The sequence below is a fragment of the Streptomyces sp. NPDC002577 genome, from assembly GCF_053594815.1.
The window spans coordinates 1-57,671 of the sequence record NZ_JBSFWK010000016.1 but is presented as its reverse complement, the minus strand read 5'-3'; the positions used below and the strand labels follow the sequence as shown (position 1 = coordinate 57,671).

Sequence of the window (57,671 nt, the reverse complement as noted above, 5' to 3'; positions counted from 1 at the left end):
AGCTTCTCGGGCGTCTCGCGCTGGATGATCTTCCGCATGCGCAGCTGGGAGAAGCAGATCACGAGCCATACGAACAGGGCGACCGCACCCGAGGAGTTGACCAGGAAGAGGAAGACCGTGTCCGGGTAGGCGTAGTTGAAGAAGACCGCGGCGAAGCCGAACACGACGGACACGAGGATCGCCGCCATCGGGACGCCTCGCGAGGTGGTGCGGGCGAAGGCCTTCGGCGCGTCACCGCGCTCGCCGAGCGAGAACGCCATACGGGAGGCCGTGTAGAGCCCGGAGTTGAGGCAGGACAGCACCGAGGTCAGCACGATGAAGTTCATGATCTGGCCCGCGTGCGCGATACCGAGGGAGTCCAGCGCGGCGACGTACGAGCCCTTCTCCTTGATGGAGGGGTCGTTCCACGGCAGCAGGCAGATCACGACGGCGATCGAGCCGAGGTAGAAGACGGCGATACGCCAGATGATGCTGTTGGTGGACTTGGTGACCGCGCGCTGGGGGTCCTCGGACTCGCCGGCCGCGAGGGTGGCGATCTCGCTGCCCATGAAGGAGAAGACGACCAGCAGGACACCGGTGAGGATGGCGCCGGTGCCGTTGGGCAGGAATCCGCCGTGGCCGGTGAGGTTGCTCAGGCCGGCGGTGTCGCTGTCGACGCCCGGCAGTACGCCGAAGACGGCGAGGGCGCCGACGACGATGAACGCGCCGATCGCCACGACCTTGATCCCTGCGAACCAGAATTCGAACTCGCCGTAGGAGCCGACGGAGACCAGGTTGGTGGCGGTGAGCACCATCATCACGATGAGGGCCCAGCCCCACTGGGGTATGGCGGGGATCCACCCTTCGAGGATCTTGGCGCCGGCGGTGGCTTCGACGGCGAGGACGACGACCCAGAAGAACCAGTACAGCCAGCCGATGGAGAAGCCGGCCCAGCGGCCCAGCGCGCGGTCCGCGTGTGCGGAGAACGAGCCGGAGGTGGGGTTGGCGGCGGACATCTCGCCGAGCATGCGCATGACGAGGACGACCATCGTGCCCACGAGCGCGTACGAGATGAGGATGCCAGGTCCGGCGGTGGCGATGCCGGAGCTGGAGCCGACGAAGAGTCCGGCGCCGATGACACCGCCGATGGCGATCATCGACAGGTGGCGGTTCTTGAGGCCGGCCTTCAGTCCGTCGCCACCCGCACCCTGGGGATTACCGGGATTTGCGGGCTTGGTGTCTGCCTTCGCAAGGGAGGGTTGCGAGGTCATAGACGAATCCTTAAGTTCTCGGGGACGAGCCCTCGCATTCAAGCCCAGGGATGTTACGGGCGGAAGACCGCGTTCCAGATTGTGGTGTTCCGCATAACGGGACATGTTTCGGATGATGCTGCTCGCGTGGCGCCCGGGAGCGTGTCCCAGACCCGCACGCGGCCCCCGGCCCACGGGCATGCCACACTCGGATCATGCGCGTGTACCTCGGCTCGGATCATGCCGGCTACGAACTCAAGAACCACCTCGTCGAGTGGCTCAAGGCCCATGGCCACGAGCCCGTCGACTGCGGGCCCCACATCTACGACGCCCAGGACGACTACCCGCCGTTCTGCCTGCGTGCGGCAGAGAGGACGGCCGCGGACCCCGAGTCCCTCGGCATCGTGATCGGCGGCTCGGGCAACGGCGAACAGATCGCCGCGAACAAGGTCAAGGGTGTCCGCGCGGCACTGGCCTGGAGCGAGCAGACCGCCTCGCTCGGCCGCGAGCACAACAACGCCAACGTCGTCGCCGTCGGCGCCCGGATGCACTCCACCGACGAGGCCGTGAAGTTCGTCGAGATCTTCCTCAACACGCCGTTCTCCGGTGACGAACGTCACGTCCGCCGCATCGACATGCTCTCGGCGTACGAGACCAAGGGCGACCTGCCGCCGATCCCGGCGCACCACCCGCAGCAGTAGGCAGGGCCTGGGCCCCGCGACCTTGGTTCGCCGGGCCCCGCGACCTTTGGTTTGCCGCGGAGCGGCGGAAGAGACGAGAGAAGAGGACCCGTGCCGGAGGGGCACACCATCCACCGCCTGGCCAAGGACTACCTGTCAGGGTTCGGCGGCCGCCCGGCGCAAGCCGAAAGCCCCCAGGGTAAGTTCGCGGCCGCCGCGGCCCTCCTGACCGGCACGGTCCTCACCACCGCGGAAGCCCACGGCAAGCACCTCTTCCTCGGCTTCGAGGGCCCGGACTGGGTCCACATCCACCTCGGCCTCTTCGGCAAGGTCGGCTTCGGCGGGATCCCCGCACCCCCGCCGACCGAAACGGTCCGCCTCCGTCTGCTCAACAACACGGCGTACGTCGATCTGCGCGGCCCCACGACCTGCGCTCTCATCACGGACGCCGAGAAGCAGGCGATACACGACCGGCTCGGTCCCGACCCGCTCCGCCCGGACGACGGCCCCGACCGCGCGTACCGGCGCATCTCCCGCAGCCGCACCACCATCGCCGCGCTCCTGATGGACCAGAAGGTCATCGCGGGCGTCGGCAACGTCTACCGGGCCGAGGTCCTCTTCCGGCACGGCATCGACCCGTACCGACCGGGTAGGGACCTGACGTACGACCAGTGGACCGCGATCTGGTCGGACCTGGTCGAGCTGATGCGCGAGGGTGTACGCAACAACCGCATCGACACCGTGCGCCCCGAGCACACTCCCGAGGCGATGGGGCGCCCGCCGCGCGTCGACGACCACGGCGGCGAGGTGTACGTGTACCGCAGGGCGCACCAGCCTTGCCACATCTGTGGCGGCGAGATCCGCACCGCCGATCTCGCCGCCCGCAACCTCTTCTGGTGCCCGGGCTGCCAGCCGCCCGGATGATTCCACCCGTGGCGGCCGACGCAGGCCGGAACACGCCCGACACAGGCCGGAACACGCCAGGTCAGAACCCGTGCGGCAGCCACGGCGCCACCGCCGACGAGAAGGCCACCGAGGCCTCGGCGATCGCCCCCGCCCGCAGCTCCCGTACCCGCCCCGCGGCGGCCAGCGCCGACAGGGACACCCCGCCGAGGTAGACCGCGCCCAAGTCCCGCACGCCCAGCGCGAGATCGGCGTCGTCATCCGTCCGCTTGCACGATGCGCCCTTGCCGTCGCCCGTGAGCCGCCAACGCCCCTGGTTCCAGGGGCAGAAGTCGTCCGCGACCTCGAAGACGACGTCCACGGGCGTCTGGTACGTACGCGCTTCCAGCGCCGAGCCCACGTCCACGAGCCGTACGTACAGCGAGTCCCGCAGCCGCACCTGGCACCGGCGGATGTCGGACACCAGGTGCTGCCAGGCATCGTCCACGGGACGGCTGCGTACCTCGAGAGTGGATGTCAGATCGATCTCGAACAGGAATCGCCACAGCGCCGCGTACGCCGCCGGATCGAGCGCCTCCAGGTCGCGCAGGACGACCGTGCCCTTGGGCCCGGCCGCGTCCCACTCCGGCTTGTTGTGGAAACGGGCGTAGCCCACGACCTGCCCGGCGCGCTCGGCCAGCACGCACTGCAGCGGTGAGGCGCCCTGCCGCTCGCTCTCCGGGTCGAGCAGCGGCAGCTGCTCCCAGCCGGGCCGCCGGGCGAGCATCCCCGGCCGCGCGGGCACCCGCCGCGCGTACACGGCCTCGCACGCCGCCGCCGCATCGACAGGGAGGGCGAACCGCAGCCGGACGTCTTCCGTGCCCGGCGGTACGGCAAGCCGGACCCGTGCCGTGTCGATCTCGGCGGACAACAGCTGTGTCGCAGCGCCGTATCCGAACCGGCCGTAGATCGCGGGCTCCGAAGCCGTCAGCACGGCGAGCGGCTCGCCCCAGGAGCGGACGTCGTCCAGCTGACGCCGCATCATGGCCGTGAGCAGGCCGCGCCGACGGTGCGTCGCCGCCACGCTCACCATCGTGACGCCTGCCGCGGGCACCAGCGCACCGCCCGGAACCGTGATCCTGAACGAGAAGGCCCCCGCCGTCCCCACGCAGTCCTCGCCGTCCCAGACGCCGAGCGACCGCTCGGACTCGGTGAGGCGTTCCCACAGGGCCTGCTCCTCGTCGGCCTCCGGCACTCCGCCGAACGCGAGCACCAGCTTCGCGTACCACGTGTCCCACTCGGACGGTTGCAGCACCCGCAGGTCTGTCGTCATATGCCATGAGTACCAGGGAGTTGAGGGCTGAGCGAGCCGATTTCGGTCAGCCCGCCGGAAGCCGCCTCCACTGCCCCTCGGGAGAGGGAGGACCACATCGAGAAGAGGGGACAAGTAGGACCTCCCGTGCGCGGGGCCTGGCCTGATGGATAAGGTCCCGAGCAATGGCAGGACAACGCGCGGCAGCCGAGACGTTTTCGGCCCGGATGAAGAGACAACTCCACCGGGTCCGCGTCGGCCTGCGCAGATCGGGCGTCGACTACTTCCGCGGAGACGGCTCCGACTGGATAGCCCTCGCCGGTCTGCTGCTGATGGTCCCGCTGATCACGGGCGTCACCCTCGTCAATCCCGTGTGGTGTTCCCCGGCCGTCCTCGTCCTGCCGATCGTGGCGGGCGGACTGCTGCTGCGCCCCGCCAGCCTGCTCGGCCTGTACGCGGCGGCGGCGACGGCCCTGATCGTGGAGTCCGTCAAACTGGGCCCGTACTCGGAGGGCCCCGCCCGGGTGACACCGGGAACGGTCCTGGTGGTGGCCGCCTGCGGTTTCTTCGGACTGCTGATCGCCCAGTTCCGCAGCCGGGTCGGTGTGCCGTGGCGGCGCGGCGGCACGATGCTGTTCGACCTGCGCGAACGCATCCGGGTACACGGCAAGCTGCCTGTCCTGCCGAAGGGCTGGCACCGCGAGATCGCGCTCCGGCCCGCCGGCGGTCAGTCCTTCTCCGGCGACTTCGTCGTGGCGGCCCGCACCAACGGCGGCCGCACCCTGGAGGTCGCCCTCACGGACGTCTCGGGCAAGGGCATGGACGCGGGATCGCGTTCTCTCCTGCTGTCCGGCGCGTTCGGCGGCCTCCTCGGCTCCCTGCCGCCGCACGCGTTCCTGCCCGCCGCCAACGGCTATCTGCTCCGCCAGAACTGGGACGAGGGCTTCGCCACCTCCATCCACCTCGTCCTGGACCTCGACTCCGGCGACTACGAACTCTTCACCGCGGGCCACCCCCCGGCCGTACAACTGCACGCGGGCAGCGGCCGCTGGGAGGAGAAGGCGGCGGAGGGGCCGCTGCTCGGGGTCTACGACGGGGCCCAGTTCGACCCCGTCAAGGGCGCGCTGCGGCCCGGTGACGTCCTGATGCTCTTCACCGACGGCCTCGTCGAAACCTCCGACCGGGACATCGCGGAGGGCATAGACCGCCTCACCGGCGAGGCGGACCGCTATGTCGCGGGCGGCTTCCACGGGGCGGCCTGGCATCTGATCGAGGCGGTGGCGAAGGACGTCAACGACGACCGCGCGCTGCTGCTGATCTGCCGGGAGACGTGACGCTCGGCCGGACGCGGGACTCGAGGTGTGATGCGGAACGGCACCCACGAGATCATGACGCCGGCCGAGGCCGAGGCCGAGGCCCTCGCCCGTGAGGCGCACTCGGCCCAGAAGGACAAGGCGGGCCGCCCCTACGCCGAGCATCTGCGGGAGGTGGCCGACGGCGTCCGCACCCGCGGCGGCAACGACGAGCAGATCGCGGCGGCCTGGCTGCACGACGCCGTCGAGGACGACGTGCAGTCCGAGGAATGGCTGCGCGGCGCCCCGCTGACGCAGCGCACGATGCGCGACCTGCTGGGCCTCTAGGCCGCGGTCTTCGCCCGCTCCCGCGCCAGCTCCGTCGCGTCCCGCTTGAAGGCCCACTTCATCTCCGGCTCCATCGCGAACCGGAACACGCGCTGCACGGGCGGTGTGCACAGCACGGTGATGACCGTGGCGGCGACGAGTGTCACGAAGATCTCACCGAGCGGCTTGTGCAGCCACGCGTAGTCCCCGTACCAGCCCCAGAAGCGCGAGCCCTTGGCGAGGAAGCCGTGCAGCAGATAGCCGTACAGCGTGCCCGCGCCGAGCACTGTGAACCACATCCGCCGGCGCGGCACCCAGGCGAAGAAGCACGCCGTGAGCACCATCGAGCAGCCGAAGAGCGCGAGCGTCATCACGACGCCGGCCCACCACGGCGCGCCCAGCTCCTGTGCGCTGTCCCGGTGGTAGAACCACGCCGAGTTCATACGAGGCCCCGCCCAGTACGCGAAGGCCAGGGCGCACGCGAAGACGGGCACGCTCAGCAGCTTGATCTCACGCCGCCGCAGCATCTGGAAGTGCTCGGGCTTCATGAACAGGCCCGTGACGAAGAACGGCAGGAACTGCAGGACGCGCTGGAGGTCGAGGTCGTCGCCGATGTCGGGCGAGACGGAGGCCAGCACCGCGATGGCGAGCGCGAGCGGGACCGGCCAGCGGACCACCTTCCACAGCGGTGTGGTCATCCGCCAGACGAACAGCGCGACCAGGAACCACGTCAGGTACCAGGGGTCGAGCAGGCTGATCGGGTGGGTCGGGTCGTCGTTCGCCCACCGTTTGAACAAGGAGTACGCCACTTCGAATATGACGTACGGCACGGCGACGCCGGTGACCAGCCGCCTCAGCCGGTCCGGGCGCATGTCGAAACTGCGCGAGAAGTAGCCCGAGATCAGGATGAAAGCGGGCATATGGAAGGTGTAGACGGTCATGTACAGGGCCTCTGCGGCCCGGCTGTGATCCGTCAGGGGCTCCCATGCGTGCCCCATCGCGACCAGCACGATCGCCAGGTACTTGGCGTTGTCGAAGAACGCGTCGCGTTGTTTCGCGGGTTTGTTGCCCGGCGCGCTGCCGCTCGGGGCGGTTCCGGCCGGGGTGTTGACGCCGGTGGTGCGGGGAGTGCCGGCCGCCTGGGTGGTCCGTGGGGATCGCGGGCCCGGCACTCCCGCCGCCGGCTCGTGTGCCGGGGGGAGTGGTGTTCTGTGGTTGCCATGCGGTCGCAGCGAGTTCGTCACAGGCCCTCCCACCAAGAGCTCGGCAGGCCGGTCCCGGACCCCACTGCGCTTTCGGGGGACGAGGCAGCGTGAAACATCTGAGGCACCCTAGCGTTGTCTGTGTGTTTTCGTAAAACCGTCAACTCGAATCCTGCTTATGGCCTGCGAGTACCCCGGATTCAGAGGAGTCGACATAGCGATCCGCAATCGCCATTGGAGCGTTGACCGTTGACCGCTACGTCCGAACTCATCCCCATTAATCAGGGCATAACGCCCGCGGGCGACTCTGGTGAAATGTCCGGTTCATTGGTTTTTTTGATGGTGGCTTTGATGTGCCGTCAGTCTCATGGATGTGTCTGTGGTAACAGGTCGATGTGCCTGTGACGACAATTCGAATTCCCTGCGCACACCTTGTGTGGACATGGAAACGATCAAGCCGAATTGATGGTCCCGCAGGCCACGCGAATTGCCGCACGCGCGCGTGGGGTTCAAGTGCCCCAGTGGTTCGCGGCCGCGGGGCGCCGGCGTACACATGGCCGACGATGCATCATGCGTCGCATAGTGAAGCCTGGTTGGTGGCACGATGGTTCTGGGCGGGGGTGTGCGGGTTCGCACCTCCGGGCCGGGAGAGCGGACCGACCTAGGGTGTGATCAGTTGTGGCCATTTCGCTGTCAGTGGTGCTGCTGTTGGCGATCATCCTTGTGGTGTTGATCCGCGGGGGTTCGATCAAGCCGGGCCCCGCGATCGTCGCGGTGCTCTTCGGCTTCTTCCTCGCCTCGACCGGAATGGCTCCGTCCATCAACCGGTTCCTGGACTCGATAGCGGACACGATCAACTCGATCAGCTTCTGAGCCCGCCGCCAGGCGCCCGTGGGTTCCGCAGGGCTGGGGGTACCTCCCAGCGGTAGCTGGGGGAGGGTGGGCACAACGCCACGATGTGGGGCGCCATCGAGCCCCGTAGCGCGCACAAAAAAGCTCCGGCCCGGTCCACGTAATCTGCGAACCGGGCCGGAGGCCAAGAGCGGGCGACGGGAATCGAACCCGCGTAGCTAGTTTGGAAGACTAGGGCTCTACCATTGAGCTACGCCCGCACAGCGTGCGCCGCAGGTCACCGACCGCGGCACGGAAAGCATCGTAGCGGGTCGCACCCCTCCGCCGCACACTCCGCCGTCACCGGGCGGCACTCGGGGTGGCAGCCGGCCGGGGGACGGCGTCGTACGGAGGCGCCTTACGGCGCTGCCGGCGTCCCGGACGCAGCGTGTCCCCCCGGTCGCGGAGAGCGCGTCCTGGCGGTCGCCCGGCGCCGCAGCCGAATTGCGGGAGCCGCACTGCCTGCGGGCATGTACCCTACGTGTCGCACCGACGGGGTGTGGCGCAGCTTGGTAGCGCGTCCGCTTTGGGAGCGGAAGGCCGTGGGTTCAAATCCCGCCACCCCGACCATCACCGGGATCCCGAGCCGGTTGACCGGCAAGGTCCTTGATCGCCTTTTGGGGCGTGTACCACCTGCCGTTACTATGCAGACTGCACGCCCGTGTGTCTCAGCTCTGATGTCTTCCGGGCGACGCGATCCGCTGAAGCCCTCTGGCTCAGCAGAACCCAAGAAGTCAGCCACAAGGAGACCGAACCGTGAAGAGCGCCGTGGAGACCCTGAACCCGACCCGGGTTCGGCTCACTGTCGAGGTGCCCTTCGAGGAGCTCAAGGACAGCCTCGACGCGGCGTACAAGAAGATCAACCAGCAGGTCACGGTGAAGGGCTTCCGGAAGGGCAAGATTCCGGCCCGAGTCATCGACCAGCGGTTCGGTCGCGGCGCCGTGCTCGAGGAGGCCGTCAACGACGCGCTCCCGAAGTTCTACACCGAGGCGGTCAACGAGGGTGAGCTGAACGTTCTCGGTCAGCCCGAGGTCGACATCACCGAGCTGAAGGACGGCGAGCTGCTGACCTTCACCGCCGAGGTCGACGTCCGCCCGACCATCGAGATCCCGGACTACTCCGGCATCGAGGTCGAGGTCGACGCCGTCGAGGTCACCGACGAGGACGTCGAGAAGTCCGTGGAGCAGCTGCGCGAGCGCTTCGCCTCCACCACCCCGGTCGAGCGGGCCGCCGAGGACGGCGACGTCGTGACGATCGACCTCGAGGCCAAGGTCGACGGCGAGGTCCTCGAGGACGGCGTGGCCGCGGGTGTCACGTACACCATCGGCTCCGGCGAGCTGCTGGACGGCGTCGACGACGCCGTGAAGGGCCTGGAGGCCGGTGGCGAGGCCACCTTCGCCTCCGAGCTGAAGGGCGGCTCGGCGGCCGGCAAGGAGGCCGAGGTCACCGTCAAGGTCACCCAGGTCGCCAAGCGTGAGCTGCCGGAGCTCGACGAGGAGTTCGCTCAGCTCGCCTCCGAGTTCGACACCCTCGAGGAGCTCAAGGCGGACAGCCGCAAGCGCCTCGAGAACATGAAGCAGTACGACCAGGCCACGCAGGCCCAGGAGCGCGTGCTGGACAAGCTGCTCGAGCTGGTCGAGGTCCCGGTCCCCGAGAAGCTCCTCGAGGACGAGATCAACACCCGTAAGCACAACCTCGAGCACCACCAGCTCGGCCAGATGGGCCTGTCCCTCGAGCAGTACCTGGAGATCCAGGGCAAGACGGTCGAGGAGTTCGACGCCGAGACCCGTGAGGCGGCGATCAAGGGCATCAAGACCCAGTTCGTCCTCGACGAGCTGGTCTCCAAGGAGAAGCTCAACGTCAGCCAGGAGGAGCTCACCGAGCACCTCATGCGCCGTGCGGCCTCCTCCGGCATGTCCCCCGACCAGTTCGCCCAGGCCGTCGTCCAGGGCGGCCAGGTGCCGATGCTCGTGGGCGAGGTCGCCCGCGGCAAGGCGCTGGCGGTCGTGGTCGAGGCGGCCACGGTCAAGGACACGAACGGTGAGGTCGTCGACCTGGACGACGAGGAGGACGAGACGGGCGAGGCCGTCGAGGCCGCCGAGGCCGCCGAGGCATCCGCCGATGACGAGAAGTCCGAGGCCTGAGCCTCGCTTCTCCCGCGCTGAACGACGGGCCCTGGGGTGCTGCGGCACCACGGGGCCCGTCGGCCGTTACAGGAGCCCCTGTGCGGTCTGAAGGGTGCCCTCCGTCGTGGGCTGTGCCCACCCTCCCCCATTGCCTTAAGGCAAGGGAGGTACCCCCATCGCCTGGGGGCACCTCCCAGCGTTAGCTGGGGGAGGAACGATTGCCCACAGAGGTGGGACGCTCTCGCCGGCCCCCCCAACGGCGCCCCGAACCATTACGTGCAGCCGGGCCTCCCCCGGGTACCCGCCCCCCGGAACCTGCGCTCACAGCGAACAGTTCGGAATGCGGGATGGCACCCGCCTGCCTGCGCGTTAGGGTCCATGAATACGAGGGCAGGGGAGTCCCCACAGGCCGTCGGGAGACGGTTACACGGCGGGGTCCCAGCCTGAAGCAGAAGACGTGAGACGGCCCGGCGCCGTCGTAAGACGAGCAGGTGGATACGTGACGAATCTGATGCCCTCCGCCGCCGGCGAGCCTTCCATCGGTGGCGGCCTCGGCGACCAGGTCTACAACCGGCTGCTCAACGAGCGGATCATCTTCCTGGGCCAGCCGGTCGACGACGACATCGCCAACAAGATCACCGCGCAGCTGCTGCTCCTTGCCTCGGATCCCGACAAGGACATCTACCTCTACATCAACAGCCCCGGCGGCTCGATCACGGCGGGCATGGCGATCTACGACACCATGCAGTACATCAAGAACGACGTGGTGACCATCGCCATGGGCATGGCGGCCTCCATGGGTCAGTTCCTGCTGAGCGCGGGCACGCCCGGCAAGCGCTTCGCCCTGCCGAACGCCGAGATCCTGATCCACCAGCCCTCCGCGGGCCTCGCGGGCTCCGCGTCGGACATCAAGATCCACGCCGAGCGGCTGCTGCACACCAAGAAGCGGATGGCGGAGCTGACCTCCTTCCACACCGGTCAGAGCGTGGAGCAGATCACCCGCGACTCGGACCGCGACCGCTGGTTCGACCCGATCGAGGCCAAGGAGTACGGCCTCATCGACGAGGTCATCACCACCGCTGCCGGTATGCCGGGCGGTGGCGGCACCGGGGCTGCCTGAGCCCCTTCAGCCCCCAGCCACCGCCACAGCCCTTGTGCCTTAGGAGAACACCGTGAACGACTTCCCCGGCAGCGGCCTGTACGAGCGCATGCGCGCCGAGCGCGGCCAGGCCGAGTACACCGGCCCCCGCGCCGAGTCCCGCTACGTGATCCCGCGTTTCGTCGAGCGCACCTCGCAGGGCGTCCGTGAGTACGACCCGTACGCGAAGCTCTTCGAAGAGCGCGTGATCTTCCTCGGCGTCCAGATCGACGACGCCTCCGCCAACGACGTCATGGCGCAGCTGCTGTGCCTGGAGTCGATGGACCCCGACCGTGACATCTCGGTCTACATCAACAGCCCCGGCGGCTCCTTCACGGCGCTCACGGCCATCTACGACACGATGCAGTTCGTGAAGCCGGACATCCAGACGGTCTGCATGGGCCAGGCCGCCTCCGCGGCCGCCGTGCTGCTGGCCGCCGGCACGCCGGGCAAGCGCATGGCGCTCCCGAACGCCCGCGTGCTGATCCACCAGCCGTACAGCGAGACCGGCCGCGGCCAGGTCTCCGACCTCGAGATCGCCGCCAACGAGATCCTGCGGATGCGCGCGCAGCTGGAGGAGATGCTGGCCAAGCACTCCACCACGCCGATCGAGAAGATCCGCGAGGACATCGAGCGCGACAAGATCCTCACCGCTGAGGAAGCGCTGCAGTACGGCCTGATCGACCAGATCATCTCCACGCGGAAGATGAACAACGCCTCGGTCGTCTGACATAGGCGCAGTAGCATTGCCGCCCCTTGGCACGGTGTACGTCACAGTCAACCGTGCCAAGGGGGGCCCGAACGGGGGGCCCGGCAAGGTACCGTCGGATAGAGGCACCAGGAGCCGCTGAACGTGGCGTCTCCCAGGCGAAGGGGAAGCACCTCGTGGCACGCATCGGTGACGGCGGCGATCTGCTCAAGTGCTCGTTCTGCGGAAAGAGTCAGAAGCAGGTCAAGAAGCTCATCGCAGGCCCCGGTGTGTACATCTGCGACGAGTGCATCGACCTCTGTAACGAGATCATCGAGGAAGAGCTCGCCGAGACGAGCGAGGTGCGCTGGGAGGAACTGCCCAAGCCCCGCGAGATCTACGAGTTCCTCGAGGGGTATGTCGTCGGCCAGGAGGCCGCGAAGAAGGCCCTCTCGGTCGCTGTGTACAACCACTACAAGCGGGTTCAGGCCGGCGAGAACGGCGGCGCCCAAGGACGCGACGACGCCATCGAGTTGGCGAAGTCCAACATCCTGCTGCTGGGGCCCACGGGCTCCGGCAAGACACTTCTGGCCCAGACGCTGGCCCGGATGCTCAACGTCCCGTTCGCCATCGCCGACGCGACGGCGCTCACGGAGGCGGGCTATGTCGGCGAGGACGTCGAGAACATCCTCCTGAAGCTCATCCAGGCCGCCGACTACGACGTCAAGAAGGCCGAGACGGGCATCATCTACATCGACGAGATCGACAAGGTCGCCCGTAAGAGCGAGAACCCGTCGATCACGCGCGACGTCAGCGGCGAGGGCGTCCAGCAGGCCCTGCTGAAGATCCTGGAGGGCACCACCGCCTCGGTCCCGCCGCAGGGCGGCCGCAAGCACCCGCACCAGGAGTTCATCCAGATCGACACGACGAACGTGCTGTTCATCGTGGGCGGCGCGTTCGCGGGCCTGGAGAAGATCATCGAGTCCCGGGCGGGCGCGAAGGGCATCGGCTTCGGCGCGACCATCCGCTCCAAGCGCGAGCTGGAGGCCAAGGACCAGTTCGAGGACGTGATGCCCGAGGACCTGGTGAAGTTCGGGATGATCCCCGAGTTCATCGGCCGCCTCCCGGTCATCACGTCGGTGCACAACCTGGACCGGGAGGCGCTGCTGCAGATCCTGGTCGAGCCGCGCAACGCGCTGGTCAAGCAGTACCAGCGCCTGTTCGAACTCGACGGGGTCGAGCTGGACTTCGAGCGCGAGGCCCTCGAGGCCATCGCCGACCAGGCGATCCTCCGCCAGACCGGCGCCCGCGGCCTGCGCGCCATCATGGAGGAGGTCCTGATGTCGGTGATGTACGAGGTCCCGTCCCGCAAGGACGTCGCCCGTGTCGTCATCACCCCGGACGTCGTCCACTCCAACGTCAACCCGACGCTGATTCCGCGGGATGCGCGGGGGCGCGGGGCCGGGGAGCAGAAGTCCGCGTAGCGGCACAGCACCAGTACGCCGAAGGGGCGCCGGGCGGGTTTCCGCCGGGCGCCCCTTCGTTCGAGTACCGCCGCTTGCGGACTGCTACTTCGCGACGCGCACTTCGTCGCGCAGTTTCGTGGTGATGTCCACCGCGACGTCCTTCGTCACGCCCTGGGTGCGGTCACCGGGAGTGACCATGGCCATGGTGCTGTGGTCGGCCCACACGCAGAACCAATCGGTCTTCTCCTTCTTCGTGAGCAGATCCTGGCCCTTGGCGGCCTGGCACTTCATGACCGCTCCGTCCAGGTCGGCCTCCACGGGCTCGCCGACCAGCTTGGACTGGGTGCCGCTGCTCCCGGAGTTGCTGTCGGACTCCTTCTTTATCGAGGCGAAGAACTTGTCCAGGGTCGTCGCGGGGTCCGCGATCTCGCCGTAAGCGCCGATGAACGTCACGCCCTTCGCCGTCAGGGCGTCGTCGGGCATGCTGCTCGGGTCGGTGGGGTCGTAGTCGCTGAGATCGGCGGTCGAGTACATGCCGATGACGGACGTACCGTTCTTGACGCCGCTCTCCTCCAGTTCCTTCGTGGAGTCGCTGCTCTCTGTGGCGCCCGAGAGGTTGTCGGAGAGGCGCTTGTAGTCGCCGAGCACCGTGGCCGGCGTCGCCAACTTGTGCGGCCCGTCGTCCGACAGACCGGACCCGGACCCGCCCCCGCTGCCGAAGACGAAGTAGGCGCCCACCCCGATCGCCACGACGGCCGCGACCGCGATGCCGATGATGAGCCCGGTCTTCTTGCCGCCCGCCGGCGCCGGCGGCTGCGGCACTCCGTACGGAGCGCCCGGAGGCTGCTGGCCGTAGGGGGCCTGCTGTCCGTACGGGTTCGGCTGGCCGTAGGCGTTCGGCTGCTGCGGGACGCCCTGCGGAGCCTGCTGCGGATAGCCGTAGCCGGGCCCCGGGGCCTGCTGCGGGTAGCCGTATCCGGGCCCCGGTGCCTGAGGGGGCTGGCCGCCGTAGCCGGGCTGCGGTGCCTGAGGGGGCTGGCCGTAGCCGGGCTGCGGTGCCTGCGGCGGCTGGCCATAGGGGCCCGGTTGGCCGTACGGCCCGGGCTGCTGAGGCTGACCGCCGTAAGGGCCCGGCTGGTTGTAGCTCATCGAGTTCTCAGTCCCCCTCCGTTGTTTATGCGTCCCTGACATCCTTGCCGAAGCCATGACGGGCGGGGGGCCGAGAGGCCGCACCGTTACGAAACCTTCCGGTTTCAGCACGCCTCCGAGACACCTCTAAACTGAGCCCGTGACCGACAACACTCAGCAGCAGCAACCAGCGACCACCACCGAACTGCCGACCCAGTACGCGCCGGCCGAGGTAGAGGGGAAGCTGTACGAGCGCTGGGTAGAGCGCGGCTACTTCGAGGCCGACGAGAAGAGCGACAAGCCGCCGTACACCGTCGTCATCCCGCCGCCGAACGTCACGGGCAGCCTGCACCTGGGCCACGCCTTCGAGCACACGCTGATCGACGCCCTCACGCGCCGCAAGCGCATGCAGGGCTACGAGACGCTGTGGCAGCCCGGTATGGACCACGCCGGTATCGCCACGCAGAACGTCGTCGAGCGCGAGCTCGGCAAGGAGGGCAAGTCCCGCCACGACCTCGGCCGTGAGGCGTTCGTCGAGCGCGTCTGGCAGTGGAAGGGCGAGTCCGGCGGGCAGATCTCCGGGCAGATGCGCCGCCTCGGTGACGGCGTCGCCTGGTCCCGTGAGCGCTTCACCATGGACGAGGGCCTGTCCCAGGCCGTCCAGACCATCTTCAAGAAGCTCTACGACGACGAGCTGATCTACCGCGCCGAGCGCATCATCAACTGGTGCCCGCGCTGCCTGACGGCCATCTCGGACATCGAGGTGGAGTACCAGGAGGACGACGGCGAGCTGGTCTCCCTCAAGTACGGCGAGGGCGACGAGACCGTCGTCGTCGCCACGACGCGTGCCGAGACCATGCTCGGTGACACGGCCGTCGCCGTGCACCCGGACGACGAGCGGTACAAGCACCTCGTCGGCAAGACCATCAAGCTGCCGCTGACCGACCGGTCCATCCCCGTCGTCGCCGACACGCACGTCGACCCCGAGTTCGGCACCGGCGCCGTCAAGGTGACGCCCGCCCACGACCCGAACGACTTCGAGATCGGGCAGCGCCACAACCTGCCGTCGATCAGCGTCATGGACGAGCACGCGGTCATCACCGCGCACGGCCCCTTCCAGGGCCTGGACCGTCTCGAGGCGCGCAGCGCCATCGTCGCGGCCCTGCGCGCCGAGGGCCGGATCGTCGCCGAGAAGCGCCCGTACGTCCACTCCGTGGGCCACTGCTCGCGCTGCAAGACCACCATCGAGCCGCGCCTGTCGATGCAGTGGTGGGTCAAGGTCGGCCCGCTCGCCGAGGCCGCCGGTGACGCGGTCCGCGACGGCCGGGTCAAGATCCACCCGCAGGAGATGGAGAAGCGGTACTTCGACTGGGTCGACAACCTCCACGACTGGTGCATCTCGCGTCAGCTGTGGTGGGGCCACCGCATCCCCGTCTGGTACGGCCCGGACGGCGAGGTCGTCTGCGTCGGACCCGACGAGGAGCCGCCGAGCGGCGAGGGCTGGCGTCAGGACACCGACGTCCTCGACACGTGGTTCTCCTCCGGCCTGTGGCCGTTCTCCACGCTCGGCTGGCCCGAGCAGACCGAGAGCCTCGCGAAGTTCTACCCGAACTCCGTCCTGGTCACCGGCTACGACATCCTCTTCTTCTGGGTCGCCCGGATGATGATGTTCGGCCTGTACGCGATGGACGGCACCCCGCCGTTCCACACCATCGCGCTGCACGGCATGGTCCGCGACCAGTTCGGCAAGAAGATGTCGAAGTCCTTCGGCAACGCGGTCAACCCGCTGGACTGGATGGACAAGTACGGGTCCGACGCGCTGAGGTTCACGCTCGCCCGCGGTGCCAACCCCGGCGTCGACGTGCCGATCGGTGAGGACTGGGTCCAGGGCTCCCGCAACTTCGCCAACAAGATCTGGAACGCCACGCGCTTCGCGCTGATGAACGGCGCCACGGTCGAGGGCGACCTGCCGCCCGCCGAACAGCTGTCCGCCACCGACCGGTGGATCCTGTCCCGGCTCAACGCGGTCGTCGCCGAGGTGGACGCGCACTACGAGGACTACCAGTTCGCCAAGCTGTCCGAGGCGCTCTTCCACTTCGCATGGGACGAGGTCTTCGACTGGTACGTCGAGCTGTCCAAGACGACGTTCCAGGCGGGCGGCCAGGCCGCCGAGGTCTCCAAGCGGGTCCTCGGCGAGGTGCTCGACGTCACGCTGAAGCTGCTCCACCCGGTCGTTCCGTTCGTGACCGAGACGCTGTGGACCACCCTCACGGGTGGGGAGTCCATCGTGATCGCCGAGTGGCCGACCGACTCTGGCTTCCGCGACGCCGTGGCGGAGACGGAGATCGAGACGCTTCAGCAGGTCATCACGGAGGTCCGCCGGTTCCGCGCCGACCAGGGGCTGCAGCCCGGCCAGCGGGTGCCGGCCCGGCTCACGCTCGACGGCACGGACCTGGCGCCGCACGAGGCCGCCATCCGGCAGCTGTTGCGGCTGCAGCCGGAGGGTGAGGGCTTCGCCGCGACGGCGACGCTGCCGGTCGCGGGGGCCGAGGTCGCGCTCGACCTCTCCGGTGTGATCGATGTCGCTGCCGAGCGGAAGCGGCTCGCCAAGGATCTCGCTGCCGCGGAGAAGGAGAAGGCGCAGGCCACGGCGAAGCTGGGGAACGAGGCGTTCCTGGCGAAGGCGCCGGAGCCGGTGGTGGAAAAGATCCGCGTTCGCCTTTCCAAGGCGGACGAGGACATCGCGCGGATCAAGGCGCAGCTCGATCGGCTTCCGGGGGCCTGAGGGCGGCTGCGGCGGGCTTTGTCCCCCACCCCGCCCCTTCCCGAGACCGGGGCTCCGCCCCTGGACCCCCGAGATCGCCCTTCGGGCTCGTCCTCAAGCGCCGGACGGGCTGATTTTCAGCCCGTCCGGCGCTTGAGGACCGGGGTCTGGGGCGGGCCCCGGTCTCGGGAAGGGGCGGGGTGGGGGAAATGCACCCTCGCCGCACCCCCTCCGTAGACTGGACCCCGTGAGCGACCTCCCCCCGCACGACAACCTGCCCGACGACGGCGAGCCCGACCCCCTGGCGCAGTTCGAGGACATCATCGAGACCGAGACTGGCCGCGACCCCGACCTCGCGGTCATCGAGGCCGGCAGCCGCACCCTGCGTACCCAGGGCGGACCGCCGGAGGGGGCCGACCAGGTGCCCGCCCGCCCGGCCGACCCCGAGGTCGACAAGGCCCTGCGCGAGGTCGAGGCGGAGCTCGGCACGCGCTGGGGTGAGACGAAGCTGGAGCCGTCCGTCAGCCGGATCTCGGCGCTGATGGACGTGCTGGGCGAGCCCCAGCGCTCGTACCCGTCCGTGCACATCACCGGGACGAACGGCAAGACGTCCACGGCCCGCATGGTCGAGGCGCTGCTCGGCGCCTTCGAGCTGCGCACCGGGCGGTACACGTCGCCGCATGTGCAGTCGATCACCGAGCGGATCAGCCTGGACGGCGCGCCGATCGACGCGGAGCGGTTCATCGAGACGTACCGGGACATTCAGCCGTACGTGGAGATGGTGGACGCGCAGCAGGAGTTCCGGCTGTCGTTCTTCGAGGTGCTCACCGGAATGGCGTACGCGGCCTTCGCGGACGCGCCCGTCGATGTCGCCGTCGTCGAGGTCGGCATGGGCGGCAGCTGGGACGCGACGAACGTGATCGACGCGGACGTCGCCGTGGTCACGCCGATCGATCTGGACCACACGGACCGGCTCGGCGAGACGCCCGCCGAGATCGCCGTCGAGAAGGCCGGGATCGTGAAGCCGGGCTCGACCCTGATCCTCGCCCAGCAGCCGGTCGACGCCGCGCAGGTGCTGCTGAAGAAGGCCGTGGAGGTGGACGCCACCGTGGCCCGCGAGGGGCTGGAGTTCGGTGTCGTCTCGCGGCAGGTCGCCGTCGGCGGGCAGTTGCTGACGCTGCGCGGGCTCGGCGGTGAGTACCCCGAGGTGTTCCTGCCGCTGCACGGCCAGTACCAGGCGCACAACGCCGCCGTGGCGCTCGCCGCCGTCGAGGCGTTCTTCGGCGTCGGCGCACAGCGCGCCGAGCGGCTCGACATCGACGTGATCCGCAAGGCTTTCGCGTCCGTCGCCTCGCCCGGCCGCATGGAGGTCGTACGCCGCTCGCCGACCGTCGTTCTGGACGCGGCGCACAATCCGGCGGGCGCCCGCGCCACCGCCGAGGCGATCCGCGAGGCGTTCGACTTCAGCCGGCTGATCGGTGTGGTCGGCGCCAGCGGCGACAAGAACGTCCGCGGTCTGCTCGAGGCCTTCGAGCCGATCTTCGCCGAGGTCGTGATCACGCAGAACTCCAGCCACCGCGCGATGGACGCGGACGAGCTGGCCGCCATCGCCGTCGAGGTCTTCGGCGATGACCGGGTACAGGTGGAGCCGCGCCTGGACGACGCGCTGGAGGCCGCGGTCACGCTGGCCGAGGAGGAGGGCGAGTACGCGGGCGGCGGCGTCCTCGTCACCGGTTCCGTCATCACTGTCGGCGAGGCCCGGCTGCTTCTGGGGAAGGGCTGAACTGCTGTGCGTACGCTCTGTGCTTCGACTCTGATCGGCGAGTTCTTCGTGATCGGGTTCGCCGCGCTCGTCGCAATGAAGGACCCGGACCTGGCGATGGGGACGGTCTGGACGGTCTCCGGCATCGCGATGGTGCTGTCCGTGCTGCTCTGCGGGATGATCACCCGCCCCGGCGGGGTGCAGCTGGGCTGGGTCCTGCAGATCGGGCTGATCGCGAGCGGATTCGTCGTCCCGATCATGTTCTTCCTCGGAGCCGTGTTCGCCGCCCTGTGGTGGTGCTCGGTGCACTTCGGCCGCAAGATCGACGAGGCCAAGGCCCGCTTCGCGGCACAGAGCGCGGCGGCAGGGGCCCAGCCGGGCCCTGACGCCGCATAACAAGCGCTCAGACAGGCCCTGTAGCCTCGGACAACCCCGCATACAAGCGACCTCGAAGGAGCCGCACACCATGTCCCAGCGCACCCTCGTCCTGCTCAAGCCCGACGCCGTCCGTCGCGGCCTGATCGGCGAGATCATCGGCCGTATCGAGCGCAAGGCCGGCTGGCAGATCACCGCGCTGGAGCTGCGGACGCTCGACCAGGACACCCTGGAGCAGCACTACGGCGAGCACCAGGGCAAGCCGTTCTACGAGCCGCTGGTCGCCTTCATGTCCTCCGGTCCGGTCGTCGCCCTGGTCGTCGAGGGCGAGCGGGTCATCGAGGGCGTCCGGCAGCTGGCCGGCCCGACCGACCCGATCGCCGCGGCCCCCGGCTCGATCCGCGGTGACTTCGGCACGATCACCCGTGAGAACCTGATCCACGCATCGGACTCCGAGGAGTCCGCCGAGCGCGAGCTGAAGATCTTCTTCCCCGGGCGTGTCTGACACGCACGGGCGCGTACGCGGACGGCTCGGCCGCCGCGCCCGAGTTTTCTGACACACTGTCAGAAGTCTGGGTGCCTGACCGGGGACGGCTGGGAATTCCCCGCCGTCCCTTGGCATATGCGCCCCGATCGGGGGAACCCGTGCCTCCGTTGGAACGTCTCCAGAAGCGAGGCGGTTCGGCATCTGCTGACATTGGCGACAGACCATCGCGCCGTGTCCGCGGGGGCGAGACTACGATGGAAGCCTTCACGCCACAGCAGCACCCACCTCGCCTGCCTAACAAGCCGTCAACGCTCGATTTAGGAAGGCCAGACGCATCCTCATGGGGAACAAGATGTCGTTCATCGGCCGTGACATGGCTGTCGACCTCGGGACCGCCAACACGCTGGTGTACGTCAGGGGCCGGGGGATCGTTCTCAACGAGCCGTCCGTCGTCGCGATCAACACCAACACCGGCGGCATCCTCGCGGTCGGCGCCGAGGCGAAGAAGATGATCGGCCGGACGCCCGGCAACATCGTCGCGGTGCGACCGCTCAAGGACGGAGTCATCGCGGACTTCGAGATCACCGAGCGGATGCTCCGGTACTTCATCCTGAAGATCCACAAGCGGCGCTATCTCGCCCGTCCGCGTGTCGTCGTCTGCGTGCCCTCCGGCATCACCGGTGTCGAGCGCCGCGCGGTGATCGAGGCGTCCTCGCAGGCCGGCGCCCGCCAGGTGCACATCATCGAGGAGCCGATGGCGGCGGCCATCGGTTCCGGTCTCCCCGTCCACGAGGCGACCGGCAACATGGTGGTGGACATCGGCGGCGGCACCACCGAGGTCGCGGTCATCTCCCTCGGCGGCATCGTCACGGCGCAGTCGATCCGCGTCGCAGGCGACGAGCTGGACAACGCGATCATCCAGCACATCAAGAAGGAGTACTCGCTCCTCCTCGGCGAGCGCAGCGCCGAGCAGATCAAGATCACGATCGGCTCCGCATACGAACTCGAGGACGACGAGCACACCGAGATCCGCGGCCGCGACCTGGTCTCGGGCCTGCCGAAGACCGTGGTCATCTCCGCGGCCGAGGTCCGCAAGGCCATCGAGGAGCCGGTCAACGCGATCGTGGACGCGGTCAAGACCACCCTCGACAAGTGCCCGCCGGAGCTGTCCGGCGACATCATGGACCGCGGCATCGTCCTCACCGGCGGCGGCGCCCTGCTGCGCGGCCTCGACGAGCGGCTGCGCCGCGAGACCGGCATGCCGATCCACATCGCCGAGGACCCGCTCGACAGCGTGGCGCTCGGATCCGGCAAGTGCGTCGAGGAGTTCGAGGCACTCCAGCAGGTGCTGGACGCCCAGCCGCGCAGATGACACGCGCGTGCGGTGCCACGCGGCGCGCGTTCGCAGCGACATGCGCGCTTCGTCCGCCGCACGGGGCGCACGTGGCCGAGACGACACGTGCGCTTCATCCGCCGTACGGAGCGCACGTGCTCTCCCGTGCGGCGGATCGTTGATATAGAGGCAAGAGCGACAAGGATTTCCGACGAGGAAGGCACGGCCGCCGCACGTGAGGGACTCCCGAGAGAGCCGACTGCTCCTGGTGCTGCTGATCGCCATCGCGTTCGCGCTGATCACGGTGGACATCCGCGGCGGCGAGGACTCCCCGGTCGACGGCGCACGCCGGGCAGCCGCCACTGTGTTCGGCCCGGTGGAGAACGGCGTGTCGTCCGCCGTCGACCCGCTCGGCAACGCGATCGCCGCGGTCCGCGACTCCGGCGACCGGCACGACCGCATCGCAAAGCTCGAACGTGAGAACGCCGAACTCAAGACGGAGCTGGGCAGCGACGACCGCAACCGCAGCCAGGTGCGGCAGCTCGACAAGATGCTGAAGATGGCGGGCGCCGGGCAGTACGGCATCAAGGGCGCCCAGGTCATCGCGATCGGCGCAGCGCAGGGCTTCTCCTGGACCGTCACCATCGACGCCGGCGCCGAGGACGGCATCCAGCGCGACATGACCGTCATCAACGGCGACGGACTCGTCGGCCGCGTCACCACGGTCGGCCCGGGCACCTCCACCGTGCTGCTCGCCAACGACCCCGACTTCACGGTCGGTACGCGCATGGAGAAGACCGACGAGCTCGGCTTCGCCTCCGGCCAGGGCGACCGCCCCCTGCGCGTCCAGCTGCTCAACGGCAAGGCCAAGGTGAACAAGGGCGACCGCCTGGTCACCTTCGGCTCGCAGGCCGACAGACCGTTCGTGCCCGGCGTCCCCGTCGGCGTGGTCTCGCGCGTCGACCCCTCCGGCGGCGACCTCACCCGGACCGTGTACGTCAAGCCGTTCGTCGGCTTCACCAAGCTCGACATCGTCGGCGTCGTCGTCGTGGCTCCCCGCAAGGACCCGCGCGACACGGTCCTGCCGCCCGAACCGAAGCCGACCCCCACACCGACCGTGACGGTCACCGTGACGCCCTCCGCCCAGGCATCCGCCGACGCGGCCGCAGAGCGAGAGCAGTAGGAGCTGAGTCCCATGCGCTTCAACCGGATGCTGCTCTCCACCACGTTGGTGGTCCTGGCCCTCGTGATCCAGGTGAGCATCCTCGCGCGCCTGCAACTGCCCGGCGCCGCACCGGACCTGGTGCTGCTCACGGTGCTCGCGTTCGCCCTCGTCCACGGCCATGTGGCCGGCGCCCTCATCGGCTTCGGCGCCGGCCTCCTCGCCGACCTGGCGCCGCCCGCCGACCACGCCGCCGGCCGCTACGCCCTCGTGCTGTGCGTCATCGGCTATCTCGCGGGCCTCGTCAAACCCGAGAACGGACAGCTCAAGTCGGCCACCACGCCCATGCTCGTCGTGGTCGCCGCCGCCATCGGCTCCACCCTGCTGTACGCGGGCGTGGGCTCCCTCGTCGGCGACACCGCCGCCCGCCATGTGGGCCTGGCCGGCCTGATGTTCACCGCCGCGCTCTACGACCTGGTGCTGGCGCCGTTCATCGTCCCGGCGATCATGGCTCTGGCCAGACGGGCGGAGAACGATCCGCTCGCCGAGACAGGCGCCGCCGGCGCGGCCAGTGGTGCCTCCTCCGGCTGGTTCGCGTCCGGCACCGGGCTGAGCGTCGGCTCCCAGCGGGGCGGGCTCCGCGGCAGCGGCCTGGTCCGCGGCCGGACGACGAAGACACGCGTGGCGCGCGCGGGACGCATCAAGGGGGTCAAGCGCCTGTGACCAACATTCCCGAGACCGGCCGGACGCCCCGGGTCCAGATCCGGCTCGTCATCATGCAGATCCTCGTCCTCTCGCTGCTCTTCACCCTGGGCGGCCGCCTGTGGTATCTCCAGATCCGCAACGGCGAGGAATACGCCAAGGAGGCGTCGGGCAACCACGTCCAGCAGGTCGTCCAGCCCGCCGTACGCGGCTCGATCCTCGACGCCCGCGGTGTGCCGCTCGCCGACAACGAGACGCGGCTCGTCGTCTCCGCCTCGCGCACCGACCTGATGAAGATGAAGGACGACGGCAAAGCGGTACTGACCAAGCTCGCCGGCGTGCTGGGCATGAAGCCCAAGGACGTCATGGACAAGGTCCGCCTGTGCAACGCCGATACGCCGCAGCCCTGCTGGAACGGCTCGCCGTACCAGCCCATCCCCATCACCGACGAGGCAACGCCCCGGCAGGCCCTGCAGATCCGCGAGCGCTCCGAGGACTTCCCCGGCATCATCGCCGAACCCACCGCCGTCCGCCGCTACCCGAGCCCCGGTGAGTCCAACACCGCGCAGGTCCTCGGCTATCTCTCGCCCGTCACCGACGAGGAGATCGAGCAGGCCAAGGACTCCGCGTCGCCGTACCTCCGCTCCGACCAGGTCGGCCGCTCGGGTCTCGAACGCGAGTACGACAAGGAGCTGCGCGGCAAGGCGGGCGTCACCCGGTACGAGGTCGACAACCTCGGGCGTGTCATCGGCCAGGCCAAGCCCGACGAGGCCGAGCCCGGCGCGAACCTCGTCACGAGCATAGACGCACGCGTGCAGCGCGTCGCCGAGTACGAGCTCAACGAGGCGATGAAGGAAGCCCGCAAGCAGTTCGACGACAACACCGGCGAGAACTACAAGGCCGACTCGGGCGCCGTCGTCGTCATGGAGGCCAAGACCGGCCGCGTCGTCGCCATGGCCTCCAACCCGACGTACGACCCCAACGCCTGGGTCGGCGGCATCTCCGGCAAGGACTACGCCAGGCTCACCGGCAAGGACTCCAACTACCCGCTGCTCAACCGCGCGATCCAGGGCCAGGCGGCACCCGGCTCGATCTTCAAGGTCGTGTCGACGGCGGCGGCGGTCCGCGCGGGCTATCCGTTCGACGGGCACTACGACTGCTCCAGCTCGTACTCCGTCGGCGGCCAGGTCTTCAAGAACTTCGAGTCCGAGGGGTACGGCCCCATCAGCCTCGGCCGGGCGCTGGAAGTCTCCTGCGACACCGTCTTCTACCGCCTCTCGCACCAGGAGTGGCTGAAGGACGGCGGCATCAACCCCAAGAAGGACGCCAAGGACTGGTTCTACAAGACCGCGCACCAGTTCGGTCTCGGCGCGGAGACCGGCATCGACCTGCCCAACGAGGTCACCGGCCGGATCCCCGACCGCCAGTGGAAGAAGGACTACTGGGAGGCCAACAAGGACGCCTGGTGCAAGTCCGGCAAGAAGGACGGCACGTACGCCGAGAAGATCGCGTACGAGAACTGCCTCGAAGGCAACAGGCTGCGCGCCGGTGACTCCGTCAACTACGCCATCGGCCAAGGCGACACGCTCGTCACACCGATACAGATGGCCACGATCTACGCGGCCGTCTCCAACGGCGGCACGCTCTACGACCCGACCGTCGGCAAGGCGATCGTCAGCGCCGACGGCAAGACGGTCCAGGAGATCAAGCCCAAGTCGCACGGCAAGCTGCCGGTGACGAAGAAGACCCTCGCCGAGATGGACCAGGCCTTCGCGGGAGTCGCCACCCGCGGTACGGCCGCCTGGCGCTTCGGCGGCTGGCCGCAGGACAAGATCCCGATGCACGCCAAGACGGGTACGGCCGAGGTCTACGGCAAGCAGACGACCTCGTGGTTCGCCACGTACACCAAGGACTACGCGGTCGTCATGACGATCTCCCAGGGTGGTACGGGCTCCGGCGCGTCCGGCCCCGCCGTGCGCAAGATCTACAACGCCATCTACGGCCTCGACGAGGACGGCCACCAGGACCTGAAGAAGGCCCTGCTGCCCGAGCCGGAGAAGAGCCTGCCGAAGATCGAGTCCGATGGATCGATCGACGCCCCCAAGATCGAGAAGTACGACCCGTCGAAGGACGAGCAGGCGAGCGAGGAAGGACAGTCGACGCCGGGCGACCAGCAGTCGCCCGCGGCGACCACCCCGTCGCCCCAGGCCAGCAACCGCGACACCCGAAGGCGTTCCGCGCGCCGCCGGGGAACGGGGCGGAGGAGCACATGAGCGGCACCAACGGCTTCTCCGTCTCCGGGTACGGGCCCGAGCGCTCCGCCTGGGCGCGGCTGGTCGCCCGCGACTCCCTGGTCCGCAGGCTCGACTGGCCGATACTGCTGTCGTCGCTCGCGCTCTCGCTCATCGGCACCGCGCTCGTCTACTCGGCGACCCGCAACCGCACCGAGCTCAACCAGGGCGACCCGTACTACTTCCTGTTCCGGCACGCCATGAACACCGGCATCGGGCTCGCCCTCATGGTCGGCACGATCTGGCTGGGCCACCGCACCCTGCGCACTGCCGTGCCGATCCTCTACGGCCTGTCCGTCTTCCTGGTCCTGCTGGTGCTGACGCCGCTCGGCAAGACCATCAACGGCGCCCACGCCTGGATCGTCCTGGGCGGAGGATTCTCCCTCCAGCCCTCCGAGTTCGTGAAGATCACGATCATTCTGGGCATGGCCATGATGCTCGCGGCCCGGGTCGACGCCGGGGACAAGGAGCACCCCGACCACCGCACCGTCTTCCAGTCCCTCTGTCTGGCCGCCGTGCCCGTGATGGTCGTGCTGCTCATGCCCGACCTCGGCTCGGTCATGGTGATGGCCGTGATCGTGCTCGGCGTGCTGCTGGCCTCCGGCGCCTCCAACCGCTGGGTCTTCGGTCTGCTCGGCGCCGGCGCGGCCGGAGCGGTCGCCATCTGGAAGCTGGGCGTCCTGGACCAGTACCAGATCAACCGCTTCGCGGCCTTCGCCAACCCGAGCCTGGACCCGGCGGGCGTCGGCTACAACACCAACCAGGCGCGCATCGCGATCGGCTCGGGCGGCTTGACCGGCACCGGCCTCTTCCACGGCTCGCAGACCACCGGCCAGTTCGTGCCGGAACAGCAGACGGACTTCGTCTTCACGGTCGCCGGAGAGGAGCTCGGCTTCCTCGGCGCGGGCCTGATCATCGTGCTCCTCGGCGTCGTGCTGTGGCGGGCCTGCCGTATCGCCCGCGAGACGACCGAGCTCTACGGCACGATCGTCGCCGCCGGGATCATCGCCTGGTTCGCCTTCCAGTCCTTCGAGAACATCGGCATGACGCTCGGCATCATGCCGGTCGCCGGCCTCCCGCTGCCCTTCGTCTCCTACGGCGGGTCGTCGATGTTCGCGGTCTGGGTGGCGATCGGGCTGCTGCAGTCGATCAGGGTGCAGCGGCCGATGTCGGCGTGACCCCCGGTCAGGACGCAGTCAGTGGCGGGTGGCACCGGAACCGGTCACCGAACGGCTCGTGGCCCCGCACGGTCAGCTCGTGGACCGAGTACCGGTAGACGGTGATCTTGAGATCGGGTCGCCCTTGCAGGGGCGACAGGTCCAGGGGAGAGGTCAGGCCGGGGCGTAATTCGATGGCCAACCTCGTCAGGGACGGGAAGATGACGGCGATGGCCTCCAGGCCGGTCCAGTCCTCCACGTCGTCGAGGGTGAGCAACCGGACCGTGGGAAGGGGCGCGGCCGGCGCCAGCGCACGGATCGAGGGCGCCACGATCCGCAGGTCCTCAAGGCGGGAAGGCCGGGCCACATGCTGAAGGACGGAACCGTCATCGGCCCGTCTCTGGAGGCGTAGCTCTTCGAGCAGGGGAAGGTGCTGGAGGAACGACACGTCCACCGAAGGCCCCTCTTCGACGTGCAGCCTGCGCAAGCCACCGAGCCGCGACAGGGGAGAAAGGTCCCGCAGTTTGGAGGTTTCCCTCAGCCAGAGCACTTCGAGTGTCTTCGCGTGCTGAGCCACGAAACCCAGATCCGTCAGTTCCGAGTGGGTCAGGTCCAGTTCGCGGAATCCTGGTGCCAGCGAGCGCCTGAGCGGTTCGAGAGGAAGGTCCTCCCGTATCCATATCTCCCGTACGGGCCGCAGCGCCGCCGATGCTTCGAGTTCGGTGAGGTCGTACACGGAAAGCGAGGCCTCACTGAGGTCTGTGCGGGCCAGGACTCGCCGGGCGTAGTCAGCGGTGGGAAAACGCCGCCAGGCATCGGCGAGCTGCGCGCCGACGGATGGCAGCCCGAGTCCGGCGAGCCGGGCCGCGAGCGGCATGGCCGCGCCTCCGCCGATGGCGCCCACGACGGACGCCAGATCGTCGGCGCTGTCACGGGACAAGGCCTCCGGATCGGGGAGATAGTCCAGCAAGGGCAGGCCCAGCTTGCCGAGCGCATACCAGGGGACGGTCTTGGCGGGAGGGAGCAGCCCTGCAAGCGCCGAACGAATGTTGTCCCGCACCGCGTCGTCGAGCCGGTCGCACCCGAACGCACAGGAGGCGGCGAGGATGTGGACGTCCGCGCGAGCCTCGGCCTCGTCGTCTGCCTGGAGCTGGTTGCCCAGCTCCAACAACCCCGTGACCAGCTCATCCTGCAGTGCGGGCCGATGCCGCCAGTGGCCGGAGCTCAGCTTGATGACTTCCTGCCAGCTCTCTTCCCGCGCGTTTCTCAGCAGCTCGGAGACGTTCCGGCTTCTGGCGATCTCCGCCGCAGCGAGAAAGTCCTGGAAGGTCCGGTGTACGAACTCGTACTCTTCGCCGGAACCGGGCGTGCTCCTCTCGTCATGGGTGTCGGACGCGCGCAGGACCGTCCGCTGGGTGAGCTGATCCAGGATGTCCGTGCTGTGGCATGAGCCGTCGCCGGCGGGCGTCACCAACTCGATCTGGCACACCGCCTGCTCCTCGCTGATCACCTGCTGGCCGCCACGGACCATCCAGGCGGCGATCGGCTGCAGGTAGGAGCGGTACCCGGCGTCGTCGAGCAGCACCCGCGTCCTGACGGTCCGCTCCATATCGCGCCGTCCCAGCAGCATGGCCAAGGTGCGGTCCAGCAGATCCCACAGCCGTGTCGGCAGATGCCGTCCCCCGGCGCGGTGCAGGGCGCAGAGGGCGGCACAGAGCAGCGGCGACTTGGCGAGATCGCTCAACTCGGCGCTCGCCACGATCTGCGTCGTCAGGTCCTCGGCGGGGCCCCGCCAGTCACCGGGAATGCGGTGGACCTCATGCGCGGCCCGGTACCAGTGGTCGACGAAGGTCCTGATCTCGTTCTCGCCCATGTCCTGCAGCGACAGCTCGGTGAAGCGCGACCTGTCGGTCCACTCGTCCCCGAAGGCGCCGGGCCGGGAGGTGACGATGCAGCGCACGTCCCGGCCGTCGAGCCACTGGTCGAGCTCCTGACGCACCTTCTCCCGGGCGGCGTGCGGGATCTCGTCGAGACCGTCGATGAGGAGGAGGCCTCGCGAGTTCTCGAGAACCCGGTGGGCCCAGTTGCCCGGGGGTTCCGGAGCCTGGGGACCCAGCTGCTCGTGGATGAGGCCGATGACGGGCAGTGTCTGCCCTTTGGCGTGGACCTCGCGCAACTTGACGACCAGCGGAATCCTGCCCTGCAGAGGGCGCAGCCCGTCGTCGAGGCCGTCCGAGGCGCAGCGCCGGGCCAGCCAGGAGATGAGCGTGGTCTTCCCGCTGCCGGCGCTGCCTGTTATCAGCACCCGGTCGTGTTCTCCCAGAAGGGCGTGCACGCCCTGTGGGTCGCTGCCCTGCTCCTTGGCGTCGCTCTGGTCCTTCGGCTGTTCGGCCGCCTGCGCGGACTGCTTGTGTCGCGCTCGCAGTACGACGTACGAGGGATCGAGATCGATGTTCTCCCCCTGACGCCCCTGGACATCCAGCCCGATGACTCCCCGCGTACGGAACTTCTTCTCGACGGCTGACCGGTACCAGTCCTCGTACCGCTGGTCTTCGAGGGACTCCCGTGTCACCCGCTCGAGCCGTGGTTCGGCGCCGAGGTGCTCCTTCCAGAGGGCTCGGATGTTCTCGTCCTCGAGGATGTGGGCGAGCGGGACGAAGTCGATCCGGGTGTTGTTGCGGCCGTCCGGGGCGGCGACGGCGATGCCCAGGAGGATGCTGCCCACGGACACGGGCCCACCCGACAGACCGCCCAGCGGGTTGAGACCGTCGACGCGGTCGTCGACGGACGCGGTGGCGAGTTCCAGCTGTATCCGCCGCCGATGTTCCGTCGCGGTCAGCACCCTGCCGACGAGGTGGTCGCAGCGGCCCTCCCGCGCGTCGTACAGCTGGGCCTGCGGATAGCCGAGCAGTCGGCATTCGGGCGGGTCGGCCTCCACACCGCCCAGCCGTAGCCGGTCGCGCGGGGCCTTCTCGCCCAGGGGCGACGGCTCGGCGAGCAGCAGTGCGGCGTCCAGATCGTGACTCCCGCTCCCTGTGCTGTGCAGCACCGTGCACGCGAGTTCCGCCGAGCCCAGGCGCGGATGTCTGATTCTCGTCGGTGATCCGCTGTCCAGCGTGTGCGCGCACGTCAGGACCAGCCGATCGGTCAGCAGGATCCCGCTTCCGTAGCGGCTCTCGCCCGAGCAGACCAGGACGGTGCGGTCACGGATGGGATCCATACGGTCCCCCGCCATCACCGGGAATCGTCACCGGAACCGAAGTGAGGAAGGCCGTCGTGGCCCGAACCGCTGATCTGCGACGGCCGCCCGGTCCGCGCGTCGTGCGGTGCCAGGGTGAACGTGACGCGGTGAACGCGGCCACTGGCCCGCGCATGATCGGCGCCGCCTTCGAGAACCCAGGCCTTCAGCTTTCCGCCCGTCTTCGTCTCCCGCCGGAACTCGAAGGCGAACTCCATCTCGATGTCCCGCACGTCGAAACGGATACTCCGCCCTGCGCTGCGCGCGGCCGCGGAGACGAGTTGGTCGTGCAGCGCCTGTATGGCGTCGTCCAGCTCGATCCCGTCGAAGTCGTCCGCCGCGGAGCGGCTGCTGCCGGACATGGGCCCCCTCTGTCGTACGCGTGAAAGCGAAGCGATCTCCCCGGCGCACTGTAGCGGCGCCTGTGCGGCGGCAGGTACCGGTCGCCCGCCGCTCATGGCGCAGAACCGAGGCGAGCGAGGCACTGCCCCTGGCGGGCCGACGCGTCTAGATTCGGTTCATGGCGGAGACGAAGCGTGAGATCGAGCGTAAGTACGAAGCCGACGAGAGCGTCCAGCTACCGGATCTGACCGGGGTCGCCGGGGTCTCGAGCATTGCCGACAAGGGCGTCGCCGAACTCGACGCCGTCTACTACGACACCGCGGACGAACGGCTCTCCTCCGCTGCCATCACCCTGCGCCGCCGCACCGGCGGCGACGACGCCGGCTGGCATCTGAAGCTGCCCGTCGCCAGCGGGGTCCGGGACGAGATCCGCGCACCGCTCTCGGCCACCGTGCCCGGCGCCCTCACCGGCCTCGTACACGCGCGGATCCGCGGCGCCGAACTGGCCCCCGTCGTCCGGCTGCGGTCCGCCCGGGACGTACGCCACCTCCTCGACCCCGACGGTGCGCTCCTCGCCGAGGTCAGCATCGACGCCGTACGCGCGGAGCGGCTCGGCGGGGACGCACAGGGCGCCACGGCCGCCTGGACCGAGATCGAGGTGGAACTCGCGGACGGCGGCGACCCGCGCTTCCTCGACAAGGTCGACAAGAAGCTGCGCAAGGCGGGGCTGCGGGCGTCGGCGGCGCCCTCGAAGCTCGCCAGGGCACTGGCGGAGACGGCACCGCACGGGCGGCCGGCGTCTTCGGCGCCGGGGGCCCCCGAGACCGCCGGCGATCACGTGCTCGCCTACCTCCGCGCCCAGCGCGACGCCCTCGTCGACCTCGACCCCGCCGTACGCCGCGATCTGCCCGACTCGGTGCACCAGATGCGCGTCGCCACCCGCCGGATGCGCAGCGCCTTCCGCTCGTACGGCAAGGTCCTGGACCGGGCCGCCACCCGCCCCATCGGCGACGAGCTCAAATGGCTGGCCGCCGAGCTCGGCGTGGACCGCGACCAGGAGGTGCTGACCGAACGGCTGACGGCAGCGCTCGGGGAGCTGCCGAGCGCGCTGCGCACCGGCCCCGTCCGCTCCCGCCTGAGCACCTGGTCCCACGCCCGGCGAGGCGGCTCCCGGCGCCGCCTGATCGCGGTGCTCGACGGCAAGCGCTACCTCGCGCTCCTGGACACCGTCGACGCGCTGCTGGACCGGCCGCCACTGCTGAAGGCGGCCGGCAAGAAGCCCGCCAAGGTGATCCGCAAGACCGTGCGGCGCGACTTCAAACGACTGTCGTCGCAGGTGGAGCGGGCACTGGACGCACCCCCCGGCCACGACCGCGATGTGGCCATCCACGAGGCACGCAAGGAGGCCAAGCGCACCCGTTACGCGGCGGAGGCGGCGACCGCGGCACTCGGCGGTCCCGCCCAGGACCTGGTCCGCTCGATGAAGTCCCTGCAGGGCCTGCTCGGCGACCACCAGGACAGCGTGATGGCCCGCCTCGCCCTGCGCGACCTGGCGGCCCAGGCCCATGCGGCGGGGGAGAGCGCCTTCACGTACGGGGTGCTGTACGGGAGGGAGGAGCAGGCCGCCGCCGCGTACGAGGCGGCGCTGCCGGGGGAGTGGGAGAGCGTCGTGGAGGCGGCGCGGGTGTGACCGGGCGGGCGCCGGGCTCGCCCGCCGGACGGGCTCCGGCTCGGCGTACGAGGTGCCTCTCGGGCCGCGTTAGGCTTGATGGTCACCTCCCCCAGCCTCCGGCCGGGGGTGCCCCCAGTCCGCTCACGAAAGTCCCCCGCGATGTCTGTCGAGTCGGTTTTCCCGCAGCTCGAAGCCCTGCTCCCGCATGTGCAGAAGCCGATCCAATACGTCGGCGGAGAACTCAACTCCACGGTCAAGCCGTGGGAGAGCTGCGATGTCCGCTGGGCGCTCATGTACCCCGACGCGTACGAGGTCGGGCTGCCCAACCAGGGCGTCATGATCCTCTACGAGGTCCTCAACGAGCGCGAGGGCGTCCTCGCCGAGCGCACCTACAGCGTGTGGCCGGACCTCGAGGAGCTGATGCGTGAGCACGGCGTGCCGCAGTTCACCGTCGACAGCCACCGGCCGGTCAAGGCCTTCGACGTGTTCGGCCTGAGCTTCTCCACCGAGCTCGGCTACACCAACATGCTGGCCGCGCTGGACCTCGCGGGCATCCCGCTGGAGGCCAAGGACCGCGGGCTGGACGACCCGATCGTGCTCGCCGGCGGCCACGCCGCCTTCAACCCCGAGCCGATCGCGGACTTCATCGACGCCGCGGTGATCGGCGACGGCGAGCAGGCCGTCCTGGAGATGACCGAGATCATCCGCGCGTGGAAGGCCGAGGGCCGCCCGGGCGGCCGCGAGGAGGTGCTGTTCCGCCTCGCGAAGACCGGCGGTGTGTACGTCCCCGGCTTCTACGACGTCGAGTACCTGCCGGACGGCCGCATCGGTCGCGTCGTACCGAACAAGTCGGGCGTCCCGTGGCGCGTGTCCAAGCACACCGTCATGGACCTCGACGAGTGGCCGTACCCGAAGCAGCCGCTGGTCCCGCTCGCGGAGACCGTCCACGAGCGGATGTCCGTGGAGATCTTCCGCGGCTGCACGCGCGGCTGCCGCTTCTGCCAGGCCGGCATGATCACGCGCCCCGTGCGGGAGCGAAGCATCACCGGCATCGGCGAGATGGTCGACAAGGGCCTGAAGGCGACCGGCTTCGAGGAGGTCGGCCTGCTGTCGCTGTCCTCCGCGGACCACTCCGAGATCGGCGACATCGCCAAGGGCCTCGCGGACCGGTACGAGGAAGACAAGATCGGCCTCTCGCTCCCGTCGACCCGCGTGGACGCCTTCAACGTCGACCTGGCCAACGAGCTGACCCGCAACGGCCGCCGTTCCGGTCTGACGTTCGCCCCCGAGGGCGGCTCCGAGCGCATGCGCAAGGTCATCAACAAGATGGTCTCGGAAGAGGACCTCATCCGGACCGTCGCCACGGCGTACGGCAACGGCTGGCGCCAGGTGAAGCTGTACTTCATGTGCGGCCTGCCCACCGAGACCGACGACGACGTGATGCAGATCGCCGACATGGCGGCCAACGTCATCGCCAAGGGCCGCGAGGTCTCCAGGTCCAACGACATCCGCTGCACGGTCTCGATCGGCGGCTTCGTGCCCAAGCCGCACACGCCGTTCCAGTGGGCGCCCCAGCTCTCCGCCGAGGAGACGGACGCCCGCCTGGAGAAGCTCCGCGACAAGATCCGCGGCGACAAGAAGTACGGCCGCTCCATCGGCTTCCGCTACCACGACGGCAAGCCCGGCATCGTCGAGGGCCTGCTCTCGCGCGGCGACCGCCGCATCGGCGCCGTCATCCGCGCCGTCTACGAGGACGGCGGCCGCTTCGACGGCTGGCGTGAGTTCTTCTCGTACGACCGGTGGATGGCCTGCGCCGAGAAGACGCTGCCCGCCTACGGCGTGGACGTCGACTGGTACACCACCCGCGAGCGTACGTACGAGGAAGTCCTGCCCTGGGACCACCTGGACTCCGGTCTCGACAAGGACTGGCTCTGGGAGGACTGGCAGGACGCCCTCGACGAGACCGAGGTCGAGGACTGCCGCTGGACGCCGTGCTTCGACTGCGGTGTGTGTCCGCAGATGGACACGAACATCCAGATCGGCCCCACCGGCAAGAAGCTGCTGCCTCTGACGGTGGTCAAGTAGCGATCGAGTAGCAGGTGTTCGTCAGGGCCCGGCCGCGGAAATCCGTGGCCGGGCCCTGACGCGTGTCGGCAGACTGAGGTGATGCCTCAGCTGACGCTTCCCGACATGCGCTTCCACGCCTCCTTCCTTGCCGCCGTGCAGGAGTTCACCGAGGCGGGCATGGACACGAACAGCCTGCTCGCGCAGGAGATCGAGGAGTACGGGGACAGCTGGCGGGATCCGGCGGTCTTCGCGGCGTACGTCGCGCGGCTGCTCGCCGAGCGGGAGCGGCCGCGCAGGGAGGGCTGGGTTCCGGCGACCACGCTCTGGTACGCGGAGGGCGACACGTACCTCGGCCGCCTGGCCGTCCGGCACCGGCTCACCCCGTTTCTGCTGGAGCGAGGGGGCCACATCGGGTACGACGTCCGGCCTGGTGCCAGGCGGCGCGGTCACGCCACCGCGATGCTCCGCCAGGCGCTGCCCGTGTGCCGGGAGCTGGGTCTCGATCCGGTCCTGGTCACCTGCGACACCACCAACGTCGCCTCCCGGAAGGTGATCGAGGCGGGCGGCGGGGAGTTCGAGGACGAGCGCGGCGGAAAGCTGCGGTACTGGATCCGTACGGGGCTCTGAGGCGTCCTCTCAGACATGGACCTCGAGAAGCCGGCGACGGAACGGCCACCGCAGACGCCGTCCGAAGGGTGCCTGGTGGTGGCGATCCGCATACCGGTGCGGATCGTGGCGCTCGTGCTCGTCGTGCCGGTGCGGATGGTGTGGGACGTACTCGTCGTCGCCGGGCGGTTCCTGAACGACACGGTGCTGCGGCCGGTGGGCCGGGCGCTGCTGTGGCTGGGGCGAGCCCTGTTCGTGTGGCCGTGGGTGGCGCTGTGGCGCCATGTCGTCCGGCCCGTGGCCAAGGGGCTCGCCCGGCTCGGGAACGTGCTGATCGTCGTGCCCGCCGTGTGGTGCTACCGGCGGGTTCTGACGCCCGTCGGACACGGTCTGGCCTGGCTGGCGCGGGGCGTCGGCGCCGGGCTGGCCTGGGTGTACGCACGGCTGCTCACCCCCGTGGGGCACGCGGTCGCCCGGCTGCTGAAGGGCGTCGGGTCCGTGCTCGCGGCACTCGGGCTCGGTGGGTACGCCGCCGTGGCCTGGCTGGTGCGGTACTTGGTCGTCGTACCGGCTTTGTGGCTGTACCGGTGGGTGCTCACCCCGGTCGGGCACGGGATCGCCTGGGCCGTGCGCATCGCCGGCACCGGCGTCCACTGGACGCTGCGCGTCCTCCTCGTACTGCCCGCGCTCGCCCTGTGGCGATGGGTGCTGGCGCCCTTCGGACGCGTGCTCGCCGTCGTCGCGCGGGAGGTCGGTGACGCACTGGCGCACGCCTGGCGTGTCGCCGGGTACGTCTCGCTCGCCGTCGGCCGTTCCCTCGCGCGACTCTTGCGGTGGATCTTCGTGGAACCGGTGCGCTGGGCGTACCGGAGCGTGCTCACACCGGTCGGGCACCTGGTGCGCGACGCCGTGTGGCGGCCCGCGGCCGAGGCGGCGAGCAGCGTGGGCCGGGCGACCCGGCAGGCGCTGGCCTCCGCGCGCGAGTCGGTGCGGCAGGCACGGGCCGACTTCCGGCGGATGCTCTTCGGCGAGCCGCAGAAGCAGCAAGAGGTGGCCCGGCGGGAACCTGTGGCCGGCGTGGCACGTACCCTTGATAGAGGTACGACGGCTCTCACGAAGGAATGAACGACACTGGGCAAGCGACAGCCCGAAGGCCCGCCGCCCGCACCAGCGGTGCAGCGCATCCGCCTGCGCTACACCAAGCGCGGCCGCCTCCGGTTCACCAGCCACCGTGACTTCCAGCGCGCCTTCGAGCGTGCGCTGCGCCGCGCCGAGGTGCCCATGGCGTACTCGGCCGGTTTCACGCCGCACCCGAAGGTGTCGTACGCCAATGCCGCACCCACCGGCACGGGCAGTGAGGCCGAGTTCCTGGAGATCGCGCTGACCGAGGCGTGTGATCCGGACAAGCTGCGCGAGCTTCTCGACGAGTCGCTGCCCGCCGGGCTCGACGTCGTCGAGGCCGTCGAGGCCCGCATCTCGGGTCTCGCCGACCGGCTCACCGCCTCCGTGTGGGAACTGCGCCTCGACGGCGTGGAACCCGCGGAAGCGGAGCGTGCCGTCGCCGCCTTCAGAGCGGCGGACTCCGTCGAGGTCCAGCGGAGGACGAAGAACGGCATGCGCACCTTCGACGCCCGTCCGGCGGTCGCGAGCATCGAGGCGCACGACGGCCTCGCCGCCCGCGACGCACGGGCTGATAGGCCGACCGACCGGCCCTGTGCGATACTGCGGCTGGTTGTTCGGCACGTGACGCCTGCCGTACGACCCGACGACGTCCTGTCCGGTCTCCGAGCTGTGGCCGACCTGGCGCCGCCGGTCCCCGCAGCGGTGACCAGGCTGGCGCAGGGGCTTTTCGATGAGGAGACCGGCACGGTGACCGACCCGCTCGCGCCCGACCGCGAGGCAGTCACGGCCGCCCCATCTGTTGGACAAGGGGCCACCGGACCCGCCGCCGCGACGGCGTCGACGCCGGAAGGTCCCGCGTAAGGACGGACGTCGTAGCGCCGCCCTCGTACTCGGGAGCCACCTGGGTCGGGCAGCGCACCGACCAGAAGACTTTCGCCAGGCCGTACGCAACATGGCATACGGAACCGGCGAGACAGGACACAGAGAGCTCCCGAGCGGCGCTCGCGCCCCGGAGGGCGGCAGCGCGCAGGACGCGCGAGCCGCGGACGTCACCGGACCAGGTGCGGCGCCCGGGAGCCTGACGGGAGAACCGCCCGCATGCTCGAGCCGATCGAGCCCGTCAAGGGCTCCGACAACAACAACACCCCGAGCGACACGCTGCCGCCGCGCCGTAGGCGCCGCGCTGCGTCGCGCCCGGCAGGTCCGCCCGTGGCGGCCGCCGGGGCCGGGGAAACCTCCCAGGCCGCTGAGGCGCTGAGTGAGGTCCCGGCCATACCGGCAGAGGCGTCCGCTTCGTCAGCCGTGACCGAGCCCGATGAGGCCGTCGCCGCTGAGCAGGCCGTGGTCACCGCCGAGGCGATCGAGGCCACCGAGGTCGTGGCCGCGGCCGCGGCCGAGGACTCCGAGCCTGCCGCCGCCGGGCGTACGCGCCGTCGGGCGTCACGCCGTGCCACCGCCCCTGCCGGGGCGCCCAAGGAGACCGAGGCCGCCGAGGCCGCCGAGACTGTCGTGACCGCTGAGGCCGCCTCACCCGTGGGCGAGGAGACCGTGGACACCGAGTCGGCGGAGGAGCCGGCTGAGGCCGCAGCCAAGGTTGCGGCGCCACGCCGTCGTGGCCGTCGGGCCACCGCGCCTGCCGGGGCACCCAAGGCCGTGGCCGATGAGCAGGCCGGGGCCGCGCAGGCGGTCGTGACCACCGAGGCCGCCGCCGACGGTCAGCCGCAGACGGCGGAGGAGCCGACTCCGGAACCCGCCGCTCAGGCTGCTGCGCCGCGTCGCCGTGCGCGTCGGGCCACTGCGCCCGCAGGCGCACCGCAGGCCCCTGAGGTCGCCGACCAGCCCGAGGCCACCGACCAGCCGGAGGGCGAAGAGACGGTCGAGGCTGCCGCGCAGGCGCCCGACGACGCCGCACCGCGGCGTACGCGCCGTCGCGCCACGCGCCGCACCTCCGCACCCGCCGAGGAGGCCAAAGCCGAGGAGACCGCAGCACAGGAGACTGCGGCGCCGGAGGCCGAGGCCCCGGCCGCCGAGCAGGCGGCGGCGCCGGAGTCCGCTGAGGTCCCCGCTGCTGCCTCCGCGCCGCAGGCGCCGGCCGCCGAGCCGGTGCAGGTGCCGGCCGCTGCCTCCGTCCCGGCGCAGGAGCAGGTCACCGATGCCGAGGGCGCCGCTCACCGGCGTACGCGGCGTCGCGTGACCCGTAAGGCCGCCAGTGGTTTCTCCGAGCCGGCCGGGCGGAGCACGCGCACAGCGGCTCCGGTCGCGGACGAGGAGGAGGGCCCCGCCGCCCAGCGGCGGCCCGCACGGCCTGCCGTGGCCGTCTTCCAGGCTCCCGTCTTCGCCGAGCCGATGTTCCAGACCCCGGAGCGCGCCGCGGCGGCAGCCGCCGCCGAGGCCGCTGAGGAGTCCGCCGAGACCGCCGAGCCGGACGTGGCGGCGGTGCACGAGGAGGACGCCGGTCCGCGCCGTCGCCGCCGCCGTCGGGGCGCGGACGAGGCACCCGCGACCACCGAGGCCGTCGAGCCCGGCATCGCGGAGGAGCCGGAGGAGCCGGAGACCGCCGAGGACATCGAGGCTGAGGACATCGCCGAGGCCGAGGAGGCCGAGGAGACCGGCTCGCGCCGTCGCCGCCGCCGCGGTGGCCGCCGTCGCCGCCGTGGCGAGTCCGCCGAGTCCGAGTCGGGCGAGGTCGACACCGACGAGCTCGCCGCGGAGCAGGCCGAACAGGACGCCGAGGACACGGCCGAGCAGGTCGAGGAGGACGCCGAGGAGCACGAGCACGACGACGAGGCCTCCGGCTCCGCCGGCACCCGCCGTCGCCGCCGTCGCCGTCGCCGCGCCGGTGACGCGCCGGTCGACACGGAGCCGGGCGAGGGCGACCCGGAGCGTACGGTCGTCAAGGTCCGCGAGCCGCGCAAGGAGAAGCCCGTCTCCGACGAGGTGCAGTCCATCAAGGGCTCGACCCGTCTCGAGGCCAAGAAGCAGCGCCGCCGCGAGGGCCGCGAGCAGGGCCGCCGCCGCGTCCCGATCATCACCGAGGCCGAGTTCCTGGCGCGCCGCGAGGCCGTCGAGCGCGTGATGGTCGTCCGGCAGAACGGCGACCGCACTCAGATCGGCGTCCTCGAGGACAACGTGCTCGTCGAGCACTACGTCAACAAGGAGCAGTCGACCTCGTACGTCGGCAACGTGTACCTGGGCAAGGTGCAGAACGTGCTGCCGTCGATGGAGGCCGCCTTCATCGACATCGGCAAGGGCCGCAACGCCGTCCTGTACGCCGGCGAGGTCAACTTCGAGGCACTGGGCATGGCCAACGGCCCGCGGCGCATCGAGTCGGCCCTGAAGTCCGGCCAGTCGGTCCTCGTACAGGTCACCAAGGACCCCATCGGCCACAAGGGCGCCCGCCTGACCAGCCAGGTCTCGCTGCCCGGCCGCTACCTGGTCTACGTCCCCGAGGGGTCGATGACCGGTATCAGCCGCAAGCTGCCCGACACCGAGCGCGCGCGTCTGAAGACCATCCTCAAGAAGATCGTCCCCGAGGACGCGGGCGTCATCGTGCGCACCGCCGCCGAGGGCGCGAGCGAGGAGGAGCTGCGCCGCGACGTCGAGCGTCTGCAGTCGCAGTGGGAGGACATCCAGAAGAAGGCGAAGAACGGCAACGCCCCGACGCTGCTGTACGGCGAGCCGGACATGACCGTCCGTGTCGTCCGCGACATCTTCAACGAGGACTTCTCCAAGGTCATCGTCAGCGGTGACGAGGCGTGGGAGACGATCCACGGATACGTCTCGCACGTCGCGCCCGACCTCGTGGGCCGGCTGTCGAGGTGGACCTCCGAGGTCGACGCCTTCGCGACGTACCGGATCGACGAGCAGCTGATGAAGGCGCTGGACCGCAAGGTCTGGCTGCCGAGCGGTGGCTCGCTGGTGATCGACAAGACCGAAGCGATGGTCGTGATCGACGTCAACACCGGCAAGTTCACCGGCCAGGGCGGCAACCTCGAGGAGACCGTGACGAGGAACAACCTCGAAGCGGCCGAGGAGATCGTCCGCCAGCTGCGCCTGCGCGACCTGGGCGGCATCGTCGTCATCGACTTCATCGACATGGTGCTCGAGTCCAACCGCGATCTCGTGCTGCGGCGCCTGCTCGAGTGCCTGGGCCGGGACCGTACGAAGCACCAGGTCGCCGAGGTGACCTCGCTGGGCCTCGTCCAGATGACCCGTAAGAGGGTCGGCCAGGGTCTGCTGGAGTCGTTCTCGGAGACCTGCGTCCACTGCAACGGGCGCGGCGTGATCGTGCACATGGAGCAGCCGTCCGTCGCCGGGAACGGCGGCAAGCGCAAGAAGCGCGGCCGTGGCGGCGAGCAGGTGTCCGAGGCCGCGGCGGAGACCGCCGTGGTGGAGGCCGCCGTCGTGACGGAGCTGGAGGCCGAGGCGGAGACGGCTGCCGAGGTCGCCGCCGAGGTCGCGGCGCCGGTGGCCCTGCCCGCGCCGGGCTTCGCACCGGACGAGGAGCTGTACAGCAGTGCCGCCGAGGCGGAGGCCGCGGCCACCCGCGGTCGCTCCCGTCGGCGCGCCACCCGGCGGGCGTCGGCTCCGGCCGGCTCGCCCACCAGGGTGGAGAGGAGGGCTCCCGAGGCGCCTGTGGCTGAGGCGCCTGCGGCCGAGGCTCCGCAGGCTCCGGCCGTGTCCGCTGCTCCCGTTGTGGAGGAGCAGGCCGTCGCCCCGGCCGAGGCGGAGGCTCCGGCCGCCGCGCAGGAGGAGGCCGCGCCGAAGGGCCGTACGCGTCGCCGGGCGACCCGGAAGGCCACGGCTCCGGCCGGTTCGCCGAAGGGCGCGGACGTCAGCGAGGTGACCGTCCCGGAGACGGCCAAGGCCGCGGAGCCCGAGCCGGTGGTGGCCGAGACCGTGCCCGAGCCGGTCGCCGAGACCGCGGCTCCGGCAGCGCCGGCCCGTCCGCGGCGCCGTGCGGTCCGCAAGGAGACCGCGCCGACCGCGTCCGAGGATGCGGCCGTCGTGGTCGTGCCGTCGGCCGCGGAGCCGGCGCCGGCGGGCGAGCAGCCCGAGGCCCCGGCGGGCGACGTGGCCGCCGAGGAGGCCGCTCCGGCCGCCGCCAAGAAGACGGCGCGCAAGACGGCCAAGAAGGCGACCGCGAAGAAGGCTGCCACGAAGAAGACGGCGGCCAAGAAGACGGCCGCCAAGAAGACGGCCGCCAAGAAGGCGGCGACCGCCAAGTCGGCGGTCAAGAAGACCGCGGCGGCGGAGCAGCAGACGCCGTCCACCGTCACGGCCTCCACGAGCGAGGCCTGACGCTCGACCGACGCCCCCTGTGCGCTGCACAGGGGGCGTCGGGCTGCCCTCCGGAGCGCCGTTTCCGCACGCCAGAGCGCGGATCCCTCAAAGGGGTACAACTCCCCCGCCAGGCCACCCCGCCTCTTGGAGCTCAGTCAATTACGTGTAAAACTCATCCGTCGTATGAACTCGCAATGAACAACGCGCACGCGTGAGTTGGGGAGAACCCACGCCTGCGCCAGGGGAGGGGATGGCCGATGGCGCACGTGCGCCTGAAGGGCACCGGACGTCACCGTGCCGTGAAGCCGGTGAAGGGCGGACGTCAGGCGGTGGCCCTGGCCACCGTGCTGTCGGCGGCGGGGATCCAGGCGGTGGGCACGGCGGGAACGGCCGGCGCCGCGGAGACGCCGACCTGGACCGAGGGGCCGATCTTCAACGACCCGCTGGGCACCACCGATCAGCAGTACGCGATCCGCACCCGGCTGGTCCAGCTCACCAACGCCGCCCTGCCCGGTTCGACGATCAAGGTCGCCGTCTACCACGTGTGGGAGGCGACGATCGTGAACGCCCTGGTCGACGCCAAGAACCGCGGTGTGAACGTGCAGATCCTGCTGGACGAGTCCAGCATCAGCGACCGGCCCACGAACACCTCGTACAACACGCTCGCGGCCGCGCTCGGCACCAACACCAAGCTGTCGTCGTACGTCACGACCTGCCCCGTCGACAAGTCCTGCCTGGGCGACCCCAAGGACGGGGTGTCGATCATGCACAACAAGTTCTGGCTGTTCTCGGCGGTCGAGGGCGCCACGAACGTCGTCATGCAGACGACGTCGAACTCCACGCCGTCGGCGCACACCAGGTTCTTCAACGACGCGCTGCTGCTGCCGAACAACCCCACGATGTACGACGCGTACGCGGACTATTTCACCGACATGGTCGGCAAGAACTGGGCGGCGTGGGACTACCGCTCGGTCAGCAACGGCCTGTACAAGGCGTACTTCTTCCCGCGGGCCGGCTCCACCCGGGACTCCGACACCGTCTACTCGGTGCTGAACAACGTGCAGTGCACGTACAAGGACTCCGCCGGCGTGACGCAGAGCACCAAGATCCGCGTCGCGATCTTCAAGCTCACGCGGCAGGCCGTCGCGGACAAGCTCGTCTCGCTGAAGAAGGCGGGCTGCTCGGTCAGCATCGTCTACGCCGAGACGGACAGCCTCAAGAGCTCGGGGTCCAAGGGCACCTGGGAGGCCCTCCACACGACCGGAGGCCCCTCCGTGAGCTGCTACAACGACGACCGGGACCCCACGGACTCCACCAAGAAGCTCACGACGCCGTTCATCATCCACTCCAAGACCCTGCTGGTCGAGGGCATGTACGACGGCAAGATCAACAAGGTCAGCTTCATCGGGTCGGGCAACTACACCGGACCGGCGCTGCGCGAGAACGACGAGACGATCGTCAAGGTCGACGACGACTCGGTGCACGACGCGTACCGTGCCCACTTCGACCGGGTGCGTTCGGTCGCCTGGCCGGGCACCGCCGACACGACCGACCTGTGCAAGGGCGTCAAGCCGCTGCCGCAGGACGGCGAGAAGTAGACGACCTGAGGCTGGGGACGGGGCCTGACGTGAGGTGCGGGCGGGGCCGGGGAGGGCCCGGTTTGACCCCTCACTTCGGGCCCCGTAACCTTGACCGTCGGCGTGTCCACTGATGCGCCCCACCCCTGTAAACCCTTTCCTCCCGGATGCCGAGGATTCCAAGGTTCTGCCGCGGATTCCGAGCTCCAGGGAGAGGCTGTCTGTTCGGGCGGCTGGACTGCGGGGGTCCCGTTTCGAGCCAGAAAGAGAGATCCGCGTGTACGCCATCGTGCGCAGCGGTGGTCGGCAGCACAAGGTTGCTGTCGGCGACATCGTTGAGGTTGACAAGATTTCCACTGCCAAGGCTGGCGACACGGTAGAGCTCTCTACCCTGCTGCTCGTCGACGGCGACACCGTGACCAGCGACCCGTGGGTGCTGGCCGGTATCAAGGTTCAGGCCGAGGTCGTGGACCACACCAAGGGCGCGAAGATCGACATCCTGCGCTACAAGAACAAGACCGGCTACCGCCGTCGTCAGGGCCACCGCCAGCAGTACACGGCGATCAAGGTCACTGAGATCCCCACGGCTGCGAAGTAAGGGACTGAGGAGACATGGCACACAAGAAGGGCGCATCGTCCACTCGGAACGGTCGCGACTCGAATGCTCAGCGGCTCGGCGTGAAGCGCTTCGGCGGTCAGGTCGTCAACGCCGGTGAGATCCTGGTCCGCCAGCGCGGCACCCACTTCCACCCGGGCGCGGGCGTCGGCCGCGGCGGCGACGACACGCTGTTCGCGCTGCTGCCCGGTGCGGTGGAGTTCGGTACCCACCGTGGCCGCAAGGTCGTGAACATCGTTCCGGTCGCCTGACCTCAGGCAGCCGAAGAACGGTTCTTCAGCGAGGCGGACCTCACTTCCCTGCTGGGAAGCGGGTCCGCCTTTCGCTTGTTACTGAAGAGACATTCCGTACGTACTGAAGTGCTGGAGGCACCCCACCATGACCACCTTCGTGGACCGCGTCGAGCTGCATGTCGCCGCGGGTAACGGAGGTCACGGCTGTGCCTCCGTCCACCGTGAGAAGTTCAAGCCCCTCGGCGGTCCCGACGGCGGCAACGGCGGGCGCGGCGGTGACGTGACCCTCGTCGTCGACCAGTCCGTGACGACGCTCCTCGACTACCACCACAGCCCGCACCGCAAGGCCACCAACGGCAAGCCCGGCGAGGGCGGCAACCGGTCCGGCAAGGACGGCCAGGACCTCGTCCTGCCCGTGCCGGACGGCACGGTCGTGCTCGACAGGCAGGGCAACGTCCTCGCGGACCTGGTGGGCCACGGAACGTCCTTCGTGGCGGCTCAGGGCGGCCGTGGCGGCCTCGGCAACGCGGCGCTGGCCTCGGCCCGCCGCAAGGCGCCGGGCTTCGCGCTGCTGGGCGAGCCCGGCGATCTGCAGGACATCGTCCTGGAGCTGAAGACGGTCGCGGACGTGGCGCTCGTCGGCTACCCGAGCGCGGGCAAGTCGTCCCTGATCTCCGTCCTCTCGGCCGCCAAGCCGAAGATCGCCGACTACCCCTTCACGACGCTCGTGCCCAACCTCGGGGTGGTCACGGCCGGTGCCACCGTCTACACCATCGCGGACGTGCCCGGTCTGATCCCGGGTGCCAGCGAGGGCCGGGGCCTCGGCCTCGAGTTCCTGCGGCACGTGGAGCGCTGCAGCGTCCTCGTGCACGTGCTGGACACCGCCACGCTCGAATCCGACCGCGACCCCGTCTCCGACCTCGACGTCATCGAGGAGGAGCTCAGGCAGTACGGCGGCCTCGACAACCGCCCGCGGATCGTCGTCCTCAACAAGACCGACGTACCGGACGGCAAGGACCTGGCCGAGATGGTCCGCCCGGACCTGGAGGAGCGCGGCTACCGCGTCTTCGAGGTGTCCGCGGTGGCGCACATCGGCCTCAGGGAGCTGTCCTTCGCGCTCGCCGAGCTGGTCGCGCAGGCACGTGCCGCGAAGCCCAAGGAGGAGGCGACGCGTATCGTCATCCGCCCGAAGGCCGTGGACGACGCGGGCTTCACGGTCACGCTCGAGGACGACGGCCTCTTCCGCGTGCGCGGCGAGAAGCCCGAACGCTGGGTGCGCCAGACCGACTTCAACAACGACGAGGCCGTCGGTTACCTCGCCGACCGCCTCAACCGCCTCGGTGTCGAGGAGGAGCTGATGAAGGCGGGCGCCCGCGCGGGCGACGGCGTGGCCATCGGCCCCGAGGACAACGCGGTCGTCTTCGACTGGGAGCCGACGCTGATGGCCGGCGCGGAGATGCTGGGCCGCCGCGGTGAGGACCACCGGTTCGAGGCGCCGCGCCCCGCCGCGCAGCGCCGTAAGGACCGGCAGGCGGAGCGGGACGATGCGCAGCAGGAGTTCGACGACTTCGAGCCGTTCTAAAGGATCCTCGAGACGGCGACGGCGGCGGCCGGATCTCTGGGCCGCCGTCGGCCTTCCCGCTCACGTCAGACCAGCAGGTCCTTGTAGTAGATGCTGGCCTTCTTCCGCGAGTCCGTGTCGGACGTGACGGAGGCGAAGCCGCTGCACAGGCGTGCCCCCTGCGGGTTGCTCGGGTCGGGGACCTGGATCGCCATGCCCTCCGGTTCCCGGTAGGGGAGGGAGTACCCGGCCTTGGTGAGACTCTGCTCGGCCACGCTGCCGGTGTTCCAGTCCACGCAGGTGATGTAGGTGTTGCCGTCCGGCTCGACCGAACCGTCCGTGCCGTACTGGGTGCCGGCGAGGAGATACAGATAGCTGCCGAAGGTCGCGAAGCCCTGGAAGGTGTCGCTGTACCCGGGCTGGAGGTCGGCGGGCTGCGCCACGTCGGCGAGGGCGGTCCGGCCGCCGCTCTTGAACGCGGCGAGGTCGTACAGGCGGTAGCGGAAGGAGCCGCTCACCCGGCAGCGCACGGTGAGCCGGTTGTTGACGGGGTCGAGGGCCACCGTGGTCCGGTCGATCCCGTCCCCGAGGCTGTACTGGGTGATCGCCGGGGAATCCGGCGTCAGGACCGTTCCGTTTGCGAATTTGAAGCGTGCCAGACGGCTGCCCCACCCCGTATAGGTGCCGTCTGAGTTCTGCGACTGGACGGCTTTTGTCTCCGTCCACAGGAAACTCCCAGCAGTGGTGGACTCGACGCCGATCTGTACGCCGTGGCCGAACCCGCGGAGATACATGGTGCCGAGAATCCGCCCGGATGTGTCGAGTCGCGTCAGGCACAGGTCTCCATTGGCCTCGCGCTCGGCCCCGGTGTAGGTCTGGGATTCGCCGGGCAGTCGAAGGCCGCCGTCGACCAGTTGCACCGTGAAAAGGTGGCCTCGCGTGTTGTCGAAAGCGAACGACTGAAGGACCCGGGTGCCCGTGAGGCCGATCTCGCGCAGCAGGACATCGGAGGGGTCGCTCAGGTCGAAGCGCTTGGTGGCGGTCACGGCACCCGGTTCTGCGTCCTCCGACCGCGAGGCGCGGGTGACGGCCTGGGCGGACATGACTGCAACGGCGGGAACGGCCGCCACGCCCAGGGCGGCTCCGGCCAGTCTCAGGATCTGCCTGCGGTCGAGCATGGTGCTGGAACCCCCGTAATGGAAAAGTGCCTTGATCCGCTCCCCCGTGTGCAAAAAGGGCATCCGTGATCGACGGGGGTCGGGTCCCGGTTGTGGCGGGTCATTAAAGCACCTGGAATTCGGGCTGGGTAGCGGGAGTTGGCCGCCGAACGGAGCCGCATTCCGGTGTGCGTCCAGAGGGCCTGAATTTACGCCTCCTTTACGTCGGCCTGCCCGGTCGGGGCTGATTTATGGGCGTTGGAATTGCGTGATCGCTGCGTTACTCTCCCGCCCCAAGTGCGTTCGCCTTGTGTTGGTTGTGTGTTCGGCGTGGCGAACGGCGTTCCTGTGTCCGGACTCGTCGGGCACTCGTGTGCATGGGGTGCGGGGGTGGGGTTGTGGGGCGATCGGTCAGACGTGGACTTGTCATGTCTGTATCCAGCGTGTTGCTCTGTGGTCTGATATCGACGCCGGCGTTCGCCGCCGTCGTCGACGCGGCCAAGCCGGAGGACACGACCAAGAGCGTGCCGACGCGCCAGGCTCAGGCCGTGCCCGAGCAGCAGGCCGAGTCGACGATGACCGAGCCGCGGCGGACGACCTGGCCGAAGCGTGCCGAGGGCGCCGTCGACCTGACCCGGGCCACCCCGGGCAACGCCCTGGCCGTGGCGCCGTCCGGAGCGGTGGTCGACGCCGACGGCGGCAGCGAGGCCGCCGAGGCCGCTGTGGTGACGGTGCAGAAGCCCACCGCCGCGCAGGCCATCGCTGCGGGCACACCTCCGCAGGCCGAGTTCGGGGCGCGGAAGAAGGGCGCCAAGTCGGGCGCCCTGTCCGGCAACCAGGTCGCGCCCTCGACCCCGGCGCCGAAGGGCGTGGACGTCGAGGTCCTCGACCGGGCGAAGGTGAAGCCGGTCGGCGGGATCGGGATGGGCCTGCGCGTCACCCGTACCGACAACCAGCCGACCCCAGGACCCGTGCGCGTGTCCATCGACTACTCGGGCTTCGAGTACGCCTACGGGGGCGACTTCGCCTCCCGGCTCCGCCTGGTCCAGATGCCCGCGTGCGCGCTGACCACGCCGGAGAAGCAGGGCTGCTCACCCGACACCAGGCGCTTCGTCCAGACATCCAACGACGAGAAGTCGGGAACACTCTCGGCCACGGTGTTCGCCGACGCCGACCCCTCGGCGACCGCCACCACCGACCAGACGCCACTGCTCAGCAGCGCCGTGGCCGCCGCCTCCACCGAGGCCACCGTGCTGGCCCTGACCACGGGCTCCTCGTCCGACGAGGGCGACTACCGGGCCTCCACGCTCAACCCCACCGGCACCTGGGCGGTGTCCACCGGCTCCGGTGCGTTCACGTACAACGTTCCGATCCAGCTGCCCGAGGCGCCGTTCGGTGCGACGCCTTCCCTCTCCCTGTCGTACAACTCGCAGTCCGTGGACGGCCGTACCTCGGCGACCAACAACCAGGCGTCCTGGGTCGGCATGGGCTGGGACCTCGAGGTCGGGTTCATCGAGCGGCGGTACAAGAACTGCTCGCAGGACGGCCTGTCGCAGATCGGCGACATGTGCTGGGACTCGCCGAACACGGGCCTCGAGCCCAACGGCGCCATGTACACCATCAACCTCAACGGCGTCTCGTCGCAGCTCGTCCAGGACGGCAACGGGACAGGTTCGTACCATGTGCAGGACGACCCGGGCTGGCGCGTCCAGCACCTGTCGGACGGTCACGGCTCGGACGACGAGTACTGGGTGATCTCCACCCAGGACGGCATGCGCTACTACTTCGGCTGGGGCCGCAGCGAGCGCAACGATGCCGCGACCAACTCCGTGTACACCATGCCGGTGGTCGGCAACAACGCGGGCGAGCCGTGCAACGGCCAGTTCCCCGAGCCGTGCACGCAGGCCTGGCGCTGGAACCTCGACCGCGTCGTCGACCCGAACGAGGTCGAGAACGCCTACTTCTACGACAAGCAGAAGAACCACTACCGCTCGGTCGCGAACGCCGACAAGGCGCGCGAGTACGACGCGGGCGGCTATCTGACGAAGATCGAGTACGGCTGGGCCTCCCAGATCAGCGGGGCGCTGCTGCCCGCCAAGGTCGAGCTCACCCACGTGGGCCGCTGCGTGGAGCGCATGGCGGAGAACGACCCGCTCGGCGACGAGCCGGCGGCGTGCCCCGGCATATCGAGCAACCCGGAGTCGTATCCGGACGTGCCGACCGACCTCATGTGCGACGGCACCGACGCCGACTACAACTGCGCGGGCATGACGTACTACCCCACGTTCTTCACCACGGACATGCTGTGGGACATCAAGACCTTCGTCAGCAACGACGGCGGCACCACGTGGGATCCGGGCATGCAGTACCAGACCAAGCACGGTCTGCCGAACCCGGACGGCACCGTCGGCAAGACCCTCTGGCTCGACTACATCCAGCGCAAGGGCTACGGCGACGGCCCCGACCTGCGCCTTCCGGTCATCAACTTCAACGGTGACTGGAAGGACAACCAGGTCGGTTCCAGCCTGCTCAACTTCCGCCGCGTCACCAAGATCTACGGCGACCTCGGCGCGGTCACGAGTGTGACCTACGGCCAGCCGGACGCCTGCGACATCGACAACCTGCCGAGTCAGTCGTCCAACACCCAGCTGTGCTTCTGGCAGAAGTGGACGCCCGAGGGCGCGAGCGACGCCAAGACCGGCTGGTTCAAGAAGTACCTCGTCACGCAGGTCTCGGTCGACCCGGGCGTTGGCCAGGGCGCCGACAGCGACGGCGACCCCACCATGACCACGCGGTACGAGTACAACGGTGGGGCGGGATGGCGGTTCACCAACGACCCGCTGGCCAGTGACGACGACGAGACCTGGTCCGACTGGCGCGGCTATCAGCAGGTGGAGGTCTTCACCGGCACCAAGAGCAACTCGGCGTCCACGTACTACTGGCTCTACCGCGGCCTGGACGGCGACCGCACCTCCAAGACGGACTCCTCGGCGACGCGGAGCGTCACGGTCAAGGACGGCTTCGGCACCGCATACACGGACTCCGCCTGGCTCGCCGGCAAGACCGTGGAGACGAGCAAGCGTGACGGTGACGGCAGTTCGCACGAGCGGGCGCTGAAGGAGTACTGGGTCCACACCACCGCCACCTACGACGGCCTGCCCGACGCACGCTTCGTGCGCGACAGCAAGACCACGACGGACGAACTCACCTCCACCGGCTGGCGCGAGCACACCGTCAAGGACGAGTACGACGACACCTCCTCCACCAGCACCACCTACGGCCTGCCGCTGCGCACCAACGACTGGGGCCTGTCCGACTTCGCCGACAACCGGTGCACCACCTACGGCCGTGCCTACAGCACCGCCAACTTCCCGGACTCGGACGTCAAGCGCTGGATGGTGCTCGAGGACGAGAGACGCCACTACGCGGCGGACTGCGCCTCGCGCGGCTCGGCGAACCAGGACGCCTTCACCGAGACCTTCTACGACGGCTCGACGTCGGTCGCGAACAACGACGCGAGCCTTGCCGACGGCAACCCCACCGAGGTGCGCTCCTACACGGCCTCCGGCGTCTACCGGTCCACCAAGTCGGACTACGACGGCGCCGGCCGGGTCGTCGCGACGTACGACGGCAAGAACAACAAGACCACGACGACCTACTCGCCGAACACGACCTGGCCCACCGACGGTGTGAAGGTCACCACCCCGGACCCCGACGGCTCCGGCTCCGGTACGGCGATGTCCACGACCACCTGGTCGTCCCGGCTGTGGGGAACGCCGTACCGGATCCTCGACCCGAACGGCCGCACCACGCGGGTCGTGCACGACTCCGTCGGCCGGTACAGCCAGGTCTTCAAGCCCACCGAGATCGGCAACTACCCCGACGGCACCCCGTCGATGAAGTTCGCCTACACCATCCCGACCGCGACCAACGGCGACGGGGTGCCCGACACGATCACCGGGGCCCCGAAGGTGACCACCAGCGTGCTGCAGTCGGGCACCACGTTCGTGAACACGTACGAGTACGCCGACGGCCTGGGCCGCAGCCGCGAGAAGCAGTCGACGGCGCCGGACGGCAGCGGCCGCACCGTGACGTCCACCCGCTACGACACCTCCGGCAATGTCACCGGCACGTCGGCGGCGTTCTACAACTCCAGCGCCGCCGGCTCCGGGATGGTGCTGCCGACGGTGGCCGATCTGCCGTCCTACACGGATCTGCTCATCGACTGGGCGGGCCGCACCACGGAGTCCCAGCTCCTGGTCAACGGCACGCTGCAGCCCGTCAGCCACAGCCGCACGTACTACTTCGGCGACTACACCTCCGTGGTGCCGGCGACCGGCGAGCGTTCGGAGACGTACACCGATGTCTTCGGCCAGACCACGCAGGTCGTCGAGCACGGCCCGACCGGTCCGGCGTCCACGGCATACGAGTACACGCGCAGCGGCGGACTGCAGAAGATCACCGACGACAAGGGCAACACCACCGAGTTCACCTACAACTGGTTGGGCGACCGCATGTCGGCCGACGACCCGGACGCCGGAAAGTCGTCGGCCACCTACGACGACAATGGCCTGCTCCTGACGACCGTCGACGCCAACAACGCGACGCTGACCTACGAGTACGACACTCTGCACCGCCGTACCGCGCTCAAGCAGGGCACGACGACGCTGACGCAGCTGACCTACGACACCGCGTCGGGCGGCGCGGGACAGCTCGCCACGTCCACGACGTACTCGAACGGCAAGGCGTACACGCAGACGGTCACCGGATACGACGGCCGTGGCCGGGTGACGGGCAAGAAGAACACGATCCCGGACGACGGGTCGGGTCTCGCCGGCACCTACGAGTTCACCTTCGGCTACGACCTCGCCGACCACATGACGTCGGTGACCTACCCGGCCATCGGCAAGCTTCCCGCCGAGACCGTCACGACCTCCTACACCGCGCAGGGCCTGCCGGACAAGGTCTCCAGCCCGCTGGCCACCTACCAGTCGTCGATCGGCTTCGACGCCGTGGGCCGTCTCAACGCCCGTACCTTCGGTGCGAGCGGGTCCGACGCCACGGTCAGCCGCGCCTACACCTACAACGACACCGACGGGACCGGCCTGCTGGCGAACGTGAAGACGACGGTGACCACGGGGTCCACCACCACGGTGGCGCAGAACGACTCCTTCGCCCGTGACCTGGGCGGCCAGCTCACCGGCATCACGGACGGCGTGACCAAGCAGAGCGAGTGCTTCACGTACGACGAGCTCAACCGGCTCAGCCAGGCCTGGACCACGCAGGCCACGGACGGCTGCGCGGGTGCGGCGACGCCCGACCTGAGCAGCTCGCTCGACCCGTACGACACGTCGTACACCTACGACTCGATCGGCAACATCCAGTCGGTCACGGAGACGACCGCCGCCGGCAGCACGACCAAGGACTACACCTATCCGGGCTACAGCGCGGACGAGTCCTCCTACACCGCGGAGCAGGCCCACCCGCACGCGGTGACCAAGGCCGGATCCGACGCCTACGTCTACAACAGCGCGGGGCAGATGACCACGCGCACGGTCGACGGCGTGACGTCGTCACTGGAGTGGAACGCCCAGAACCGCGTCACCAAGGTCACACAGAAGAAGTCGAGCGGCGACGAGGTGTCCGGATACGTCTACGACGCCGAGGGCAATGTGCTGCTGCGGACCTCGAAGAGCGAGAACGTGCTCTACCTGGAGGGCCACGAGGTGCACAAGACCGCATCCGGCACGGCCACGCCGACGCGCTTCTACTCCGCGGCCGGCACCACGGTCGCGATGCGCGTGGACGACGGTTCGGCGAGCGGCAAGCTGACCTGGCTGCTGGGCGACGCCCAGGCCTCGACCACCCTGCTGATCTCCATGGGCGGAGTGATCACCCGGCGCCGCTACACCCCGTTCGGCAAGCAGCGCAACACCGGCGGCGACCTGCCGTCCGGCCTCGACCGCGGCTTCCTCGGCAAGGCGGAGGACGACAGCACCTCGCTCACGCTGCTCGGGGCGCGCATGTACGACGCGGAGCTCGGCCGGTTCCTCAGTCCCGACCAGCTGAGTTCGCCGTATGAGCCGCAGAACCTGTCGGCGTACAGCTACGCCGACAACAACCCCGTCACCTACAGCGACCCGACAGGTCTGGGCCTGGCCTGCGGTCCCGCGTTCGGCGTGGCATGCCCGAAGAACGACAAGAACGGCGATGGCGTCCCCGACAACGGCGGAGGCGGCGGAGGCGGCGGCGGAGGCTCGAGCGACGGTCCCACGCCGTCGCCGTCCCCCGGCGCCTCGCCGACACCTGGGCCGTACTCCGACTCGGGCTCCGACCCGGTGGGAAGCGTCCTCGCGAAGATCTGGGACCTGACCGAGAAGCTGGCGGGCTGGACCGCGAAGAAGACCGCTCTGGCCCGCAAGGTGACAGGCAAATACCACATCGAGAACGACCTGAACGGAGCCAACGCACAGGCCATCGCCTACAACATGGCGACGGGAGGCAAGTGCGAGGCCAAGTCCAGCCAGGTCCTCTGTTACGGCAGCTCGCCTGGGGGCGACCAGCCGATGACGGTGGGAGATGTGCTGTTCCTGCCGCACGGCAAGAATTTCTACTACGGGAAGGACGGGTTGTTCGAGAAACAGAAGACCAGGCGTAATGACTTGATGCTCCTCAAGGGCAAGGAGTACGCGGACAAATACGGTCCCGACCTGCTGAGGCACGAGGCGGTCCATTCGGACCAGTGGGCTCGTTACTCTTCTTCCGTGGACTTCGAAACCGACTATGCGTTCCAGGCCGCCAAGTCGCAGATCAAGACTGGGGATCCCGCCTTGGGGAACGCCTTCGAGGTCGAGGCCAACCTCTATTGGGGTGGTTATAAGAGTGTTCCGTGACCGCCTGCGGCCCGGCAGTAGGGCCGCGCTGCTGGGCTGCACCGTGGCCACGCTCTTCGCCGTGGCCGGGTGCAGCCCGGCGGAGCGCCCTTTGATCGCCGTCTACGCGGCGCAGGGGGGAGAGATCCGGGCCCGGCTGCGGGCGTGTCCCGATTCCGCCATCACCTCACTCGAGCTCATGCGTCTGGGCGACAAGAAGTCCGGGAGCACCGAACCCAAGGGAACGAAGTACTGGACGGGCAGGCCACCCGAGCCGCTGGAAGGGGAGAAGGACATCAGCCTCACGTCGCTTCCCACCGACTGGCGTGCCGACGTGCTGGGCACCGCCGGGCTGACTCCCGGAAAGAGCTACGCGCTCGACTTCACATCGGGCAAGGGCGACAACGTCGAGTACCGCGGAGTCGCCACCTTCAGCACGTCGGACATCGAGAAGCTCGCTCCGGGACAGGTCTGGGCCGACGGAAAGAGCATGTCCCTGAAGGCATTCCGGGAGCAGGCCGACGACTCATGCTGAGGCGCCTGCCCTGAAGCGAACAGACCGACGCCCCTGGCACCACGACGATCGTGGTGTCAGGGGCGTCGGCGACGTCGGCAGCGAGCGCTACGCGTTGACCGAGTCCTCCGCCCCGCTGTCCTCGGTCTCGGAGTCCTCCAGACCCTGCGTCGACTCCTGGGCCGTCTCGTCGGCGGCGCCGCGCGGCGAGGGGATCTCCGCGGCGAGGCGCGTGGCCATCAGCGCGCGCCGCTCGTCGGCCTTGGCGCACAGGGCGCGCGCGGCCTCGTCGAAGCGGACCAGGGACGGCGGGTCGGAGGGGCCCAGCAGATGCTCCTTGAGCTCCGCGCGGGCCTCGATGAAGGCGTCCTTCTCAGGGGTGCGCACGGCCTCGAGGAGCGACGGGACGCCGTCCGCCTCGGGGGTCAGGATCACCGCGGCCCGCACGGTCGGGAAGCCCGCCCGGAACGCGGCCTCGGTCATGCCGGAGGTGTTGGCGACGGCGTACGGCTTCTCGCTGGACAGCCAGTCGGAGACGACGCTGGAGACGTCGCTGATCAGCAGGTCCGCCTGGTTGAAGCAGGCGAAGATGGCCGGCCGGGCGTCGGTGATGATCTGGTGCTCCCACTCGGGGAACGACGACCAGTACGCCGTCTCCCAGGCCGCCGTCGCCTTGGCGATCGCGGCGTCGCGGTCGCCCTTCGGGGCGCCCTGGAGCAGCATGCGCTCCATTTCGTCCGCGCTGGCGCGGAAGGCGGTGGAGGTGAGCTTGTCCAGCTCGGCGGTGCGGCGGGCCAGCTCGGCGGCGGCCTCCGGGCCGGGACGGGCACCGGACCGCTCGCTGTTCGCCGCACGGATCATCGCCATGATCCGCTCGTTCGCGGCGCCCGCGCGCGGGTCGACGGAGCCGGTCATCGGGTGCGGCTTGTAGAGCAGGCGCACACCGTCGTCGGCGAGGAGCCGCCGCACGATGTTCTCGCCGGCGAGAACCACCGAGGTGTTGCCCGGGTTGCCGTCCCAGCCCTCCCAGGTCGGCGCGTACAGCACGGTCGTGTACGTCCCGGTGGGCGGGCCCACGTACGGGCGGATCGGCGCGAGCTGCGGGCGGCCGACCTCCACGACGTCCTTGTCCTCGACGCCGACCTCGGCGAGCGCGTACCGCTCGCGCGCCGCCGGGCCCGCGACCCACACCTCGTCGTACGCCTTCGCGTACGGGTTGCAGGAGGACAGCTTGTCGCTCTCGCCGTGGTTGGTGAAGGCGTGCTTGATCGTGGGGATGCGCAGCACCTGCGAGGTCTTACCGGAGTTCGCCGGGTGCAACATCATCTTCAGCGTCGAGTTCTCCAGGGAGAACATCGTGGCGACCTTCGGGAAGCAGATGATCGGCACGTCGGTGGCGTCGATCTTCTGCACCATGAACCGCTCGCGCAGCACGATCAGCGGCTTCTCGAGCTCGGCGAGGGTGGAGAGCCACATGTTCGCCTGGTACGCGGAGGTCGTGCCGCCCGAGAAGTACATGGCGACCGTCGGCTGGTAGTCGGCCAGCCACTTGTCCAGCCACTCCATGACCTTCTGCTCGCTCTTCGCCCGCTTCTTCGGCAGCAGCCAGGTCCCCAGGTGGAGCGTGCCGAGGAGCATCAGCGCGAGCGAGACACCGAGGCCGATGCCGCCCCAGTACGCGGCCTTGGTGCCCCCGGTGATCAGCAGGCCTGCCGTCGCCGGAATGGAGAACAGGAGCAGGCGGTGGCTGGAGCGGCGGGCCAGGATGCGCGGCGGCGCGGTGGTCAGCCGGAGCGCCGAGGCGTCGATGTTGCGGGTGACGATCGGCAGCGTGCGCGTGCGGCGCACCAGCACGGCGACGCCCTGGCAGGCGAAGTGCAGCAGGTAGACGCAGAGCAGCGCGACGGTGAGCGCGGACTGCCCGCGCAGCGGGTCGACGCCGTCGATGTGCAGCAGGCCCACCACGATCAGCATGTCGCGCAGGAGCTGGCGCACGGTGACGTCGAAGCGGACCTTGGCAAGGAGCGAGAGCATTCCCGGCTGCCTGTGCTGCAGATACGTGTCGAATGCGAGACCCGCGGCTGAGGCGGCGATGAACACCGGGATGTTCGGCAGCAGCGCGCCGACGAGCTGCGCTGCGAACAGCGCGAACATCGCGGACGGCGCGGAGAGCTGCACGATGCGGCGGGTGGCTAGTCCGGCTGAGGGCACGGGCAGGGCTCCTGGCGGGGGATCGGATGCTGGGATGCGTGGCGGTCATGTCGACGGACATGACGAAAGGCTGACCACTGACCGTATGACTTTCGCACCCTGGCAAGCAATCTTGAGTGAGAACAATCACCGCAAAGTAGATGAAAACACCACTAGTTGATGATCGCTTTCACTCTCTTCTCAGCGGACCTTCACGCCCTGTTCAGTCGCCCTCACCGTCATTCTCGCCGGTCCTCCGGTGGCCGGCCCTCTTCTCCCGGCCGCCGTGCGCCCCTCGTCCGCCCCCTCGTCCGCCCCTCGGAATGCGAGGGCGGCCCGGAACCGCTCTCCCGTAGATTGCAAAGAGATACAGAGGGACCTGAGCAGGTCGGAACAGTGGGGTAGCGCGTGTCAGCGGCAAGGCAGGAAGTGGCGGACGCCCGCAGGGTCGTGGTCAAGGTCGGTTCCTCGTCCCTGACCACCGCGGCGGGCGGGCTCGACGCGGACCGCGTCGACGCCCTCGTCGACGTCCTGGCCAAGAGCAGAAGCGGCGGCGAGAAGGAGATCGTTCTCGTCTCCTCCGGCGCCATCGCCGCCGGACTCGCCCCGCTCGGGCTCCGCCGCCGCCCCAAGGACCTCGCCCGGCAGCAGGCCGCCGCCAGCGTCGGTCAGGGCCTGCTGGTCGCCCGCTACACCGCGTCCTTCGCGCGCTACGGCGTACGCGTCGGCCAGGTGCTGCTGACCACCTACGACACCAGCCGCCGCTCCCACCACCGCAACGCGGCGCGCACCCTCGACAAGCTCCTTGCGATGGGCGCGCTGCCCGTCGTCAACGAGAACGACACCGTCGCCACCGACGAGATCCGCTTCGGCGACAACGACCGGCTCGCCGCCCTCGTGGCCCATCTGGTCCGCGCCGATCTGCTCGTGCTGCTCTCCGACGTCGACGGCGTCTACGACGGCGACCCCAGCAAGCCCGGGACCTCGCGAATCGCGGACATCCGGGGGCCGGAGGACCTGGAGGGCGTCGAGATCGGCAGTGCCGGCAAGGCTGGCGTCGGCACCGGCGGCATGGTCACCAAGGTCGAGGCCGCCGGCATCGCCACCGCGGCCGGCATCCCGGTCGTGCTGACCAGCGCGTTCGACGCCGGCGACGCCCTGGCAGGCCGTGACACCGGCACGTACTTCCACCCGACGGGACGCCGCTCGGCCGACCGGCTGCTGTGGCTGCAGCACGCCTCGGCACCGCAGGGCGCGCTCACGCTCGACGACGGGGCGGTGCGCGCGGTCGTCGAGCGGCGCAAGTCGCTGCTGCCCGCGGGCATCGCGGCGGTCGAGGGCGAGTTCACGGCGGGCGACCCCGTCGAGCTGCGGGACACCACGGGCCGCGCGGTCGCCCGGGGGCTCGTGAACTTCGACGCCAAGGAGATCCCCCAGCTGATCGGCCGTTCCACCCGGGAGCTGGCCAGGGAACTCGGACCGGCGTACGAACGCGAGGTCGTACACCGGGACGATCTGGTCGTACTACACCCGTAAACGGGCGAAAGCCCCGCCCTCGGCGGTGGACGTTCCGTAAAAGCACCACACGACGGCCCTCGGCCTGCTCAACTTCTGTGCAGGAAAGGTTCACACGACCACTGCCTGAAGGAGGCCGCCGTGAGACGAGTGCGCCCAGGGGCGGCGGCCCGCGGCGGGAGCGCCCCCCGTGCCTTCGGTCCGGTGGGCGAGGGACGGGCCCTGACCAGCGTCGCGGCGGGGGAGACCTACGAGGACGGCGGGGCCGCCGAGGCACCGGCACCCCGGCTCTGGCACGTCACGTTGAGCGTCTCGGGCGCCGAGGCCCCGCTCAAGGACGTCCGCAGCGCCCTCGAGCAGCTCGCCCACGACCACCCCTTCCTGCTCACCAGCCGGTATGCGAACGACCACGCGGAGATCCGGTACTGGGAGGAGGCCCGCGACCTGCACGACGCGGCCGCCGTCGCGCTGCGCCTGTGGGGCGAGCACCGGCAGACCGCCAAGCTGCCGCCCTGGGAGATCGTCGGCCTGGAGGTCATCGACCGGGACACGTACCACCAGCGCATCGCAGAGGGCCACGGCCCCCTGCCGGCCGCGCCCGTGGGCGTCCATCCCTACTAGGCCCTGTCGTCAAATTCCCGTCGTCCGCCCGGAGGGCGGGCCTCGCGGTGTCTGGTGCGTGCGATCGCAAGGCGCCGGAGCGCCCTCGTG

39 protein-coding genes, 2 tRNA genes and 1 pseudogene (1 of these 42 running past the window's edge) are annotated in these 57,671 nt (G+C 69.6%); 33 read left to right on the top strand and 9 right to left on the bottom strand.

From position 1 onward, the window contains the following. Nucleotides 1-1,250, bottom strand: the 5' portion of a protein-coding gene (locus ACWD4J_RS21670) for an amino acid permease (protein ID WP_451397030.1). The gene continues 190 nt to the left of window position 1, outside the view; 1,250 of the gene's 1,440 nt are visible here — the first part of the coding sequence; the start codon lies at nucleotides 1,248-1,250; its stop codon lies off the left edge, out of view. A 194-nt stretch (nucleotides 1,251-1,444) separates the two neighbouring features. On the opposite strand from ACWD4J_RS21670, the gene ACWD4J_RS21665 reads away from it, so the two are divergent. Further along, entirely contained in the window at nucleotides 1,445-1,930 is a 486-nt protein-coding gene (locus ACWD4J_RS21665) for a ribose-5-phosphate isomerase (RefSeq protein WP_451397029.1), read from the top strand. A gap of 90 nt (nucleotides 1,931-2,020) precedes the next feature. Further along, nucleotides 2,021-2,833, top strand: a complete 813-nt coding sequence (locus tag ACWD4J_RS21660) for an Fpg/Nei family DNA glycosylase (RefSeq protein WP_451397028.1) — start codon at nucleotides 2,021-2,023, stop codon at nucleotides 2,831-2,833. Between the two features lie 61 nt (nucleotides 2,834-2,894). Here ACWD4J_RS21660 and ACWD4J_RS21655 read toward each other — a convergent pair whose 3' ends face one another. Then, nucleotides 2,895-4,124, bottom strand: coding sequence for a GNAT family N-acetyltransferase (locus ACWD4J_RS21655; RefSeq protein WP_451397027.1), 1,230 nt, complete (start codon nucleotides 4,122-4,124; stop codon nucleotides 2,895-2,897). 164 nt (nucleotides 4,125-4,288) lie between these two features. Here ACWD4J_RS21655 and ACWD4J_RS21650 point away from each other — a divergent pair, with 164 nt between their 5' ends. Together ACWD4J_RS21650 and ACWD4J_RS21645 are read left to right on the top strand one after the other, a co-directional pair. After that, nucleotides 4,289-5,437: a PP2C family protein-serine/threonine phosphatase gene (locus tag ACWD4J_RS21650; RefSeq protein WP_451397026.1), complete on the top strand. Its 1,149-nt coding sequence runs from the start codon at nucleotides 4,289-4,291 to the stop codon at nucleotides 5,435-5,437. Between the two features lie 54 nt (nucleotides 5,438-5,491). After that, a pseudogene (locus ACWD4J_RS21645) lies at nucleotides 5,492-5,719 on the top strand (HD domain-containing protein); the annotation flags it as partial. A gap of 20 nt (nucleotides 5,720-5,739) precedes the next feature. Here the strand turns inward: ACWD4J_RS21645 and ACWD4J_RS21640 are convergent. Further along, entirely contained in the window at nucleotides 5,740-6,966 is a 1,227-nt protein-coding gene (locus ACWD4J_RS21640) for an acyltransferase family protein (RefSeq protein WP_451397025.1), read from the bottom strand. A gap of 636 nt (nucleotides 6,967-7,602) precedes the next feature. On the opposite strand from ACWD4J_RS21640, the gene ACWD4J_RS21635 reads away from it, so the two are divergent. Beyond that, nucleotides 7,603-7,797: a hypothetical protein gene (locus ACWD4J_RS21635; protein ID WP_451397024.1), complete on the top strand. Its 195-nt coding sequence runs from the start codon at nucleotides 7,603-7,605 to the stop codon at nucleotides 7,795-7,797. 168 nt (nucleotides 7,798-7,965) lie between these two features. On the opposite strand, the gene ACWD4J_RS21630 is transcribed toward ACWD4J_RS21635, so the two are convergent. Continuing rightward, nucleotides 7,966-8,036, bottom strand: a tRNA-Gly gene (locus ACWD4J_RS21630). A gap of 272 nt (nucleotides 8,037-8,308) precedes the next feature. Between ACWD4J_RS21630 and ACWD4J_RS21625 the strand changes: the two genes are divergently transcribed. The 5 genes from ACWD4J_RS21625 to clpX all read left to right on the top strand — a co-directional run bounded on the left by ACWD4J_RS21625 (nucleotide 8,309) and on the right by clpX (nucleotide 13,252). Next, nucleotides 8,309-8,385: transfer RNA gene (locus ACWD4J_RS21625), tRNA-Pro, on the top strand. A 186-nt stretch (nucleotides 8,386-8,571) separates the two neighbouring features. Further along, nucleotides 8,572-9,960, top strand: coding sequence for a trigger factor (gene tig / locus ACWD4J_RS21620; protein WP_451397023.1), 1,389 nt, complete (start codon nucleotides 8,572-8,574; stop codon nucleotides 9,958-9,960). A gap of 493 nt (nucleotides 9,961-10,453) precedes the next feature. Then, a complete protein-coding gene (locus tag ACWD4J_RS21615) occupies nucleotides 10,454-11,062 on the top strand; it encodes an ATP-dependent Clp protease proteolytic subunit (RefSeq protein ID WP_451397104.1) in 609 nt (202 codons plus the stop codon). Nucleotides 11,063-11,114: 52 nt separating this feature from the next. Beyond that, a complete protein-coding gene (locus ACWD4J_RS21610; protein ID WP_451397022.1) occupies nucleotides 11,115-11,810 on the top strand; it encodes an ATP-dependent Clp protease proteolytic subunit in 696 nt (231 codons plus the stop codon). 155 nt (nucleotides 11,811-11,965) lie between these two features. Continuing rightward, a complete protein-coding gene (clpX, locus tag ACWD4J_RS21605) occupies nucleotides 11,966-13,252 on the top strand; it encodes an ATP-dependent Clp protease ATP-binding subunit ClpX (protein WP_451397021.1) in 1,287 nt (428 codons plus the stop codon). Between the two features lie 84 nt (nucleotides 13,253-13,336). On the opposite strand, the gene ACWD4J_RS21600 is transcribed toward clpX, so the two are convergent. Further along, complete coding sequence (locus ACWD4J_RS21600) at nucleotides 13,337-14,383, bottom strand: hypothetical protein (RefSeq protein ID WP_451397020.1); 1,047 nt, start codon at nucleotides 14,381-14,383, stop codon at nucleotides 13,337-13,339. 139 nt (nucleotides 14,384-14,522) lie between these two features. Between ACWD4J_RS21600 and ACWD4J_RS21595 the strand changes: the two genes are divergently transcribed. The 9 genes from ACWD4J_RS21595 (at nucleotide 14,523) to rodA (ending at nucleotide 26,416) form a co-directional block, all read left to right on the top strand. Continuing rightward, entirely contained in the window at nucleotides 14,523-17,147 is a 2,625-nt protein-coding gene (locus tag ACWD4J_RS21595; protein ID WP_451397019.1) for a valine--tRNA ligase, read from the top strand. A gap of 226 nt (nucleotides 17,148-17,373) precedes the next feature. After that, on the top strand, nucleotides 17,374-18,909 hold the full coding sequence (folC, locus tag ACWD4J_RS21590; RefSeq protein WP_451397018.1) for a bifunctional tetrahydrofolate synthase/dihydrofolate synthase: 1,536 nt from the start codon (nucleotides 17,374-17,376) through the stop codon (nucleotides 18,907-18,909). 6 nt (nucleotides 18,910-18,915) lie between these two features. Continuing rightward, nucleotides 18,916-19,284 (top strand): DUF4233 domain-containing protein, encoded by a 369-nt coding sequence (locus tag ACWD4J_RS21585; RefSeq protein ID WP_451397017.1) that lies wholly within the window; start codon nucleotides 18,916-18,918, stop codon nucleotides 19,282-19,284. A 70-nt stretch (nucleotides 19,285-19,354) separates the two neighbouring features. Further along, the gene (gene ndk / locus ACWD4J_RS21580; protein ID WP_451397016.1) at nucleotides 19,355-19,768 is read left to right on the top strand and encodes a nucleoside-diphosphate kinase; all 414 of its coding nucleotides are present in this window, start codon (nucleotides 19,355-19,357) and stop codon (nucleotides 19,766-19,768) included. Between the two features lie 334 nt (nucleotides 19,769-20,102). Beyond that, nucleotides 20,103-21,122: a rod shape-determining protein gene (locus ACWD4J_RS21575; protein ID WP_067272106.1), complete on the top strand. Its 1,020-nt coding sequence runs from the start codon at nucleotides 20,103-20,105 to the stop codon at nucleotides 21,120-21,122. Nucleotides 21,123-21,318: 196 nt separating this feature from the next. Continuing rightward, the gene (mreC, locus tag ACWD4J_RS21570; RefSeq protein WP_451397015.1) at nucleotides 21,319-22,266 is read left to right on the top strand and encodes a rod shape-determining protein MreC; all 948 of its coding nucleotides are present in this window, start codon (nucleotides 21,319-21,321) and stop codon (nucleotides 22,264-22,266) included. A gap of 12 nt (nucleotides 22,267-22,278) precedes the next feature. Beyond that, nucleotides 22,279-22,968: a rod shape-determining protein MreD gene (mreD, locus tag ACWD4J_RS21565; RefSeq protein ID WP_451397014.1), complete on the top strand. Its 690-nt coding sequence runs from the start codon at nucleotides 22,279-22,281 to the stop codon at nucleotides 22,966-22,968. After that, nucleotides 22,965-25,220: a penicillin-binding protein 2 gene (mrdA, locus tag ACWD4J_RS21560; RefSeq protein WP_451397013.1), complete on the top strand. Its 2,256-nt coding sequence runs from the start codon at nucleotides 22,965-22,967 to the stop codon at nucleotides 25,218-25,220. The genes mreD and mrdA overlap by 4 nt, the downstream gene beginning before the upstream one ends. Continuing rightward, nucleotides 25,217-26,416, top strand: coding sequence for a rod shape-determining protein RodA (gene rodA / locus ACWD4J_RS21555; protein ID WP_451397012.1), 1,200 nt, complete (start codon nucleotides 25,217-25,219; stop codon nucleotides 26,414-26,416). Before mrdA ends, rodA begins: the two co-directional genes overlap by 4 nt. 7 nt (nucleotides 26,417-26,423) lie before the next feature. On the opposite strand, the gene ACWD4J_RS21550 is transcribed toward rodA, so the two are convergent. Both ACWD4J_RS21550 and ACWD4J_RS21545 read right to left on the bottom strand, forming a co-directional pair. Then, a complete protein-coding gene (locus ACWD4J_RS21550) occupies nucleotides 26,424-29,615 on the bottom strand; it encodes an NACHT domain-containing protein (RefSeq protein WP_451397011.1) in 3,192 nt (1,063 codons plus the stop codon). Nucleotides 29,616-29,629: 14 nt separating this feature from the next. Next, nucleotides 29,630-29,995 carry a trypco2 family protein gene (locus ACWD4J_RS21545; protein ID WP_451397010.1) on the bottom strand — a complete coding sequence of 122 codons (366 nt, stop codon included), beginning with the start codon at nucleotides 29,993-29,995 and terminating at the stop codon, nucleotides 29,630-29,632. A 158-nt stretch (nucleotides 29,996-30,153) separates the two neighbouring features. On the opposite strand from ACWD4J_RS21545, the gene ACWD4J_RS21540 reads away from it, so the two are divergent. From ACWD4J_RS21540 to obgE, 10 genes are all read left to right on the top strand, one after another. Beyond that, the gene (locus ACWD4J_RS21540; RefSeq protein WP_451397009.1) at nucleotides 30,154-31,665 is read left to right on the top strand and encodes a CYTH and CHAD domain-containing protein; all 1,512 of its coding nucleotides are present in this window, start codon (nucleotides 30,154-30,156) and stop codon (nucleotides 31,663-31,665) included. 141 nt (nucleotides 31,666-31,806) lie between these two features. Beyond that, on the top strand, nucleotides 31,807-33,732 hold the full coding sequence (locus ACWD4J_RS21535) for a TIGR03960 family B12-binding radical SAM protein (protein ID WP_451397008.1): 1,926 nt from the start codon (nucleotides 31,807-31,809) through the stop codon (nucleotides 33,730-33,732). An 81-nt stretch (nucleotides 33,733-33,813) separates the two neighbouring features. After that, nucleotides 33,814-34,341: a GNAT family N-acetyltransferase gene (locus ACWD4J_RS21530; protein WP_451397007.1), complete on the top strand. Its 528-nt coding sequence runs from the start codon at nucleotides 33,814-33,816 to the stop codon at nucleotides 34,339-34,341. 15 nt (nucleotides 34,342-34,356) lie between these two features. Beyond that, nucleotides 34,357-35,445 (top strand): hypothetical protein, encoded by a 1,089-nt coding sequence (locus tag ACWD4J_RS21525; RefSeq protein WP_451397006.1) that lies wholly within the window; start codon nucleotides 34,357-34,359, stop codon nucleotides 35,443-35,445. 48 nt (nucleotides 35,446-35,493) lie between these two features. After that, nucleotides 35,494-36,303, top strand: a complete 810-nt coding sequence (locus tag ACWD4J_RS21520; RefSeq protein WP_451397005.1) for a TIGR03936 family radical SAM-associated protein — start codon at nucleotides 35,494-35,496, stop codon at nucleotides 36,301-36,303. A gap of 237 nt (nucleotides 36,304-36,540) precedes the next feature. Continuing rightward, entirely contained in the window at nucleotides 36,541-40,743 is a 4,203-nt protein-coding gene (locus ACWD4J_RS21515) for an Rne/Rng family ribonuclease (protein WP_451397004.1), read from the top strand. Nucleotides 40,744-40,982: 239 nt separating this feature from the next. Next, nucleotides 40,983-42,323 (top strand): phospholipase D-like domain-containing protein, encoded by a 1,341-nt coding sequence (locus ACWD4J_RS21510; RefSeq protein ID WP_451397003.1) that lies wholly within the window; start codon nucleotides 40,983-40,985, stop codon nucleotides 42,321-42,323. A 256-nt stretch (nucleotides 42,324-42,579) separates the two neighbouring features. After that, nucleotides 42,580-42,900 carry a 50S ribosomal protein L21 gene (gene rplU / locus ACWD4J_RS21505; RefSeq protein WP_067272111.1) on the top strand — a complete coding sequence of 107 codons (321 nt, stop codon included), beginning with the start codon at nucleotides 42,580-42,582 and terminating at the stop codon, nucleotides 42,898-42,900. Between the two features lie 14 nt (nucleotides 42,901-42,914). Further along, complete coding sequence (rpmA, locus tag ACWD4J_RS21500) at nucleotides 42,915-43,169, top strand: 50S ribosomal protein L27 (RefSeq protein ID WP_030779398.1); 255 nt, start codon at nucleotides 42,915-42,917, stop codon at nucleotides 43,167-43,169. A 127-nt stretch (nucleotides 43,170-43,296) separates the two neighbouring features. Continuing rightward, nucleotides 43,297-44,733, top strand: coding sequence for a GTPase ObgE (obgE, locus tag ACWD4J_RS21495; protein WP_451397002.1), 1,437 nt, complete (start codon nucleotides 43,297-43,299; stop codon nucleotides 44,731-44,733). Between the two features lie 65 nt (nucleotides 44,734-44,798). On the opposite strand, the gene ACWD4J_RS21490 is transcribed toward obgE, so the two are convergent. Beyond that, nucleotides 44,799-45,890 carry a phage baseplate protein gene (locus tag ACWD4J_RS21490; protein ID WP_451397001.1) on the bottom strand — a complete coding sequence of 364 codons (1,092 nt, stop codon included), beginning with the start codon at nucleotides 45,888-45,890 and terminating at the stop codon, nucleotides 44,799-44,801. A 407-nt stretch (nucleotides 45,891-46,297) separates the two neighbouring features. On the opposite strand from ACWD4J_RS21490, the gene ACWD4J_RS21485 reads away from it, so the two are divergent. Both ACWD4J_RS21485 and ACWD4J_RS21480 read left to right on the top strand, forming a co-directional pair. Beyond that, nucleotides 46,298-52,762: an RHS repeat-associated core domain-containing protein gene (locus tag ACWD4J_RS21485; protein WP_451397000.1), complete on the top strand. Its 6,465-nt coding sequence runs from the start codon at nucleotides 46,298-46,300 to the stop codon at nucleotides 52,760-52,762. Further along, nucleotides 52,752-53,276, top strand: a complete 525-nt coding sequence (locus tag ACWD4J_RS21480) for a hypothetical protein (protein ID WP_451396999.1) — start codon at nucleotides 52,752-52,754, stop codon at nucleotides 53,274-53,276. Before ACWD4J_RS21485 ends, ACWD4J_RS21480 begins: the two co-directional genes overlap by 11 nt. Before the next feature lie 87 nt (nucleotides 53,277-53,363). Here ACWD4J_RS21480 and ACWD4J_RS21475 read toward each other — a convergent pair whose 3' ends face one another. Further along, nucleotides 53,364-55,466 (bottom strand): hypothetical protein, encoded by a 2,103-nt coding sequence (locus ACWD4J_RS21475; protein ID WP_451396998.1) that lies wholly within the window; start codon nucleotides 55,464-55,466, stop codon nucleotides 53,364-53,366. A gap of 408 nt (nucleotides 55,467-55,874) precedes the next feature. Between ACWD4J_RS21475 and proB the strand changes: the two genes are divergently transcribed. After that, the gene (gene proB, locus ACWD4J_RS21470; RefSeq protein ID WP_451397103.1) at nucleotides 55,875-56,981 is read left to right on the top strand and encodes a glutamate 5-kinase; all 1,107 of its coding nucleotides are present in this window, start codon (nucleotides 55,875-55,877) and stop codon (nucleotides 56,979-56,981) included. A 129-nt stretch (nucleotides 56,982-57,110) separates the two neighbouring features. Further along, the gene (locus tag ACWD4J_RS21465; protein ID WP_451397102.1) at nucleotides 57,111-57,581 is read left to right on the top strand and encodes a hypothetical protein; all 471 of its coding nucleotides are present in this window, start codon (nucleotides 57,111-57,113) and stop codon (nucleotides 57,579-57,581) included. Nucleotides 57,582-57,671 lie beyond the last annotated feature (90 nt).

Bases quoted from the DNA above. Each gene is read 5' to 3' on its own strand.
- ACWD4J_RS21530 (WP_451397007.1), top strand. From the start codon at position 33,814: ATGCCTCAGCTGACGCTTCCCGACATGCGCTTCCACGCCTCCTTCCTT.
- rpmA (WP_030779398.1), top strand. From the start codon at position 42,915: ATGGCACACAAGAAGGGCGCATCGTCCACTCGGAACGGTCGCGACTCG.
- ACWD4J_RS21665 (WP_451397029.1), top strand. From the start codon at position 1,445: ATGCGCGTGTACCTCGGCTCGGATCATGCCGGCTACGAACTCAAGAAC.
- ndk (WP_451397016.1), top strand. From the start codon at position 19,355: ATGTCCCAGCGCACCCTCGTCCTGCTCAAGCCCGACGCCGTCCGTCGC.
- ACWD4J_RS21575 (WP_067272106.1), top strand. From the start codon at position 20,103: ATGTCGTTCATCGGCCGTGACATGGCTGTCGACCTCGGGACCGCCAAC.
- ACWD4J_RS21655 (WP_451397027.1), bottom strand. From the start codon at position 4,124: ATGACGACAGACCTGCGGGTGCTGCAACCGTCCGAGTGGGACACGTGG.
- ACWD4J_RS21600 (WP_451397020.1), bottom strand. From the start codon at position 14,383: ATGAGCTACAACCAGCCGGGCCCTTACGGCGGTCAGCCTCAGCAGCCC.
- ACWD4J_RS21550 (WP_451397011.1), bottom strand. From the start codon at position 29,615: ATGGATCCCATCCGTGACCGCACCGTCCTGGTCTGCTCGGGCGAGAGC.
- ACWD4J_RS21490 (WP_451397001.1), bottom strand. From the start codon at position 45,890: ATGCTCGACCGCAGGCAGATCCTGAGACTGGCCGGAGCCGCCCTGGGC.
- ACWD4J_RS21485 (WP_451397000.1), top strand. From the start codon at position 46,298: ATGTCTGTATCCAGCGTGTTGCTCTGTGGTCTGATATCGACGCCGGCG.
- mreD (WP_451397014.1), top strand. From the start codon at position 22,279: ATGCGCTTCAACCGGATGCTGCTCTCCACCACGTTGGTGGTCCTGGCC.
- ACWD4J_RS21540 (WP_451397009.1), top strand. From the start codon at position 30,154: ATGGCGGAGACGAAGCGTGAGATCGAGCGTAAGTACGAAGCCGACGAG.
- ACWD4J_RS21515 (WP_451397004.1), top strand. From the start codon at position 36,541: ATGCTCGAGCCGATCGAGCCCGTCAAGGGCTCCGACAACAACAACACC.
- ACWD4J_RS21615 (WP_451397104.1), top strand. From the start codon at position 10,454: ATGCCCTCCGCCGCCGGCGAGCCTTCCATCGGTGGCGGCCTCGGCGAC.
- ACWD4J_RS21650 (WP_451397026.1), top strand. From the start codon at position 4,289: ATGGCAGGACAACGCGCGGCAGCCGAGACGTTTTCGGCCCGGATGAAG.
- ACWD4J_RS21535 (WP_451397008.1), top strand. From the start codon at position 31,807: ATGTCTGTCGAGTCGGTTTTCCCGCAGCTCGAAGCCCTGCTCCCGCAT.
- ACWD4J_RS21545 (WP_451397010.1), bottom strand. From the start codon at position 29,995: ATGTCCGGCAGCAGCCGCTCCGCGGCGGACGACTTCGACGGGATCGAG.
- ACWD4J_RS21525 (WP_451397006.1), top strand. From the start codon at position 34,357: ATGGACCTCGAGAAGCCGGCGACGGAACGGCCACCGCAGACGCCGTCC.
- obgE (WP_451397002.1), top strand. From the start codon at position 43,297: ATGACCACCTTCGTGGACCGCGTCGAGCTGCATGTCGCCGCGGGTAAC.
- ACWD4J_RS21510 (WP_451397003.1), top strand. From the start codon at position 40,983: ATGGCGCACGTGCGCCTGAAGGGCACCGGACGTCACCGTGCCGTGAAG.
- rodA (WP_451397012.1), top strand. From the start codon at position 25,217: ATGAGCGGCACCAACGGCTTCTCCGTCTCCGGGTACGGGCCCGAGCGC.